The following is a 55,598-nucleotide window of genomic DNA, read 5'->3' as shown; positions in this document are numbered from 1 at the left end:
AGAGCATCGCATCGCGGTGCCGCCGTTCTGCCCTGTGGCAGTGGTCGCCGGTGGCACTCAAGCCACAAACCGGATCGGGGCTCAGACCGGATTGGTCTGAGGTCAGCCGGCAGTGCACTTTCAAAATAAGTATAAATACCCAACCTTGGTTTGCGCCTTGGAAGTGGTGCAATGCGATAACGGGGCTGCGGGGGCGATTTTTCAGATTGAAGCGACCAGGAGTGAAAAAGGCCCATGGCATCAGTCCGTTGCATCGATGAATGGCTCACCGAGGTCGACAACCTGGCGTTGTCGTCTACGGCCGCCAGCGCAGATGCCCAAGCCGGTCATGTCCGGGCTATGGGTGTGCTGATGCGCATGCGGCCCGAAGGTTTGGATGGCGAGCACATGTCGCCGGAAATGGAGGCGGACGTCATGCGTAGCGTCTCCATGGGAGCGTTCGAATCCGCAGCTCTACGCCTGTTGCCCAGCGACGCGCGCATGATGACGTCTTCTCCCGGAGAAGGGCGCCACCTCGCGACTGTCCGTCTGGGAGGGCAGTATGGCGAGTCGACCTCCACCGGCAGCACGTTTGCCTTGGCACTGGTAGGCGCGCTCGCGCTTTCCATTGTGGACCATTATCACGAAGCCCTCGGCGTCATGTGACGCCGAGGGCTTCCGCGTACCTCATTGAAATGATGTTCGCCGAAGGCGATCAGTCCATCGGACGGCTCGATCCGAAAAACAGCGCCTGACTGATGGCGGCGCGGACCGTCGTTTCCTGAAACGGCTTGGTCACCAGATAGGTCGGTTCCGGCCGTTCGCCCGTCAGCAGGCGTTCCGGGTAGGCGGTCACGAAGATCACCGGTACATCGCCGAACTTGAGCAGGTCTTCGACCGCATCGATGCCCGAACTGCCATCGGCCAGCTGAATGTCGGCAAGGACGAGGCCAGCTGGCGACCGCTCGAAAATCTCGACGGCTTGCTTGTGCGTGGCAGCGGTGCCGACAACCTCATGCCCGAGATCGGACACGAGGCCTTCGAGCTGCATCGAGATGAGCGGCTCGTCCTCGATGATCAGCACGCTGGTCCGGCTTTCGCCTTCGATTTCACGGACGGCCTGCGCGATCAGCACATCCACTTCTTCCAGCGTGACGCCAAGAATCTGTGCGGCTTCCTCGCGGGCGAATTCTTCCACCGTCGTGAGCAGCAGGGCCTGGCGATGGGTCGGCGCGATGGTGGCGAGGCGCGTGTTTGCAGCCTGCTCATGCGCGCTGCTGCTGTGCAGTTCAGCGGTCGGTTCTTCCACGTGCCCGGTGGCCCAGATCTTCGTGAAGGCGGCATAGAGTGCCGCGCGGCTGCCGGCGATTTCCTCGCGAAGCATCTGATCGGCAAGCGCGGCTTCAAGAGTGGCGCGCACGTAAGTGTCACCGGAGGTCTGCGACCCTGTCAGGGCGCGCGCGTAACGGCGCAGATACGGTAACTGGACAGCGATCTGATCGGAGACGGACATCGAATTTCCTCAAGACTTTAGGGTCAGTTTATTTCGCGCTTTGCGTGTGACGCATTCTGCCTTCACCCAGACACAGGGGTCTGACTCTGGCAGGGGAATAGGGCAACTGTAAAATTTTTTCGGTCGCATCGCGTTTTCGGGAACCAAATCCGTACATGTCACGTTTGCTCCATATCACCACTGGCTCCCCCCACCCCCCCCCGCAACCGGTGGTGACCCGATCCCGGAGGCCTCCGTCCGCAAAAGAGCGGACGGAGGCCTCAAAGTTTCTGGAGCACACTTGTTCCTGCCGAGCACAAAATTTTTTTCATCCATTGGAAATTTTCAAGTGCCCGGTGAGGCAAGGTTTTCTGTGCGTTTCAAGCATCTTGTTGGCGGGCGTGGCGCACATTTTTCCCGATTTTGGGGAACTTTTTTCGACCGGGTCGCGTTAGCTCGACGACTGGTTAACTAGGAGGGCATGGCATGACCGTAGCAACTGACGCCGGAACCGAGACTGAAAAGGCGCCGCATAAGGCGCTGAGTGATCGCAAGTTCAAGCAGGCTCTTGCCGACGTTGCTCCACACCTGCGTGCATTCGCCAGAGGACTTTGCGGTGATCGCGACCGCGCTGATGATCTGGCGCAGGAAGCCATGCTTCGCGCGTGGGCTGCTCGCGAACGGTACGCTGCAGGCACTAACTTCAAGGCCTGGACCTTCACTATTCTTCGCAACCACTTCTACAGCGAGGCACGGCGCGCGCGCTTTCATGGCGAGTACGATGAAGTGGCCGCCGAGCGCATCCTGTGCGCCGAGGCAAGCCAGGAAAGTGCCATTGACCTTGCAGACGTTATCCGTGCGCTTTCGGCCATTCCCGAAAGCTATCGCGAGGCTCTGGTGCTCGTCGCTGCGGGCAATCTCTCCTACGACGAGATCGCCCAGATCTGCGGTATCGCCCTGGGCACTGTGAAGAGCCGCATCTGTCGTGCTCGCGCCATGCTGGCGAATGTGATCGAGTCCGGTCAGCTGCCCGACTTCCGCCACAATTTCGTCCTCAAGGGCGAGGCGATTGATGCATTCTTTGCCGAACTGGAAAAGATCGCCAATGTCGATGAAAACGGCCGCGTTGCCGCCTGACACAATATAAGGATACAATTGCCGTGGGTGCCGCGACAGTAGCTAGCTCTGGAAAGGTCCTTATAGTCGAGGACGAATTCCTGGTTGCGCTGCAGCTGGAAGATATTCTCCAAGATGGCGGCCATGCCGTCGTTGGCACGGTGCCGGATTCGGCCTCGCTGGCCAAGCTCGCGGACGCCCCCGATGTGGCGCTGATCGACCTCAACCTGCGGGACGGCCTGACCGGCCCGGAGGTCGCGCGCCAGATCGCTCTTAAGTACGGTTCACGCGTCATTTATGTGACCGCCAATCCCAATCAGATCGGGGCGCCTGCCCCGACGGCGATAGGCGTTCTCCAGAAACCGTTCACCCGCCAGGCCATCTTGGGCGCCATCGCCTATGCCCTGGCGGGGTGTCCGGATACGCACCGCCCGGCCGACCTGGAACCGCTTCGCTCGGCGTGACCGTCTTACACGAAGGGAACGATCGGCGTGGCGAGTGATGTCGTCCTACAATCCCTGCAATATTATGGAGCAGGCGCAGGTGCCGTGGCGGCGCTTGTCGTGTCGCTCGACCTCGGCCGCCGGTGGACTGGCTGGGGTTTCGTGATCTTTGTCACAAGTTCGCTGGCACTGATCGGCTGGGGCTTTCTGGATGAAGATGCCGAAGGGATTGGCGCGCAGAACCTTATCCTTTTCGTCATCAACTGTGTCGGCGTCTGGCGCTATCTTCTTTCGCGCAGAGATCGAAGACCATCCGCATAAATAGGTAACGGGCCCGCGCTGCAACAAGGAAAAAAAGGGGCCGCAAAGCTTGAGCTTTGTGGCTCCTTTTTCCGTTTGCAGCGGCAGCGGGATCAGACAGCGCCGACGGCGTGCTCACCGGCTTCGTCCGGATGGATCGTCTTGCCGGTCATCAGCTTGTAGGCACCCTTCAGGCCCAGTTCCGCAGTCCAGACTTCGCCATCCTCGATGTCGAGGCGCAGCATCATCACCGAAGGGTCTGCCTTGCCATTGGGGAACCAGGCTTCGACGGCATTGCTCCAGTGCTGTTCGCGCAGCGCCGGATCGGTTTCCTCGACGAGGGTACCGTCGATGCACGCAAAGACGTCGTGCCCCTTGGTCATGACCTGGCCCATTGCCTTGCCGCCGCTGGCGATCCGGTTGTCGCGCTTGCAGAAAAACCAGATCGCGTGATGGGCGCTCTTGTCGAGTTGCGCGGTCATGGGTTCGGCATGGCTGCTCGACCCGTTGAGGCGCATCATGATGAAAGGGCTGGTCTGGAACGACTTCCAGAAGGTCTCGCGGATGTCGATGTCCATAGAGTTGGTTGCCACAATAATTCTCCTGATTGAGTTCTTGTGGAATCAACGCGTGCGCCACCGGCACGTTCCCCGCTTTTGCCGGTTGCGGGGAACGGCCAGTCGCATGGCTCAGTCGCGTTCGTCGCCCGGGGTGTCCTCTTCCGCGTTGGCCAGTTCCCTGGGCTTGCGCTGCTCGAAGACCTTGGCAAGCCGCTGTTCGGCCTTGTCGGAAAGCGTCTTTGCCGCGGTCGGAAACATCTCTTCTTCTTCCTCATCGATGTGATGAAGATAGCGGTGACGCATGTCCTTGAATTTCGTCAGCCACGCGCTGGAGCTCATGTCTGTCTCGATCAGTTCGGCGAGGAAGTCGTCGATTTCCTTGTGCTCCGCGACCGAATGACGTGCTTCGTCGCGCAGATCGGGGCAGGCCAGCATGGTGGCGTAAAGCGATTCTTCTTCTGCTGCGGCGTGGGCCTGCAATTCCTTGCGAAGCTGCTCGAAGAGTTCACGGCGCTCGGGGCTGTCCCCCTGCGTTTCACCAAGCTGTTCGAGCAGCTTGCGATGCTTGTCGTGATCGTTCTTGAGGTCTTCGAAAATCTTTGCGTCTGTCATGGTCGGCGGCTCCTTGGATCGGTTTGGGATATACCGATAAAACGAGCAGAACCGGCCATGGTTGCACGATCGCGAGGGGCATGCGCCGTTAGCGGCGGCTGCGCATGACCCTCGCGATTGCCGAGCGGATGTCGCGTTCATTGTAGGGTTTGGTGACCACAGGCACACCCTCGAAACGCTCCGCACACATCGAACTGTCACCATAGCCGCTGGCGAAGATGAACGGGATCGAGAGTTCCTGAAGCCTGCCGGCCACCGGTTCGCTGGTGTCCTTGCCGAGGTTTACGTCCAGCATGGCGAATGCGACCCGGGCCTCGTCGATCACGGCCAGCGCCGAACTCACTGATCCGGCGACGCGGCAATCCTCGAAGCCGAAGCCGCGAAGGACGTCTTCGGTCTCCATGGCGATGATCACATTGTCTTCCACGATCAGTGCCACGCCGGAGGCCGCGTCCGGCATGAGTTCGGCTTCGGGGGAATCGTTGGAAATATCGCGCTGTGCTGCACTCGGCGTTTCGAACGAGGCGATATGATCGACGGGTATCAGGAACAGGCCGTGTAAACCGTCTTCCGGGTAGATCACAGACGCAGAGCCTCCCAGTTCATGTGGGATCGTCCGTTCGATGATGGTCGAGCCGAAGCCGCGTCTGGTCGGCGGTGTGACTTTGGGTCCACCATGTTCGCGCCAGTCGATTTCCAGCGCGCCATCGTCGCTGCGACCGAGCGTGACAGCCACGCTGCCGCGGGAATCCGAAAGGGCACCATATTTGCACGAGTTGGTCATCAACTCATGGATGACGAGCGCAAGCGTTGTGAATGCCGAGGGCGCGATCAGCGCATCGGGCCCATCGATCGTTACGCGATCGACGCTATGGCTCGCGTATGCGGCGGTCTCCGTGCGGATCAGCTCGTAAAGCGAGGAGGGCGACCAATCCTTGCGAGTTACCTGATCGTGCGCGCGGGCAAGGGCGTGAATGCGGCTGCCGACGAGTTCGGCGAACTCGTCTATGGTCTTGGCGCCTTCTTTGCTCTGCGAGACCAGGCCGCGAATGAGATTGAGAATGTTGCGAACGCGGTGATTGAGTTCGGCAATCAGCATGTCCTGTTGCTGACCGGCCTGCTCGCGTTCCTGGTTCGCTGCGTCGGAAAGGCGCAGGACCACTTCAAGCAGCGTTACCCGCAGCGATTCAGCAGCGGAAGTCTCTTCCAGCGTCCACGGCTTGGAAAAGCCGCTGCGCTCTTCCTTCCACAACTCAAAACTCTTGCGTGGTGTCAGGCGGGGGCCGTTCGGGCCTAGTTCGATGTTCTTTTCCGGATTGCCTGCCCAGTTGACTTCGCGAATTTCTTCCTTGCGAAACAGGACGATGTAGTCGCGGGGACTGCGGCTGACCGGCAGAGCCAGCAGGCCTGCAGCCCCGTTACTCCATTCCGCGGCCGGCGCGAAAAGGGCAGAGAGGTTATCGGTGGCCCAGACTGTGCTGGCACCGGCCGTGTTGAGAAATCGTGCCAGTTTGGCGAATTGATCGCGTTCGGGAGCTGAGCCCTGGCTCACGAATTCCCCGTCGAACCACCCGGCGATCCCGTCGAACGGGATGACACGGCCGATAGACTCGGCGAAGTCGTTGAATTCTTCCAGAAGGGATCCGCCGCCCGCCACACGCGCCATGATCTCGTCGTGCAGCCGCAGGGATTGCGAGCGCATTTCCAGCGCGAAGTCGGTTTCCCGCTGTTCCAGAAGATACGCGAAGAACTCACCGAAGAGTTCGCTTGCGGTGCGGACCGAATAGGACAGGATCAGTGGAGAATAATGGTGGCAGGCCATGAGCCCCCACAGCTTGCCGCGCCGCATGATCGAGACGGACATCGAGGCCTTTACGCCCATGTTGCGCAGATACTCGATGTGAATGGGCGATACCGCGCGTAGTCCCGACATCGAAAGATCCAGCGGCTCGCCATTCGGGCTGCTGGCCGGATAGATCGGGACGGTGGGATCATCCACATCGGTGATGATGCGCAGCATGTTCTTGGCGTAGAGTCGGCGCGCTTGCGAGGGGATGTCGGAGGCCGGAAAATGCAGGCCCTGGAAGCTGTCGACAGAGCCGTTGAGGCTTTCGGCGATGACTTCTCCTGCACCGTCTTCCTCAAAACGATAGACCATTACGCGGTCGAACCCGGTCAGTCCGCGCAAATGACGGGCAGCGTTCGCGCACAGTTGCTCGACGCTGTCCGCCTGACGCAGACGGTCGATCATCGGTCGCACATACGACACATAGTCGCGGCGACGACCGGCTTCGTGGGGTTCGATCTCGAGAATGAACGAGCGCGCCGAGGGGTGCACGGCCAGATCGAATGTCTTCCCGTTGCCGAGCAGATCGACCTCGAACAGGCGTTCGACGGCATTCGATCCCGCCATCAGCTGCAGCCGCGAACGGATGTCGTGCAGCGTGCTGGGCGAGAGGAATTCGGTCGCGGGCAGGCCGATCATCTCATCGACGGGATTACCGAACAACTGCTCGCAGTTCAACGAGAGGTGGTTGATGATCCAGTCGCTCGAGAAAGATACCAGCCAGCCGAAACTTTGGATTCGGCCAATTATGTGGATTGGTTCGATATCGCAGGAGGTCAGGTCCACCTGATACGTGTCCTCAGCCATCGGCCCTCTTTTCTTTCAGGCTGTCTTCGGCGGGGCTGACGGCGAAAGCCCGTGCGAAAGTGTCAAAACTGGCAAGTGCGGCAGCGCTCACGGCTTCCTGTTCCGCCCGGTTGAAATTGCGTTGACGCATCCATGGCAGCAGGGCCTTCCAGCACGCTGGGCCGCTGTCGTCCTCCATGTAGAGGGAGCGGAACCCTTGTTGCTCGCCCCAGTAGCCCTGGCGGCGAATGACGGAAAGGCCAAGGCGTGATCCCGAGATGACATAACCGATTCCGGGCGCTCCCGCGTCGGTTGCTGCCTCGGGGGGCATGTCGAGCGAGGGCAGGGCCATCGGATCGACGCCCAGTGCGGCGAGATCCTTGTGCAGCATCGTCAGGTAGTCGGGCGCGGGCATATTCAGCTCTTCGCTGACAAAATGCCGAAAAGTTTCGTGCAACGGGGTCATCCCGATCGTGTGCGCAGCAAGAAAGCGCACAAGGCCTTCTCGCCGGTCAAGCGCAAGCGAACCGAATGCGGAATCCAGCCTCTCATGCGACAGCCTAGTACGCTCACGCAGAAGCGCTAGCATGTCGGGCGACGCCTCAACATTTCGGCTTTTGCCTAGGTCAAGTTGCATGAGCGCTAGTATGCATACGGCTCCTGTTCAGCAGGACGGGTTGATTGAAGCAGGCCAGCGGGACACGCCTGATCGGCAGTTCAAACACGCCAGTGCGAGTTATGTTCCACAGGCACGTTTAGACGTCTGGCAATAGCGCGTCTGTTCACTTTTGTACAGAATGGGGAACTCGACTGCATCGCGTGGGTTGAGGTGGGTGTTCAAGCACGCTTGCACACCAAGGATTGTTTCATGCCCCAGTTCACATCCCAACCCCTGGCTCAGACTGCAATAGAGCCGCGCAGCGATCTGCTTGCGGCCCTGCGTCCGGAGGATCGGGCGCTCTTCGAACGGTATTGCACCAACGGCTGGATGAAGGCCGGTTCGGTGATCTACCAGCCGGGAGACAACGTCGAATTCTGTTATCTGCCCACCGGCTCAGCGCTGTGTTCGTTTTTCGTCGAACTTGACGATGGGACCGCGGTCGAGACGATTCTGGTTGGCAGGGAAGGCGCGCTGGGCGGTGTGGTCAGCCAAGGAGCACTGCCATCCTATGCCCGGGCAAACGTTCTCCACGAAGGGCTGTTCAGGCGCATCGCCATGCGCGATCTGGAAGCGGCCAAGCGCGCAAGCCCCGCCATTGCCAACCTGTTTGCTCGTTACGCGGACTGCGTGATGGCCCAGGTGTTCCAGTCGATTGCCTGCAATGCAGTTCACACGATTGAGCATCGCGCGGCCAAGTGGCTATGCGCGGCTGTCGATCGGACAGGGCGCAACGATGTGGCCATGACCCAGGAACAGCTGGCATCGATGATGGGCATCGGTCGCAGCTACGCCAGCCGCGTCCTGCAGCGCTTCAAGCGCGACGGTCTGCTGCGAACCCGCCGTGGCGGTATCGAAGTGCTCGATCAGCAGGCTCTGTGCGAGAGGGCCTGTAGCTGCAACGAACAGGTGACTTCGCATTTCGACAAGGTGCTTTCCGGAGTCTATGTCCCTGCGGATTAGGAAAGCCGGGCTGTCTTCTTTCGAGCTTGATGTTGTCCGAAATCTGTCATCGTAACGACGCTAAATTGCCAAGGTGAAACCCTAGCAACGCTCCCGCTAAACACTTCAGTGGGGCGATGACCTAGATGTCCGATACTCTTGTTCAAAACGGTTATACCGACGGCGACGTTGATACCAATCCGACCAATGCCGTATCCCTCGAAACGCTGGCTGACACGCGCTATTCGCGCCGTCAGGCCATCTTCGGCGGAGCCAAGGCGACCAGTCTGGCCCTGATGGGTACCACGATGCTCGCTGCTTGTGGCGACGACACTATCGAATCGACGCTTGTGGTGTCTGCCGGCCAGAACGCAGCCACCAGTTCCGGCCGGGTCGTGATCCTCACAGGTTCGATAACGGCCGGCGATACCAATGTAACCTCGTCCGCCTGGGCACAGAACAGCGGCCCGGACGTCGATCTGGTCGTGGATGGGCTGACCGCCATGTTCATCGCCCCTGCCGTCGAGACCGCTACCGATCTCACATTCGGTTTCGCCGTGCAGAATGCCGACGGTGAAGCGGCCAGTGCGACCACAACCATCCGTGTCTCGCCGGCGGTGCTCGGCTTTTCGGCCGTCGCGCATAGTCTCGAAGACGTCGTTACCGTTCCCTCGGGTTATACCGTCACGGTCATGACGCGCCTCGGCGATCCGCTTGCGGCAGGTGTTGGCGCCTATGCCAACGACGGCACCGACACCAACTTCGCCCAGCGCATCGGCGACCATGGCGACGCGCTGCACTTCTTCGGTCTCTCTTCTGCCGGCGCGCGCGACGACAACAGTTCGACGCGTGGTCTGATGGTGCAGAACCACGAGAACCTGAACGTCGACTACCTCCACCCCAATGGCCCGACCAACGTCTCTACCGGTCCGCGTCCGGAAGACGAGGCGAAGAAGGAAATCGAAGCGCACGGTGTTTCGGTGTCCGAATATGTCGACGGCGGCGATCGTCAATGGACCTATGTGGCCGACAGCAGCTTCAACCGTCGCATCACCCCGATGACGCCGATGCAGATCATGGGCCCGGCCGCTGGCTCGGCCATGCTGGCGACGGCCTATTCGGCTAACGGCACGGCTGGGCGTGGCACGATCAATAACTGCGCCAACGGCATTTCCGGCTGGGGAACCAACCTGACCTGCGAGGAAAACTGGGCCGGCTACTTCCGCCGCGACGCCTCCGATGTGGCGCTGCGTACGGAGCGTGAACTGACGGCTCTGGCCCGTTATGGCGTTTCGGTGCGGACCGGCAACTATGCCTGGTCGACGGTGGCCTCGAGCGATCCGATGTTCACCAAGTGGAACGCGACGATCACCGGTGCGACGGCCACGGACGACTATCGCAACGAACCCAACCAGTATGGCTGGGTGGTCGAGATCGATCCCTACGACCCCGCCTCGACGCCGCGCAAGCGCACCGCGCTTGGCCGCTGCGGCCATGAAGGTGCTTTCGTAAGGATCGCCGCCGGCCAGAAAGTCGGCGTCTACATGGGCGACGACAGCCGCCGTGAGTACCTCTACAAGTACGTCTCGAACGCCACCTGGGACGCGGGCGACGCCAATGTCTCAAACCGCCTCGCGGTCGGCGACAAGTACCTCGACAACGGCACGCTCTATGTTGCCAAGTTCGAGGCGGATGGCACGGGCACCTGGCTGCCGCTGGTCTTCGGTTCGGTCCCGAACCGTCCGGCCGTGGGCACCACGCCTGCGTATGTGTTCGCCGATCAGGCCGACATCCTGATCAACTGCCGTCTCGCTGCCGATGCCGTTGGCGCAACGCCGATGGACCGTCCGGAATGGACGGCGGGCAATCCGGTGACGGGCGAGATCTATCTCACACTCACCAACAACAATGCGTCGAACCGTCCGCTCGACGGGACCGATGCGGCCAACCCGCGCCACTACGGCGATCCGAATCTTTCCGGCTCGACCAGCTACGGCAACCCCAACGGCCACATCGTCCGCCTGCGTGAAGATGGCGACGACACCGCCGCCACGACATTCGCATGGGATATTTACCTGTTCGGTGCCGATGCAACCGACTACCCGTCGGATGCCAGCGTCAACGTTTCGGGGCTCACGACGTCGAACGACTTCTCGAGCCCGGACGGCCTGTACTTCTCGCGCGACACCAACCCGTCGGGCCAGATCAATCCGGTTCTCTGGATCCAGACCGACGACGGCGCGATGACCGATCGCACCAACTGCATGATGCTCGCGGCACTGCCGGGCCATGTCGCCGACGGTGGCGCCGTGACGATCACCAACAAGGACTCGACCGGCGCGACGGCCCAGCAGGCGACTATTGCCGGCACGCCGGCGACGGCCGCCAACCTGCGGCGCTTCCTTGTCGGTCCGGTCGAATGCGAGATCACCGGCATCGACATGACGCCGGATGGCCGCACTCTGTTCGTTGGTATCCAGCATCCCGGTGAACGCGGCGATGCGACCACCCCGACAAGCCACTGGCCGGACAGCCAGGCCGGTTCGGCGGCTGCGACCGTGCGTCCGCGCTCGGCCGTGGTGGCTATCACCAAGGACGATGGCGGCGTGATCGCGCTCTAAGCGCTCACGGTCGGTAATATAAGTAGTGCACCATGTCGGGGAGGGGGCTTCGGTCTCCTTCCCGATATTCCGTTTTCGCTCGTGGTTCTGACTTGCCCGGACAAATGCAAATTTGATTCAGGTCCTTGCTTGAGCCGACAGCCGGTACCATGCAGCCCACATGGACAAGTCTCTCACGCTCACACTCAACGGTGCTGCGGGCACGGTAACCGGTTCCTGCCACGAGTTCGTTTTCGGCAAGTCGCGCATTCTTGTCGACTGCGGCATGTTTCAGGGCTCGCGCACGTTGGAGGGGCTCAATTCCGAGCCTTTCGCGTTCAATCTGCGTCATATCGACGCCGTGGTGCTGACCCACGCCCATATCGACCACTCCGGGCTTCTGCCGCGTCTCGCTGCTGAAGGGTTCAATGGTCCGATCTGGTGCACGCAGCCGACGGCAGACTTGCTGGAATACATGCTCGCCGATTCCGGGCGCATCCATGAGGCGGATACAGCCCGCCGCAACCGCCGCCGGGACCGCTCGGGCGAGGATCCGATCGAGCCGCTCTACACCGAAGCCGATGCCATGGCCGCCTGGGGCATGTGCCGGCCGGTCGAATTGGAAGAATGGTTCGAGCCGGCGCCGGGTTTTCGGGTTCGGCTGTGGAACGCTGGTCATATTCTCGGCTCGGCATCGGCCGAGCTTGAGGCGAACGGGACGCGTGTGATGTGCTCGGGCGATCTCGGGCCGGACAACAAGGCTTTCCATCCCGATCCGGAAGGTCCTTCAGGTTTCGATCATGTCCTTTGCGAGAGCACTTATGGCGACCGCACCCGCGAACCGGTGACGATCGAGGCGCGTCGCAAGGTGCTGGAGGCCGAAATCCGGGGCGCACTGGATCGCGGTGGCAATCTGCTTATTCCCAGTTTCGCGCTGGAGCGAACTCAGGAACTGCTGCTCGATATCGTCGAACTGCTGCGCGCCAAGGCGATCCCGCCCGTGCCGGTCTTCATCGATTCTCCGCTCGCGAGCCGGGCGACCAGCGTGTTCAAGCGCCATGCCGCCGAACTGGAAGATCTCCACGGCTCATGCGTCTTTGAACACCCGCAATTGCACTATGTGGAGAGCGTGCAGGAATCGATCCGGCTCAATTCGGTGAGCGGGGCGATCATCCTTGCAGCTTCGGGCATGTGCGAAGGCGGGCGCATCCGCCATCACCTGATCCACAACCTGTTCCGCCGCGAGTCGACGGTGCTGTTCGTGGGCTATCAGGCGGGCGGTACGCTGGGGCGGGTCATCCTCGATGGCGCGCAGCGGGTGCGCATTTCCGGGCAGGACGTGCATGTGCGCGCGGCGATCCGGCGCATCGATTCCTATTCTGCCCATGCCGACCAGAGCGAACTGCTCGATTGGGTCGCATCGCGCGCGCCCATCCGGGGCAGCCTGTTTCTCGTCCATGGCGAGGAAGGCGCATTGCAGACGATGAGCCGGCTTGCACAGACACGCGCGCCTGATGCGACCATGGTGGTCCCCGCCATCGGCGAGACCTGGGAGCTGTCTGCTGGCGAAGCCGCTCGCCGTCTGAAGACTGGCCGCGTGGAACTGGCGACCGATATCGATCATGACTGGCAGAATGCCTATGCCGACTTCGTCACCGGGCTGAGGCGCGAACTGGGGCAGATTGCCGACGATCAGGCCCGCAAGGAGGCTCTGGCGCAGATGCGCAAGGTGCTCGACAGCTACGCCGCGCACAAGAATGGGCGGCGCAAGCACGGCAAGAACCATGCATCTCGCGAGCGATGACGGGTTCTGCAGTCTGGAACTCGGTGGCGGGATGGCTTAATAGACATCTGTGTTGAGTAGCGTCGGCGGCAAAGCCCCACGTGCTAAGGATAAGGCCGCAGGTGCCAAGGGAGACGCAGCGTGAACAAGCCTGAGAAATTCGATCCGAACCGCCTGACGGCGCAGGACATGGACGACGAGGTACTGTCGACCTATCCCACCGAGGCCTTTCTCTCGAAGGAATACCTCGCGGCCGAGAAGAAGCTGCTGTGGCCCAAGGTGTGGCAGATGGTCGAGCGCGAAACCGACCTGCCGAACCCGGGCGACTGGATGACCTACAATGTCGCCGATGAATCGATCATCGTGCTGCGCAAGGACGACGGCAGCCTCAAGGCGTTTCACAACGTCTGCCCGCATCGCGGTCGTCAGCTCGTGTCCGTGCCCGACATGTTGCCGGGCAACATCCACGATGTACGCGGCAACAATCGCAAGAACTTCATCTGCGGCTTCCACGGCTGGACGTTCGATCTGGACGGGCAGAACACCTACATCCTCGACCCGCAGGACTGGGATAACAAGCTCACGCCCGAGATGACCTGCCTTTCGGAGATCAAGGTCGATACCTGGGCAGGCTTCATCTACATCAACATGGATCCCGACTGCGTTCCGCTCAAGGAATGGATGGGGCGTGCCGGTGAGATCCTGGGCGCCTACGAGATGGACAAGATGCGTTACAAGTGGCGCCAGTGGGCCATCTACGACTGCAACTGGAAGACAGCGATCGAGGCCTTCCTGGAGCCCTATCACGTCGCGGGGACGCACACCCAGCTGCTGGCCTATGGCGACTATTACGCGCTGTCGAAGCAGTACGGCCTGCATTCGGTTTCGAGCTACGATACGCGCGACGCCAAGTTCAAGATGAACGAGAGCGCCGGCACCACGCGTGCCGGCAAGGGAGACGATCCGCGCGTTTCCACCTACGAGCTGATCCGCGAGAACTACGAGACGGTGAACTACTCGGCCTCGACGGAATCGCTGGTGAAGGCCGCGAGCCGCCTGCAGCACGAACTGCCCGAGGACGTGACCCCGCAGGAGTGCATCGCCTATTGGCTCAAGATCGCCAAGGAAGCCGATGCCGAGCGCGGCGTGATCTGGCCCGAGATTCCCGAAGACGTCATGGCCGAAACCGGGCTCGCCTGGGGCCTGTTCCCCAATCAGAACATCCTGCACGGCGTCACGTTCGCGCTGTGCTACCGCGTCCGCCCTTATGGCGACGATCCCGACAAGTGCATCTTCGAAAGCTATGCGCTGGAACGCTTCCCCGAAGGCGAGGCGCCGGAAACCGAATGGGTCTATGCCGATCCCATCGGCGAGAACTGGGGTTCGGTGCTCGCGCAGGATTTCTCCAACATGCAGTTCGTCCAAAAGGGCATCAAATCTTCGGGTTTCCGCGGCCCGCTGCCCAATCCGCACCAGGAGCAAAAGGTGATTAACCTGCACCGCAATCTGGCCAATTTCATGGAAGGGCGGGGCGCGCCGACGAAGCTCGACATAGATTAAGGGGTTATCGCGTGATTCGCATCGAGCCGGACTGGCTCGGTGCGGCCGCGATAGCCAAAATTACCGTACGAAACCGTACACTTAAGCGTTTGTTTGGATTTTTCGCCCTAAGCTTGCGCTGAAAAATTCAAACGTTTGCAATGTTTTCGGGGTGATTGTTCCGTTTTGGACGCAAAATCCCGATTTGTGGATTAAAATAGGGATTAATCCATACAGGAAACGTCCGTATTCTAGCTACATGGAACAGTATCGCACCATCGCCGTCATCGAGAGCAACTACCAGAATCGGGCCAAGGTCACGAATGCTCTGTTCTCGGGCGGGTATCACGCTGAACCGTATGAAGAGATCGAAGAGTTCATCTCTGAAAGCCGGGACGGGTATGTTGTATTGATCAGCGATGTCGACGGCAACGTCGACCGGCTCCTGGAATTGATGCACCGCAATGCCATGTGGTTTCCGATCATTCCTTATTCGGAGACCTCGTCGCTCGACTCTGTTGTTTCTGCCATGCTCAAGGGTGCAATCGGTTACATCGATCGCCTACCTGATCTCGAAAGTGTTGTTAACGTCATCAACTCGAACCAGCCGGAGCGCAAGAAGCTGGTCGAAACCGGTCGCATGCGGGCCAACGCCCGTGCCAAGATGGTGCTGCTGACCAAGCGCGAGCGCGAAGTGCTTCAGTGCATGTCCGAGGGCATGTCGAACAAGGTGATCGGCCTGAAGCTCGGGATCAGCCCGCGCACCGTCGAAATCCACCGCGCCAACATGATCACGAAGCTTGAAACCGAATCCACCAACGAGGCGCTACGTCTCGCGGCGTATGCCGAAATCTGAATAAGTTAGCGTAAGGAGCCTGCCGGGTCGGGGCAGTCCCTTACGCTACGAGTGCTTTCTCAGTTTAATCTGCGAAAGCGTCTCGCCCAGAATAGCCTCGCGCGCTTCGTCGTATTCGCTGGTTCCCGGTTTCAGCTGGCTCAGCCGCGGCGGATGATGCTTCTTCTTGTTCATCATGAGGAAGCACCGGTCATAGAATATCTGCACCAGTTTTCGCAGGGCAGAGTCTGTCAGCTGAATGTAGACCCGCCGCGAATCCTCGTTGTCGCGGTATCTTCGCACCAGGTCCTCGCGTTCCAGCAAGGCGATCCAGCGAAGGGCTGTGGTTTGCGGAACCTGCGCGCCAATACAGACGCTTGTCGTCTGCATTTTGACGTTCTTCAGCTCAGCCATGAACAGGTCGAGGAGAATGTCCCAGGTCGGTTCTCCGAATAACTGGGACGTTTCGAATATTTTCTCCCTGTGTCGCCTGAGATTATAGGTTTCCGAAACGGTATCCATCCAGTCTTCGATGGTCGGTGTCTGGTGATGTTCTTCCGGATCATCGAGCGAAAGCTGGCCCGCTTCGAGCCGCATGATGAGGTCGTTCAGCTCTTCGGCCAATATTTTCATTCTTTTGGTCGGCATGTTCGTCTCTTTCCCGACTACTATTTCCTCTCCGCGAATGAATTTACCGGGTTGCGCCCTGCCTCTCCCTTCCAGTTAACGTCGCCGGCTCTCGCGCCCGGTAAACGAATTGAAGGTCGGCCCGTCGGCGCAGAAAGTCAATCGCATGAAATTCCTGCAATGTCCGCACTTTGCAGGGACCTATTGACTTCTTGTGTGAAGGCATCAACATATAGCCGCCGCACATTTGACGTGGTTAACTTATTGCTAATCTGTGCACTTTTGACCGCACCAACTTGTTTGGGTTGGTGGTGAGAGTGGTCGCCTGCCGGTAGCGATTTTCGCAACAGCTTCTTTGCTTGACCCTGCGGCAAACATCGCCTAAGCGCGCCCATCCCTCGGGCATGGCCTGAAGGATGATATAGAGCTGATCGATGCCATTTCGGCGTTTCCGGGGCTTTTTGGCGGTTTGCCGAATTGGTCCTTTCAGGATGGCCTTGCTCCAAGTCGGGTAAGGGCGCTATTTCCGGAAATCCGGTGGCAGAGTAATCCGGTGTTTCAGGCCGGGTGGAGTGTTTTCGGCTCACGCGTACCGATGTCGCGATTGCGGTTTCGATGGTCCTGCCCGTGGGCGAGGTCGAAACTCTTCCGGCGCATCCGTTACCGCGTGACTGTGTTCTCTGCCTTCTTCTGAAAGCTGGGCCCCAAGACCCGGGGTGCGACGGGTCCGTCCCGTGGCTTGCGGTTTTCGCCCACGGTACGGGCCGGATCCATCGCACTCCCATTTTGAAAGAAGAGTATAGATGCCCACTATCAACCAGCTGGTCCGCAAGGGCCGCGAGCCGCAGAAGGCCAAGAGCAAGGTCCCGGCGATGGAGCAGAACCCGCAGAAGCGCGGCGTCTGCACCCGCGTCTACACCACGACCCCGAAGAAGCCGAACTCGGCTCTTCGCAAGGTCGCCAAGGTGCGCCTGACCAACAGCCGCGAAGTCATCTCCTACATCCCGGGTGAAGGCCACAACCTGCAGGAGCACTCGGTGGTCCTGATCCGCGGCGGCCGTGTGCGCGACCTTCCAGGCGTGCGCTACCACATCCTGCGCGGCGTGCTCGACACGCAGGGCGTGAAGGACCGCAAGCAGTCCCGCTCGAAGTACGGCGCCAAGCGTCCGAAGTGATCTGGCCGCGGCGCTAGCATGCGTCGTGCCCTAAGAGATTGACCGGCCGGCTGCGGCGTTAAGCCCCCGGCCCGAAAACAAGGAAACACAAGCGATGTCACGTCGTCGTCGTCCCGAGAAGCGGGAAATCCTGCCGGATCCGAAGTTCGGTGATCTGGTCCTGTCGAAGTTCATGAACAACCTCATGTACGACGGCAAGAAGTCCGCCGCCGAGCGCATCGTCTATGGCGCGCTCGACACCATGGAATCGCGCGCCAAGGCCGATCCCGTGCAGCTGTTCCACGATGCGCTGAACAACGTGAAGCCTCAGATCGAGGTCCGCAGCCGCCGCGTCGGTGGTGCGACCTACCAGGTTCCCGTCGAGGTTCGTCCCGAGCGCGCTCAGGCCCTGGCCATCCGCTGGCTGATCACGGCCGCGCGTAACCGTCCGGAAACGACCATGTCGGCTCGCCTTTCGGGTGAACTGATGGATGCTGCCAACAACCGTGGCAACGCCGTCAAGAAGCGCGAAGATACGCACCGCATGGCAGACGCCAACCGCGCCTTCTCGCACTACCGCTGGTAAGCCGCGCCGTGTCGCCCGCGGACTGCGTCATGCGGGCGTCACACTTTCAATTCAGGGGGCGGGGGTCTATTTGAGGGCCGCTTCCTCCCAAACTCCTGCTAAGGATTTTCACCATGGCACGCAGCCATCCGATCGAACGCTACCGCAATATCGGTATTATGGCGCACATCGACGCCGGCAAGACCACCACGACCGAGCGTATCCTCTACTACACCGGCAAGTCCTACAAGATCGGCGAAGTGCACGACGGCGCCGCCACCATGGACTGGATGGAGCAGGAGCAGGAGCGCGGCATCACCATCACCTCGGCTGCCACCACCACCATGTGGAAGGCTGACGACGGTCAGGGTGAAGAGCACCGCATCAACATCATCGACACCCCGGGACACGTCGACTTCACGATTGAGGTCGAACGTTCGCTGCGTGTGCTCGACGGCGCGGTCGCCGTGTTCGACGGCGTGGCCGGCGTTGAGCCGCAGTCCGAAACCGTGTGGCGTCAGGCTGACAAGTACGGCGTTCCGCGCATGTGCTTCATCAACAAGCTCGACCGTACCGGCGCGGATTTCTACTACTGCGTGCAGTCGATCATCGACCGTCTTGGCGCGACCCCGCTGGTCCTGACGCTGCCGATCGGCTCGGAAGCCGATCTTGCGGGCGTGGTAGATCTCGTCAAGATGCGCGGCATCGTGTGGGAAAACGACGGCCTCGGCGCATCGTTCAAGTACACCGAAATCCCCGCCGAACTGGCCGACAAGGCTGCTGAATATCGTGAAAAGCTTCTCGAGACTGCAGTCGAGCAGGATGACGACGTCCTGGAAGCCTACCTCGAAGGCAACGAGCCCGATGCCGACACGCTGAAGAAGCTGATCCGCAAGGGTACGCTGGCCCGTGCGTTCGTTCCGGTGCTGTGCGGCTCGGCGTTCAAGAACAAGGGCGTTCAGCCCCTGCTCGACGCGGTTGTCGATTTCATGCCGAGCCCGATCGACGTTCCGCCGATCGAAGGTGTCATCCCCGACACTGATCAGGTTGCAAACCGTCCTTCTTCGGACGAGGAGCCCTTCGCGGCGCTGGCGTTCAAGATCATGAACGACCCGTTCGTCGGCTCGCTCACCTTCTGCCGAATCTACTCGGGCATCCTGTCAAAGGGCAGCTACCTGAACTCGGTGAAGGACAAGAAGGAGAAGGTCGGCCGCATGCTGCTGATGCACTCCAACAACCGTGAGGACATCGATATGGCCTACGCTGGCGACATCGTCGCTGTCGCGGGTCTGAAGGAAACGACCACCGGTGACACGCTGTGCGCCGAAAAGTCGCCGATCATCCTCGAGCGTATGGAATTCCCCGAGCCGGTCATCGAACTGTCGGTGGAACCCAAGACCAAGGCCGACCAGGAAAAGATGGGCGTTGCCCTCTCGCGCCTGGCTGCCGAGGACCCGTCCTTCCGCGTCTCGACCGATCACGAGTCGGGCCAGACGATCATCAAGGGTATGGGCGAGCTTCACCTCGACATTATCGTCGATCGCATGAAGCGCGAGTTCAAAGTCGAGGCCAACGTCGGTGCGCCGCAGGTTGCTTACCGCGAATATCTCGGCAAGCCGGTCGAGCTGACCTACACCCACAAGAAGCAGTCGGGTGGTTCGGGTCAGTTCGGTGAAGTCAAGGTCAAGGTCACCCCGGGTGAGCGCGGCGCAGGCATCACTTTCGTCGACTCGATCAAGGGCGGTAACATCCCGCGCGAATACATTCCTGCTGTCGAAAAGGGCATGCGCGAGACGGCCGAGACCGGTGCGCTGATCGGCTTCCCGATTGTGGACTTCGAGATCGAGCTGCTCGACGGTAAGTACCATGACGTCGACTCTTCGGCGCTGGCGTTCGAAATTGCGGGTCGCGGTGCGATGCGCGAAGCGGCACAGCGTTCGGGCATCAAGATCCTCGAGCCGATCATGAAGGTCGAGGTCGTGACGCCGGAAGAGTTCATGGGCGACGTGATCGGCGACATCAACTCCCGTCGCGGTCAGATCCAGGGCACCGACAGCCGCGGCAATGCCCAGGTTGTCGAAGCCAATGTGCCGCTCGCGAACATGTTCGGCTATGTCAATCAGCTGCGCTCGTTCACCCAGGGCCGTGCGCAGTATTCCATGCAGTTCAGCCACTACGACGAAGTTCCGGCAAACGTCGCGGCCGAAGTGAAGGAGAAGCTTGCCTGAGGGCAAGAATGGTTCTAGGGGCGGCGCCTGCTGATTCCGCGGGCTCCGCCTACCTACCCGCAGATTCAATTTTGATACGAAAGAAGGTTTGAAAGATGGCGAAGGCAAAATTCGAGCGGAACAAGCCGCACTGCAATATCGGCACCATCGGTCACGTCGACCACGGCAAGACCACCCTGACGGCTGCCATCACCAAGGTCATGGCAGAAACCTACGGTGGCGACGCCGTCGACTTCGCCAACATCGACAAGGCTCCGGAAGAGCGTGAGCGCGGCATCACCATCTCGACCGCGCACGTCGAGTACGAAACCGACAAGCGTCACTACGCGCACGTCGACTGCCCGGGTCACGCCGACTACGTGAAGAACATGATCACCGGTGCTGCCCAGATGGACGGCGCGATCCTGGTTGTGAACGCTGCTGACGGCCCGATGCCGCAGACCCGCGAGCACATCCTTCTCGCCCGTCAGGTCGGCGTGCCGGCTCTGGTCGTGTACCTGAACAAGGTCGACCAGGTCGACGACGAAGAGCTCCTCGAGCTCGTCGAACTCGAAGTTCGCGAACTGCTGTCGTCGTACGAATTCCCGGGCGATGACATTCCCATCGTCAAGGGTTCGGCTCTGGCCGCTCTCGAAGGCCGCGACGACGAAATCGGCAAGAACTCGATCCTCGAGCTCATGAAGGCCGTTGACGACTACATCCCGCAGCCGCCGCGTCCGACCGACAAGCCGTTCCTGATGCCGGTGGAAGACGTGTTCTCGATCTCGGGTCGTGGTACGGTTGTGACCGGCCGCGTCGAGACCGGTATCGTCAAGGTTGGCGAGGAAGTCGAAGTCGTCGGCATCCGCGACACCCAGAAGACCACCGTCACCGGCGTCGAAATGTTCCGCAAGCTGCTCGACCAGGGTGAAGCCGGCGACAACATCGGCGCGCTGGTTCGCGGTCTGAAGCGTGACGACGTGGAGCGTGGTCAGGTTCTCGCCAAGCCGGGCACCGTTACCCCGCACACCGAGTTCGACGCCGAAGTCTACGTGCTGTCGAAGGACGAAGGGGGCCGTCACACGCCGTTCTTCGCCAACTACCGCCCGCAGTTCTACTTCCGCACCACCGACGTGACCGGTGAAGTGATCCTCCCCGAGGGCACCGAGATGGTCATGCCGGGCGACAACGTTGCCCTGTCGGTCAAGCTGATCGCCCCGATCGCCATGGACGAAGGCCTCCGCTTCGCTATCCGCGAAGGCGGCCGCACCGTCGGCTCGGGCGTTGTCTCGAAGATCACGAAGTAATTCGCTGATCCTCGGATAACCGAGTTAAAAGCCCGGTCTCCGCAAGGAGGCCGGGCTTTTTCGTTGTCGTCGGGCCTCCGGTGAGGCAGGGGGTGTCGCATGGCGCGCAAGTATTCGAAGCATGGTCCGCGCGAGGACTTGTTTAGCGATGACGAGGATCAGGCTGACAAGGGACCGCCGCCGCCCGACTGCTGGCTTTGCGGCAGGCCCTGTGGCGAAACGGTAGTATGGCATCATCCGGTTCCCAAGAGCCGGGGAGGGCGCGACACGGTGCCGATGCACCCGATCTGCCAGAACATGCTGATCACCACCTTCAGCAATTCCGAATTGCAGCGTTACGGGCTCGACGTCGACCTTCTGAAACTGGATCCCCGGATCGAGAAATTCCTGGGCTGGGTCGCCAATAAGGACCCGGACTTCAATGCTACTCTCGGCAAGAAGAAGCAGAGATAAGCCTGCAGCTTCATGACACTGGCCTGTCGGTGCCTATGGAATCGTGCGTAGAAGGGCGCAACTGAATCATTTCATTGCGCGTTTACCTGCAGCTGGCCCGCCTCCGCGGAATTCTCGAATTTTCGCGCAATTCAGCCCTTGCGCGAATCCGGATCGGGGTGTAGGGGCGCGCTTCGAATTGATCGGGGCGCAAGCCCTTTGGCTCTTTCTCATCGGTAGTAGGTAATGGAAGCTCAGAACATCCGCATTCGCCTGAAGGCGTTTGACCATCGCGTACTCGACCAGGCCACTGGCGAAATCGCTGACACTGCACGCCGCACCGGCGCGCTCATTCGGGGCCCCATTCCGCTGCCGACGAAGATCGAGAAGTTCACCGTGAACCGCGGTCCGCACATTGACAAGAAGTCGCGTGAGCAGTTCGAGGTTCGCACCTACAAGCGTCTGCTCGACATCGTGCAGCCGAACGCTGCGACCGTCGACGCGCTGATGAAGCTCGATCTGGCCGCTGGCGTAAACGTCGAGATCAAGCTGGCCTGAGCCGGCAAAGGGGCTGCTTCTGGCGGCCCCTTCGGTCCATTCCGATCGGACCTTAAACGATCGGAGCGATATTCGAACCTTCGGGTTCAGATAACCTTGTCGATCCCAGAGATCGGCTTTGCGGTGAGAAAGCCGCAGAGACAGAGCCCCCAAGGGAAACCGGGCGGGGACACAAGGGATACCTCCGGCGCCGCCTTCGGGCCAAGTGCCGGGAATGCGTCCCCCGTCTCGCTTCCGCGACCCTGAGTACAGGGTTTGCAGGGAGCACCCAGCCCGGACGGGGCATGCATCACAATTTGGGCTGGACACGCCTGTTCGGGATGGGCCCGGGCAGGCCTCTGTAAGGAGTAAAGGTCATGCGTACCGGCGTGATCGCAAAGAAGGTCGGGATGACCCGCCTGTTCCAGGAGGACGGTCGCCACGTGCCCGTCACTGTCCTGGCTTTGGAAGACTGCCAGGTGGTTTCGGTTCGCACCGCCGACCGTGACGGATACGTCGCGGTTCAGCTCGGTGCTGGCGAAGCCAAGCAGAAGAATGTTGCCAAGCCGCAGCGCGAGCATTTCGCCAAGGCTGAAGTTCCCCTCAAGGCCCGTGTGGCAGAATTCCGCGTCGCCGACGATGCGCTGCTGGAAGTCGGTTCCTCGATCGCTGCCTCGCACTTCGTGCCGGGCCAGCTTGTCGACGTCGCCGGCCACACGCAGGGCAAGGGCTTCGCAGGCGCCATGAAGCGTTGGGGTTTCGGCGGTCTGCGCGCAACCCACGGCGTTTCGCTCTCGCACCGTTCGCACGGTTCGACGGGTAACCGCCAGGATCCCGGCAAGGTCTTCAAGAACAAGAAGATGGCCGGCCACATGGGCGACCGTCAGCGTACGCAGCAGAACCTCGAAGTCGTCCGCGTGGATGACGAGCGCGGTCTGATCTTCGTGAAGGGCTCGGTCCCGGGCGCGAAGAATGCCTGGCTCACCGTTTCGGATGCCGTGAAGGTTTCCCGTCACGCCGAGGCTCCGTACCCCGCCGGCCTGAAGCAGGCCGCAAACAGCAATGACACGGCCGCTGCCGACACGCCTGCGGAAGAAACCGCGGCGCCGGAAGCGACCGAAGGCCAGGAGGGCTAAGTCGTGAAGGTTCAAGTCCTCAATATCGACGGTTCCGCCGGCAAGGGCGACATCGAACTGTCGGATGACGTGTTCGGCCTCGAGCCGCGCGCCGACATCCTGCACCGTGTCGTAACCTGGCAGCTCGAAAACCGTCGCGGCATCGCCCGCGCTACCCGCGAGCGTTCGGACGTTGCCCGCACCGGCAAGAAGTGGGGTCGCCAGAAGGGCGGCGGCACGGCTCGTCACGGTGATCGCGCAGCCCCGGTGTTCATCGGTGGTGGTAAGGCTCACGGTGCCCGCCGCCGCGAGTTCAATCCGTCGCTGAACAAGAAGCTTCGCGCTCTCGGCCTGAAGATGGCGCTGTCCTCGAAGGCTCAGAACGGCCTGGTGATCATCGACTCGCTCGACGATGCCGAGGGCAAGACCAAGGCTCTGGCCGGTCAGCTTGCCAAGGCAGGCTTCGGCAAGAAGGTGCTCGTGATCGACGGCGAAGCGGTGAACGACAACTTTGCTCGTGCAGCTCGCAACATCGTCGGCGTGAACGTGCTCCCGGCTCAGGGCGCCAACGTCTACGACATCCTGAAGCATGATACGCTGGTGCTGACGCGCGCCGCGGTCGAAAAGCTGGAGGCGCGTTTCAATGGCTAAGACCAAGGAAGTGGATATCCGTCACTACGACGTGATCCTGTCGCCGCACATCACCGAGAAGTCGACGCTCGTCTCCGAGAACAACGCTGTCGTCTTCAAGGTTGCCGATTCGGCGACCAAGCCCGAGATCAAGGCCGCCGTCGAGGCGCTGTTCGACCGCAAGGTCAAGAGCGTCAACACGCTGGTCACCAAGGGCAAGACCAAGCGCTGGCGCGGTAAGGCTTACCGTCGCAGCGACGTGAAAAAGGCGATCGTGAGGCTGGCCGAAGGCGAGCAGCCGATCGACATCACCGAAGGCGTACAGGGCTGATCCGATGGCACTCAAGAACTACAACCCGACCAGCCCCGCCCGTCGCGGCCTGGTCCTCGTCGACAAGTCGGCGCTGTGGAAGGGCAAGCCCGTCAAGGCTCTGACCGAAGGCAAGCGCAAGACCGGTGGCCGCAATAACAAGGGTCATGTGACCTCGCGTGGCATCGCCGGTGGTCACAAGCAGAAGTACCGCTACATCGACTTCAAGCGTCGCAAGTGGGACATGGAAGCCACCGTCGAGCGGATCGAATACGATCCCAACCGCACGGCGTTCATCGCTCTGGTGAAGTACACCGACGGCGAACAGGCGTACATCCTCGCACCGCAGCGCCTGGCTGTTGGCGATGTCGTCATCGCCGCTGAAAAGGCCGACACGAAGCCGGGCAACGCCATGCTTCTGTCGCAGATGCCGGTCGGCACCATCTGCCACAACGTGGAGATGAAGCCGGGCAAGGGCGGTCAGATCGCGCGTTCGGCCGGTACTTATGTGCAGGTCGTCGGTCGTGACCGCGGCATGGTCATCGTTCGCCTGAACTCGGGCGAGCAGCGCTACCTGCGTGGCGATTGCATGGGCACGGTCGGTGCGGTGTCGAACCCCGACAACCAGAACCAGACCCTCGCCAAGGCAGGCCGCAAGCGCTGGATGGGCCGTCGCCCGCTCACCCGCGGCGTCGCCAAGAACCCGGTCGACCACCCGCACGGTGGTGGTGAAGGTCGCACGTCGGGCGGTCGTCACCCGGTTACCCCGTGGGGCAAGCCGACCAAGGGTGCCCGCACTCGCAACAACAAGCAGACGGACAAGATGATCATCCGTTCGCGCCACGCCAAGAAGAAGAGGTAAGACACGATGGCACGTTCCGTCTGGAAAGGCCCCTTCGTCGACCTGTACCTGCTCAAGAAGGCTGAGGCCGCGCAGGATGCAGGCAATCGCGCCGGTCCGATCAAGACCTGGTCGCGTCGCTCGACGATCCTTCCGCAGTTCGTTGGTCTGACGTTCAGCGTCTACAACGGGCACAAGTTCATTCCCGTCTCGGTCAACGAGGACATGGTCGGTCACAAGCTCGGTGAATTTGCGCCCACGCGCACCTTCCCCGGCCACGTCGCCGACAAGAAGGGCAAGCGCTAATGAGCAAGCAGGCAGCACCGCGCCGTGTCGGCGAGAAGGAGGCCCTGTCGGTCGGCACCACGATCCGTGGTTCGGCGCAGAAGCTCAATCTCGTCGCTGGCCTGATCCGCGGCAAGAAGGTCGAGGAAGCCATGAACATCCTCGCTTTCTCCAAGAAGGCGATGGCCCAGGACGCCCGCAAGGTTCTCGCTTCGGCGATCGCCAATGCGGAAAACAATCACAACCTCGACGTCGACGCACTGGTCGTCGCCGAGGCTTCGGTCGGCAAGTCGATCACCATGAAGCGCTTCCACGCTCGTGGTCGCGGCAAGTCCACCCGGATCCTCAAGCCGTTCTCACGCCTGCGGATCGTCGTTCGCGAAGTCGAGGAGGCCTGATCCATGGGTCATAAGAGCAATCCGATCGGTCTGCGTCTGCAGATCAACCGTACCTGGGACAGCCGCTGGTTCGCGGAAGGCCGGGACTACGGCAAGCTTCTTGAGGAAGACCTCAAGATCCGCAAGTTCATCATCGAGAGCGTGCCGCAGGCGGCTATCTCGAAGGTGGTGATCGAGCGTCCCGCCAAGCTGTGCCGCGTGTCGATTTATGCCGCCCGTCCGGGTGTCATCATCGGCAAGAAGGGCGCCGACATCGAGAAGCTTCGCAAGAAGCTCGCTGCGATGACCGAAAGCGAAGTGAAGCTGAACATCGTCGAGATCCGCAAGCCGGAAATCGACGCCAAGCTCGTCGCTCAGGGCATTGCCGACCAGCTGATCCGCCGTGTGGCGTTCCGCCGGGCGATGAAGCGCGCGATGCAGTCGGCCATGCGTCTTGGCGCCGAAGGCGTGAAGATCATGTGCGGCGGCCGTCTCGGCGGTGCTGAAATCGCCCGTGTCGAGCAGTATCGCGAAGGCCGCGTTCCGCTCCACACGCTGCGTGCCAACATCGACTACGCCGAAGCCGAGGCGCTGACCGCCTATGGCATCATTGGCATCAAGGTCTGGGTCTTCAAGGGTGAGATCCTCGGCCACGACCCGACGGCGCAGGACCGGCTGATGATGGAGGCTCAGACCTCCGGCGTCCGCCCGGCGCGTTGAGGCTTAGGATAGAGTAAGCACCATGCTGCAACCGAAAAAAACCAAGTTCCGCAAGGCGTTCAAGGGCAAGATCAAGGGCGCTGCCAAGGGCGGCACCGATCTGAACTTTGGATCGTACGGCCTCAAGGCTCTTGAGCCCGAGCGGATCACCGCCCGCCAGATCGAAGCGGCTCGCCGCGCGATCACGCGTCACATCAAGCGCCAGGGTCGCCTCTGGATCCGCGTCTTCCCGGACGTGCCGGTTTCGAAGAAGCCTGCCGAAGTCCGTCAGGGTAAGGGCAAGGGTTCGGTCGAATACTGGGCTGCCCGTGTGAAGCCCGGCCGCATCCTGTTCGAGCTCGACGGCGTTGCCGGTCCGCTCGCTGCAGAAGCGTTCAGCCGCGCTGCGATGAAGCTGCCGATCAAGACCAAGGTCGTTGCCCGTCTCGGCGACACCTCGCACCTGGAGGGTTAATCATGGCCGCCAAGATCGAAGACCTTCGCGCCAAGACCGACGACCAGCTCTCGACCGAGCTGGCCGACCTCAAGCGCGAGCAGTTCAACCTGCGTTTTCAGGCCGCTACGAGCCAGCTCGAAGCCCCGGCCCGGATCAAGCAGGTCCGTCGCGACATCGCCCGCATCAAGACGCTCCAGGCTGAGCGTTCGGCTGCGGCGAAGTAAGGAGGAAACACGATGCCCAAGCGTATTCTGATCGGTACCGTCGTTTCCGACAAGACCGACAAGACCGTTACCGTGCTCGTCGAGCGTAAGGTGAAGCACCCCCTGTACGGGAAGATCATCCGCCGCTCGAAGAAGTACCACGCCCACGATGAAGACAATGCCTACCGCACCGGTGAGCGTGTCCGCATCGAGGAAACCAAGCCGATCTCGAAGACCAAGACGTTCCGCGTCCTGGATCGCCTTCAGGCCGGCAAGGGCGTGGCGTTCGAAGCGAACCTCGAAGTCGAGGGTGCCTCGAACTAAGTAGACGTTTTTTGGAACTGCCGGACTGGTTCCGGCAAGCCAGTTGAGAAGGAACCGGATCGATGATCCAGATGCAATCCAATCTCGACGTCGCGGACAACAGCGGCGCAAAGCGCGTCCAGTGCATCAAGGTACTGGGCGGGTCCAAGCGTCGTTTCGCAGGCGTCGGCGACATCATTGTGGTGTCGGTAAAGGAGGCGCAGCCGCGCGCTCGCGTCAAGAAGGGCGACGTTCACCGTGCGGTGATCGTGCGCACCAAGAAGGACGTGCGCCGTCCCGACGGCAGCGTGATCCGCTTTGACAGCAATGCTGCGGTGCTCATCAACAAGAGCGAGGAGCCGATCGGCACTCGTATCTTCGGCCCCGTCGTCCGCGAACTGCGCGGCCGTGGCTTCATGAAGATCATCTCGCTTGCTCCGGAGGTGCTGTAATGGCTGCTGCGAAGATCAAGAAGGGTGACTCGGTCGTCGTCCTGTCCGGCAAGGACAAGGGCCGCACCGGAACCGTCCTCCAGGTCATGCCGAAGGACGGCAAGGTCGTGGTCGAGGGCGTCAACGTCGCGACCAAGCACCGCAAGCCGACCCAGATGAACCCGCAGGGTGGCATCGACCGTACGCCGGCTCCGATGGCGATCAGCAAGGTCGCCGTGGCGGACAAGGACGGCAAGCCGACCCGAGTCCGTTTCGAAGTCAAGGACGGCAAGAAGGTCCGAGTGGCCGTGAAGTCCGGGGAGACCATCGATGGCTGAGAAGTACACCGCACGCCTTCGGGCGAAGTACGACGACGAGATCGTCCAAGCCATGACCGAGAAGTTCGGTTACAAGAACCGCTTCGAAGTGCCGAAGATCGAGAAGATCACGCTCAACATGGGCGTCGGCGAGGCGAGCCAGGACAAGAAGAAGGTCCAGACCGCCGCAGCCGAGATGGAAGCCATCTCGGGCCAGAAGCCGGTGATCACTCGTGCCCGCAAGTCGATCGCGCAGTTCAAGCTGCGTGAAGGCATGCCGATCGGTTGCAAGGTTACCCTGCGCCGTGAGCGTATGTACGAGTTCCTCGATCGTCTCGTCACCATCGCAATGCCCCGCATCCGCGACTTTCGTGGTCTGAACCCGAGGTCGTTCGACGGTCGTGGCAACTACGCGATGGGTCTCAAGGAACAGATCATTTTCCCTGAGATCAGCTACGATCAGATCGAAAAGGTGCGTGGCATGGACATCATCGTCACCACCACCGCCAAGACCGACGACGAAGCGCGCGAGCTGCTGCGTCTGTTTGGTTTCCCGTTCCCGGCTGAAGAGTCGGAACAGAAGGAAGCGGCGTGAGCCGCCGCTGAGGAAGAGAGCTTAAGTCCATGGCGAAACTGAGTTCCGTGAACAAGAATGAGCGTCGCAAGAAGCTCGTCAAGAAGTATGCAGGCAAGTACGCGCGCCTCAAGGCGATCGCTGACGATGAATCGCTCGACGAATCCGAGCGTCTCATTGCCCGTCTGAAGCTGGCCGAGATCCCCCGCAACGGCAACCCGACCCGGGTTCGCAACCGCTGCGCCACGACCGGTCGTCCGCGCGGTTACTACCGCAAGTTCGGCCTGTGCCGCATCGAGCTGCGCGATCTTGCCAACAAAGGCATGATCCCCGGCGTGACCAAGTCGAGCTGGTAAGGGATTACGAAGCATGGCTATGACCGATCCCCTGGGTGATATGCTCACCCGCATCCGCAACGGCCAGCAGGCGAAGAAGGACTCCGTCCTGTCCCCCGCCAGCAAGCTGCGTGCACACGTGCTCGAGGTTCTCCAGCGCGAGGGCTATATCCGTGGTTTCAGCGATGATGCCACCGGTGCCCATCCGCAGCTGCGGATCGAGCTGAAGTATTTCGAGGGCGAGCCCGCTATCAAGCACATCGCCCGCGTCTCCAAGCCGGGCCGCCGCGTCTACTCGGGTTCCAAGGAACTCCCGGTTGTGCGCAACGGGCTTGGCATCACCATCGTCTCGACGCCCAAGGGCGTGCTCTCGGATGCCGAAGCGCGTACCGAAAACGTCGGCGGCGAAGTGCTGGCGGAGGTGTTCTAATGAGCCGCATCGGCAAGAAGCCGGTAGCGATCCCTGGTGGGGTCACTGCCAATATCGACAACGGCGTGCTGAGCGTGAAGGGCCCCAAGGGCACTCTCACCATGGGCCTGTCCGAGCTGGTGAACTACACCGTCGAGGACGGTTCGATCGCCGTGAAGCCGGTCGACCAGTCGAAGAAGGCGCGCAGCCACTGGGGCATGCAGCGTACGCTGGTCTCGAACCTGGTTGCAGGCGTCACCGAGGGCTTCTCGAAGGTCCTCGAGATGAAGGGCGTCGGCTACCGTGCGCAGATGCAGGGCAAGACCCTGAAGCTGCAGCTCGGCTATTCGCACGATGTCGACATCGCCGTGCCGGAAGGCATCGAGATCAAGACGCCGGATCAGACCACGGTCGAGATCTCCGGTATCGACAAGCAGAAGGTCGGCCAGCTCGCTGCCGAAATTCGTCGCTGGCGCAAGCCCGAACCCTACAAGGGTAAGGGTATCAAGTACCGCGGCGAGTACATCTTCCGCAAGGAAGGGAAGAAGAAGTAATGGCAAAGCTTTCCCTTTTCGAACGCCGTCGCCGGCGTGTCCGCACCGCTCTGCGTGCGCGTGCCGGTGGACGTCCCCGTCTCTCGGTGCACCGCACCGGCCGTCACATCTATGCGCAGATCATCGACGATGCGCAGGGCCGTACCGTCGCCGCCGCCAACACGCTTGGTGCCAAGGGCACGGACGTCGACGCCGCTACCCGCGTAGGCAAGGAACTTGCCGAGGCCGCCAAGAAGGCGGGCGTTACCTCGGTGGTGTTCGACCGCGGCGGTTTCCTGTTCCATGGCCGCGTCAAGGCGCTGGCCGATGCCGCCCGTGAAGGCGGGCTGGAGTTCTGATCATGGCAGAAGAAAACACCAACCCCGAACAGCCGATCGCAGCTGAGCACCCGCAGGGCGGTGAACCGCAGGCGCAGCCGGAGGCCCGTGAGGGTCGCGGTGGCGGTCGCGGAGACCGTGGCGGCCGTGGTCGCGGAGACCGTGGTGGCCGTGGCCGTCGTGACGATCGTCGTGGTGGCCGTGGCGGCGACGACGATGGCGGCGAGGAGCTGATCGAGAAGCTGGTTCACATCAACCGCGTCTCGAAGACCGTCAAGGGCGGTAAGCGCTTCGGTTTCGCTGCTCTGGTCGTCGTGGGTGACGGCAAGGGCCGCGTCGGCTTTGGTCACGCCAAGGCTCGCGAAGTTCCCGAGGCGATCACCAAGGCGACGGCTTCGGCCAAGAAGAAGATGATCCGCGTCGCTCTGAAGGAGGGCCGCACCCTCCATCACGACGGTCGTGGCCACTTCGGCGCCGGCAAGGTGAACGTCCGTACGGCGCCTGCCGGTACCGGCATCATCGCCGGCGGCCCGATGCGCGCCGTGTTCGAGAGCCTGGGCGTCGCTGACGTCGTGACCAAGTCGGTTGGCACCTCGAACCCGTACAACATGATCCGCGCCACCTTCGACGCGCTGACCAACCAGACTTCGCCGAAGTCGGTTGCCCAGCGTCGCGGCAAGAAGGTCGCTGACCTGCTCGGTCGTGGTGGCGCCAGCGAGGTAGAGGCGGAAGCCGCTGCCGAAGCCATCGTGGAGTAATCGATCATGGCCAAGATCAAGATCAAGCAGATCGGTTCGCCGATCCGTCGCCCGGAAAGCCAGAAGAAGATCCTCATCGGTCTCGGTCTGGGCAAGATGCACAAGGTCGTCGAACTGGAAGACACTGCGGAAGTCCGCGGTGCCATTTCCAAGCTGCCGCACATGGTTGCGGTCGTCGACTGAGCCTTTCGGCATCGACACACTATCAGAAAGGCCCCGGTGGAAACGCCGGGGCCTTTCGCGTTGGATAGCAGGGCATTGCGCCCTTTTCCCGTTGCGCGGCTGTGCTATGCGCGGTGCCCGACTTCCACGGTGGAGCAGGTCTTGAAGTTCAGCGGACTGGCAGGAACGATCCTGGCTTTTGTAGCGGTGGCGGGCTGTTCGCCGCATGCCACGACGGGTAACGTCAACGCAGACGGAGCGGCTGTTGCCCATTGCGGAGACCGGCGCGCGGACCCGGCTATTCTTGCCGCAATGCGCGAGTCCGACGAGGCGCTGTTCAAGGCGCTCGCCACTCATTCCGAACCGGATCCTGTCGTCGAGGCCCGCAAGGCGCTCGATGCCGGCGACTACCGCCTTGCTGCCGCAACCACGCCGGACGGCGTTTCGACGGAGCTATACGGCGCGGAATGCCGGGTTCTGGGTGGCCTGAAGCCGTGGATGGTGCGTGCCATCGCCTATGTGCCCGACGAGGCTGCAGCGATGGGTCGGGGCCCCGATGATAAGGTCACCGATTTCGGGCGCCGCTATAATGCGGCTGTCTTTTCCGATGTACGATATCCCTATGCCGATGTTTGCCGCAGCGTCGAAAAGGCAGGGCCCAAGCCGGACTTCTCGGATGCGGCGACGAGCGGGATAGAACTGCCGTTCGGCTTTGCTGAGCTTGGGCCTGCGCGCATGTCCTACGGGCTGGGGGCAGCCGCGCGCCGCGGTTCGGTCTATGATATCAACGTTCTCATCCGGCGCGATCATCAGGACGTGAATGCGCCGGACATGTTCGGCATGACGCCATTGGCCTGGGCCATTGCCTATCACCGCTGGCCGGCAGCCGAGGCGCTGCTGCGGGCCGATGCGAATCCGACGGGTGCCGCGTGTCAGACCGCGATCGACCGCGAATCGCCGCTGCAGGTTGCCCGTATCATGCGTTGGTCTGGCATGATCCGCCGTCTGCGCCCCTTGGTGACCGAGGAGCAGTTTGCCAGCCTGCGCCAGAACCCGAGCTGGGACGACAAGAGCCTGCAGGAGCTCAATCACGCTCTGACCGAGTTGAAGGAGCGCTACGCCGAGCAGCTTCGCCGGCAGAACTTCTCACGGCACAACGTCCTGTTCGAGATCGACGACAAGGGGAACTCGGTGTCGTGCAAACTTGAACCCGAGGCGGAGATTCCCGAGTTCGGCGAGGAATTGTGCGGCCTTGCGGTGGATATCGTCCAGTGGGCTCCCGCGCGCGATGCTTTCGGCGTCACCGTGCCGGAGAGCGCCAAGCTGCTTGTGGGCTTCGGCGGAAAGTAAACTCGGACGTTTCGCGTTCGCCGTCAGGGTAAAACGGACGCGGTCTTGCCTGTGCGGCAGTCGGCCCAGACGTCGATGATGCTTTCATTGAGCCAGTCGGGGGTGTCGACCCGTGCGACCCGCCTGCAATGGGCATGGAAATAGGCGCGGACGAGATTGTCCGTCTCAAGGTTCGGCGGGCCCTGCCGGGGCTGGGGGGCAGCAATGATCGTGCTCGGCCGCATGGCGAGCACGCGCTTCACCTCTCCAAGTGTCGAGAGATGGCTGACGTCCCTCTCCATCAGGTGCCCGAGATGGGCCGTAAAGACGAGCGGTGTCGGGAAGGGCTTGTCCGTCATCGTATAGAGTTGGTGCGGGCCGTCGAACACGAAGAGCGGGCCGCCATCGTCGTGGTCCCGGATCGCCTGCGTCAGTTCATCGAATGCGGCCTGTGAGCGCCGCGCGTGATCGAAATCGAGGACCTGGCTGTCGTGCAGCGCGAACCATGCCATCACCATGAAGGCGATCGGGCCTAGCCACTTGCGGCCGAGAAAGGCTGCGGCGGCGACGCTGACGGGAACGAGCACCGGCAGGCCATAGTGCATGAAGAAGTGCGGAACCGACGCGACTCCCACGAATGCAGCCAGAAGCCATAGCAGCATGAAGCTGCGGCGGTTGCCGGGTGTTTCCGGAAGCGAAAGCACGGCCACGATCAGCAGCGGCGCCATCCGCGATAACATGATGGCGAATCGGATCGCCGAAGATGTCAAGTCGGGCGACTTGGTGAAGTTCGAAGTCACCATCGCGGTACAGTAGATCGACCAGTATCCCGCAAGCGCGTATCCTGCGGCAATCAGCAAGGCGGGGGCGGCGCCGAGCAGCGCCCAGGCCACTATCGTGCGCCCCGGCGGGCGTTTCGCCCAAGGCGCCGTCAGAAGCGCGGTAGAACACCATAGTCCGAGGAATGCGGCCTCGAAGAAGGCGGTCGTCTTCATGGTGATGGCAATTCCCGCAAGCAGCATTGCCAGATGAGATCGCCAGTCGACGTCGCCGTTGCGCAAGCCGGGAGTGGCTCGCAGCACCAGCAAGGCCGCAGTCGCAATAAACAGGTTATAGAAAACCGGGCTCTGGCCGCCGTACCCCTGAAACGGGATCAGGAAGACCAGGTAGGCGAGGCCGGCGAGAAGCGCTCCCTGCCGGTCCGTCCAGCGAATCGCGATGCGTCCGATGATCCAGGCTGTTGCAGCGGCAAATCCGGTCGCGATCAGCTGATACCCTGCAGGGGCTGAGGAAATGCCGGTGATCAGGTAGAAAAGGAAGAACAACCCCCATGGCTTCCTATCCCACACATCGACGTAGGGCACCGCCCCATGATGCATGGCGATGCCGACAGTCTGGTAGAAGGTCTCGTCCCCGCCGACATTGGGATCGCCGAAGGTGCTGGCCCTGAGCGCCACCGCGGCAAGCAGCAACAGGAGCAGGGGGCTGATGCCGAAGGCGCCCTCGGCCATTCGGCCGGCTTTGGTCAGGGGCAAGGGAACGGTCTCCGGAAGAGCCTGCAAGGAGGATACAGGCGTAGCGGCTCGGAGAATCGGTGAAAAGGGGGCGTGACAATCGCCTGCGCATCCGCTAGGGGCGCCGCTTCCTTTCAAGCGCGACTAAAAGCGAAAGCGAGTGCAGACTATGAAACTGAATGAAATCCGCGACAATTCCGGTGCCCGTCACCGCCGCATGCGTATCGGCCGTGGCATCGGCTCGGGCAAGGGCAAGACCGGTGGCCGGGGCCAGAAGGGTGCCAAGGCACGTTCGGGCGTCTCGATCAACGGCTTCGAGGGCGGCCAGATGCCGCTCCACATGCGTCTTCCGAAGCGCGGCTTCAACAACAAGAAGTTCGCCAAGGACTACGCCGAAGTGAACCTGGGCATGGTCCAGAAGGCGATCGACGCCGGCAAGCTCGAAACTTCGGGCACCGTCGATCACGCGGCTCTGCAGGCGGCCGGTCTTGCCCGTGGTGGCAAGGACGGCGTGCGTCTGCTCGCCAAGGGTGAACTGACCGCCAAGGTTGCGTTCAACGTTGCCGGTGCTTCCAAGAGCGCCGTGGCTGCGGTCGAGAAGGCCGGTGGTTCGGTGACGCTTCCCGCCAAGGAAGCCGCCGAGGCTTGAGCCCGCGTGGTTAGACCGAATTAGGCAAGAGGGCGGGCGCCAGGCGCTTCGCCCTCTTGTGCTTTTCAGGGTACAGGTCTTTCGGACATTCCACGAATGTCTATATGGCCAGTTCCGTTCCGGGGTTCGACAAGGCAGACGCCAGTCGCTAAGGGCGAATCCGACAAGATAATTCGAGGCATTTCCCAAGTCATGGCTTCCCGCGCCGACAACATCGCCAGCTCGCTCAGCCTGGCCAACTTTTCCAAGGCTACCGAGCTCAAGAAGCGCATCTGGTTCACCATCGGTGCGCTGATCGTCTTCCGTTTTCTGAGCTTCGTGCCGCTGCCGGGTGTGAACCCGCTGATTCTCGAATCGCTCTATTCGCAGACGCAGGGCGGTATCCTCGATCTGTTCAACACGTTCTCGGGCGGTTCGCTTTCGCGCATGAGCCTGATTGCGCTCGGCGTGATGCCCTACATTACCGCCTCGATCGTGGTGCAGTTGGCCGCTTCGCTTCATCCGGCGCTGATGGCGCTGAAGAAGGAAGGCGAGGCCGGCCGCAAGAAGCTGAACCAGTACACGCGCTACGGCACGGTGGGGCTCTGCGCGCTGCAGGGCTACTTCCTGGCTGTGAGCCTCGAAGCCTACGGTGCCTCCAGCGGCATGCAGGCCGTGGTCGATCCCGGCTACGTGTTCCGCATCGGCGCGGTCATCTCGCTTGTCGGCGGCACCATGTTCCTGCTGTGGCTGGGTGAGCAGATCACCTCGCGCGGCATCGGCAACGGCGTCTCGCTGATCATCATGGCGGGTATCGTCGCCCAGATGCCGACGTTCGCCGCCAATCTCGGCCAGGCCTACAGTGCAGGCGACACCGGCTCGGTGCTGATCATCGGCCTGATCGCGCTGATCGTGGCTATGATCCTGCTGATCTGCTTCTTCGAGCGGGCTACCCGCCGCCTGCTGATCCAGTATCCCAAGCGTGCGACGCAGAACGGCATGATGCAGGCGGATCGCAGCCATCTGCCGCTCAAGCTCAATACGGCCGGCGTTATCCCGCCGATCTTCGCGAGCTCGCTGCTGCTGCTGCCGCTGACAATCACGCAGTTCGCGGGCAATTCGCTGAGCCCGGATTCGACGATGGGCTCCTTCGTCATCTCGCTCAACCAGTACCTGGGCCACGGCAAGCCGCTCTACATGCTGCTCTACGCAGCCGGCATCATCTTCTTCAGCTTCTTCTACACGGCTGTCGTCTTCAATCCGGAGGAGACTGCCGAAAACCTGAAGAAGAACGGTGGCTTCATCCCCGGTATCCGTCCGGGCGCGCGCACGGCCGATTATCTCGATTATGTGCTGACCCGCGTGACCGTGATCGGCGCGATCTACCTGACCATCGTCTGCACGGTTCCTGAGTACTTCCTGTCGATGACGGGCTTGCCGCTCCTGTTCATGGGTGGCACGAGTTTGCTGATTGTCGTCAACGTGACTGTGGATACGATTACGCAGATTCAGTCGCACCTGCTGGCGCACCAGTACGGTGACCTTATCAAGAAGGCGAAACTGAAAGGTCGCATGCGCTGAGGCCGTTGGGGCTCAGCTGGGGCGATAGGGTATATTGAGGGGTAAAGCGTGAATATCATTCTGCTGGGGCCGCCAGGGGCCGGTAAGGGAACCCAGGCCCAGCGTCTGGTCGAGAAGCACGGCATGCGCCAGCTCTCCACCGGCGACATGCTTCGTGCCGCCGTCAAGGCGGGAACGCCCACCGGGCTTGAAGCCAAGGCCGTGATGGATCGCGGTGAACTGGTTTCCGATGCGATCGTTTCGGCGCTGATCGGCGACGAGCTCGATGCGATGGGCCCCGATGTCGGCGCCATCTTCGACGGGTATCCGCGAACCGCTGCGCAGGCCGAGGCACTCGACGCCATTTTGGCCGAGCGTGATCGTAAGCTCGATCGCGTGATCGAGCTGGGCGTGAACGAGGAGGCGCTGGTTGAGCGCATTACCGGGCGCTTTACCTGTGCGACTTGCGGCAAGGGCTACCACGACAAGTTCGAGCAGCCGAAGATTCCCGGTACCTGCGACAAGTGCGGGGGGGCGGAATTCAAGCGCCGGCCGGACGACAACGCCGAAACCGTACGTACCCGCATGGCCGAGTATCGCGCCAAGACCGCACCGATCCTGCCGATCTACGAGGCGCGCGGGATCGTGAGCAAGGTCGATGGCATGGCCGAGATGGACGAGGTTACCGCTTCGATCGAGGCGATCCTCGCTTCCTGACGTACGCGTCGTCGGTCGCGTCAGGTCGGCGGTGAATGCTGGATAGATCGAGGGAGCCGGAGATGATTCCGATGAAACGCTGTGTGGGCAAGATGCTGCTGGGCGGTATCGCTGCCGGTGCAATGGCCGGGCTTTCCGTCCCGGCGGTTGGCAAGGTGGCGAGTGTATCGGATCGCGGTTTCGTCGTTCAGCAGGTCGTCGAAGTTTCCGTTGCTCCCGATGAGGCCTGGGCGACTCTGATCAAGCCCTCCGAGTGGTGGGATTCGAACCACACCTGGTCCGGCGACGCGGCCAATCTCTCGATAGAGCCGCGTGCCGGCGGATGCTTCTGCGAAGTGCTTCCCAACAAGACCTCGCCGCGGGCGGCGCCGCGCGGCAGCGTCGAGCACATGCGTGTCGTCTACATCGAGCAGGAGCGAGTCCTGCGCATGGTGGGCGCACTCGGGCCTCTGCAGGGCGAGGCGCTCAACGGCACCATGACCATCCAGCTCAAGCCGGAAGGCGAGGGCAGCCGAACGCAGATCCTGTTGGAGTACGTGGTCGGTGGGTATTCGCGCTCGGCATTCGAAAAGCTCGCCGGATCGGTGGATGGTATGCTTGGCGAACAGCTCAAGGGCTATGTCTCCAAGTTCGGCGGCGCTTTCGATGCGGCATTCCCGCTTTCCGAGCCAGGGTCTGAGCAGCAGGCCGAGGTACCCGAAGGCAAGGGGACGATTCCCGGCGTTCTCCCCCTTCAGGAGATCCCTCCTGAAATCGAAGGCAACGAGGTCATCGGTCGTTAAGCGGCGGTGATGCGGCGGGTTGTTTTGACTGCGGCCCCGAGTTGCGTTAAAGTTTGCTCATACGTGCTGACAAGCTCGCGGCCCCTCTCGGCCAGTGAGCGTTTTCTGGCTCGCCGGGCGTTGACACCCCCTGCGAATCATTCTAAGCGCGCCCTTCACTCGTCAGCTTCGGCAAGCCGGTTGGCCCAGGCGTATGTGCATTTCAGCGCAGCCTGAGAAGCCTAACTGGTCTGTTGCCGTTTCATGGCTACCGGGTGTCAGCGTTGAGATGGGGGCCATGTCGCATGTGCCTCTGTGGAGCATGGAGATTTAAGTGGCTCGTATTGCCGGGGTAAATATCCCCACCAACAAGCGCGTTATCATCGCGCTTACGTATATCCATGGTATCGGTCGCACCAAGGCCGTCGAAATTGCCGACAAGCTCGGCATCGACCACGCCCGCCGCGTTCAGGACCTGTCGGACGCCGAAGTCCTGCAGATCCGCGAAACCATCGATTCCGAACATCTGGTCGAAGGTGACCTTCGTCGCGAAACCGCGATGAACATCAAGCGCCTGATGGATCTCGCCTGCTACCGCGGCCTGCGTCATCGCAAGGGCCTCCCGGTTCGTGGCCAGCGCACGCACACCAATGCGCGCACCCGCAAGGGCAAGGCCAAGCCGATCGCCGGCAAGAAGAAGTAAGCCGCTCGGCCGGTCATCGGTCTTTGCAGCGATTTATCGACAGGATACACGGATATGGCACGCGAACCTCAGCGCGTTAAGCGCCGCGAACGCAAAAACATCACCAGTGGCATCGCGCATGTGAATGCCAGCTTCAACAACACCATGGTGACCATCACCGACGCCCAGGGCAACGCGATTTCGTGGTCCTCGGCCGGCATGATGGGCTTCAAGGGCAGCCGCAAGTCGACTCCCTATGCGGCCCAGGTCGCAGCCGACGACGCGGGCAAGAAAGCCGCCGAGCACGGCGTGCGCACCCTGGAAGTCGAGGTGAAGGGACCCGGTTCTGGCCGCGAGAGTGCGCTTCGTGCTCTGCAGGCCGTGGGCTTCACCATTACCTCGATCCGCGACGTTACGCCGATTCCACACAACGGCGTCCGTCCCTCGAAGCGCCGCCGCGTCTGATCGAGTCTTTGCCGAGCAACGAACCGGTCGTTGCTCGGTTATTTCGGAACATCCCGGGCCTTTCCACCAGGCTTTGGGATGTAACCGCCATCGAAATCCCAGGGGAAGTCCATGACTGTCAACATCAAGAACTGGCAGGAACTCAAGAAGCCGAACAGCCTTGAGATCAAGCCGGGACCAGACCCCAAGCTCAAGGCGACCTTCGTTGCCGAACCTCTCGAGCGCGGCTTCGGTCTTACGCTCGGCAACGCGCTGCGGCGCGTTCTTCTGTCTTCGCTTCAGGGCGCGGCGATTACCTCGATCAAGATCGAGAATGTTCTTCACGAGTTCTCGTCGCTTGCCGGCGTGCGTGAAGACGTCACCGACATCGTTCTGAACGTCAAGCAGATCGCGCTCAAGATGCAGGGCGAAGGCCCCAAGCGTCTTCAGCTTTCCGCCACCGGCCCGGCCGAGGTGAAGGCTGGCGACATCGCCGTTTCGGGTGACATCGAGGTCATGAACAAGGACCTCGTGATCTGCCACCTCGACGAGGGTGCGACGCTCAACATGGAACTGACCGCCGACACCGGCAAGGGCTATGTGCCCGCCGTCGGCAACCGTCCGGTGGACGCTCCGATCGGTCTCATCCCGGTCGACTCGCTCTACTCGCCGGTGCGTCAGGTCAGCTACAAGGTCGAGAACGCCCGTATTGGCCAGGAGCTCGACTTCGACAAGCTGAGCCTCACGGTCGAAACCGACGGCACCGTCTCTCCGGAAGATTCCGTGGCCTATGCCGCGCGCATCCTTCAGGACCAGCTGGCGCTGTTCGTTCACTTCGAGGACATTGCCCCGGTCGGCGCTTCGCCGATGGTCGGTGTGGCTGCCGGTGGCGCCGCTCCGGAAGAGAGCGATGCCAACCAGCTCAACCGTTACCTTCTCAAGAAGGTCGACGAGCTGGAACTGTCGGTCCGTTCGGCGAACTGCCTCAAGAACGACAACATCATCTACATCGGCGACCTGGTCCAGAAGACCGAGGCCGAGATGCTCCGCACGCCGAACTTCGGCCGCAAGTCGCTCAACGAGATCAAGGAAGTCCTTTCCTCGATGGGCCTGCGCCTTGGCATGGACATCCCGGGCTGGCCGCCTGAAAACATCGAAGAGATGGCCAAGAAGCTGGAGCAGGAACTGCTGGGCTGATCAATCTGTCGACCCGGTTCGCACCGGGTCGAACTTTTGGGCGGACGGTGGCGGCCTGAAACGGCCACCAGGATCGGGCTACCTTACACGGGCCCCCTACGAACGGAGAAACGAATATGCGTCACAAGTACGGTCAGCGTAAGCTGCAGCGCACCTCGAGCCACCGCGCCGCCCTGCTGCGCAACATGGCAGCCGCGCTGATCAAGCACGAGCAGATCCAGACCACCACGCCCAAGGCGAAGGAACTGCGCCCCTACATCGAAAAGCTGATCACGCTGGCCAAGCGTGGCGGCCTGTCGAACCGTCGTCTCGCGCACGCGCGCCTGATGGACGAGACGCAGGAGAAGAAGCTGTTCGACGTTCTGGCCGAGCGTTATGCCGGTCGCAACGGTGGCTACACCCGTATCATCAAGGCTGGCATCCGCGCTTCGGACGCTGCCCCGATCGCGATCATCGAACTGGTCGACCGCGACACCGATGCCAAGGGGCAGGACTCGGGTCCGGTTGAAGCCGAGACCGAGGAATACGCAGAGGCCTGAGCCCTGAGCTCATAACTGCGCATCCGCAAGGATTACGAAAAGCGGTCGCGAGTGCTAGGCTCGCGGCCGCTTTTGCATTGGGAGAGAAGCATGTTCCGCCTGCGGGCGCTGATCGGGGGCTTGTGGCTGGCCGTCTCGGCCGCCATTACCGCTGAACCCATGCCTGAAATCAACTATCCCGAAACCCGCCGCGACAACATCGTCGAAGACCACTTCGGCGAACAGATCGCCGATCCCTATCGCTGGCTCGAAGCCGACGTGCGTAACGCGCCCGAGGTAGCCGACTGGGTCGCGAGCGAGAACGCCGTCACGGAAAGCTATCTGGCCGGGCTGACGCAGCGCGGGCATTTTGCCGAACGGATCCGCGCCTTCATGGACTTCGAGCGCTTCGGCCTGCCGGTGAAGGCGGGCAAGCGTTATTTCTACACGCGCAACACCGGGCTGCAGCCGCAGGCGCAGCTTTTCGTACGCAAGGGGCTGGGCGGTGATCCGAAGTTGCTGATCGATCCGAACGCATGGGCCAAGGATGGCGCTACCGCGCTCGACGCGTGGGAGCCGTCGGACAACGGGCATTACCTGCTCTACAGCGTGCAGGACGGCGGCACCGACTGGCGTATCCTGCGCGTTCTCGACGTGAAGACGGGTGAAATGCTCGACGACGAGATCCGCTGGGCCAAGTTCACGGCATTGGCCTGGGTGGGCGAGGAGGGCTTTCTCTATTCGCGCTTTCCCGCTCCGGAAGAAGGCGCCGCATTCCAGTCGCTCAACTATAATCAGGCGGTCTATTTCCATCGCCTCGGCACTTCGCAGGATCAGGACGAGCTGGTCTACGCCACGCCCGATCACCCGGACCATGGCCATAGTGCGCAAGTGACACAGGACGGCCGGCTTGCGGTAATCACCAGCCATGTCGGCACCGATGCGCGCTATGAAGTGCATGTGATCGATCTCGCCCATCGTAAGCGCGACGGGTGGAAGGCGCGGCCGCTGGTTAACGGGTTTACCGACGACTGGAAACTCGTCGAAGGGGCCGGGCACTATCTGTGGTTCGTTACCAACAAGGACGCCCCGCGCTACCGCCTCGTCTCGATCGATCTGGAAGCGGATGCACCCGAATGGTACGAACTCGTGCCCGAGCGGGAGGATATCCTCGAACGCGCCGGGATCGTCGGCGATCAGCTCGTTCTCAATTACATGCGCGATGCTGCCAGCCATGCCGAAATCATCGGGCTCGACGGCTCTCCGGGGCGGAAGCTGGCGCTGAACGGTATCGGCACGGCATCGGGCTTTCGCGGCAAGCCCGGCGATCCGGAAACCTTCTTCGCCTTCACCAGCTTCAACTGCCCGGCAGCGATCTACCGGATGGATATCGAGACCGGAAAGAGCAAGCCGTTCGCCCAGCCGAGCCTCTGCTACGATCCCGACGCCTATCTGGTCGAGCAGCGCTTCTACACTTCGAAGGATGGGACGCGCGTGCCGATGTTCATCGTTCGCAGCAAGGCGGTTGCCGAAGCGGGTACGCCGGTGCCGACGCTCCTATATGGCTATGGCGGCTTCGACGTCGCGCTCACTCCCGGCTTCTCGGCAACGCGCATGGCGTGGCTCGAGGCGGGTGGGGCCTTCGCGCTGGCCAACCTGCGCGGCGGCGGCGAGTATGGCCGTGAATGGCACGATGCCGGGCGCCGTGAGAACAAGCAGAACGTCTTCGATGATTTCATTGCTGCCGGCGAATTCCTGATCGAACAGGGCATCGCCAAAAAGGACGGCCTTGCCGTTCAGGGCGGTTCAAACGGGGGGCTGCTGGTCGGTGCCGTCCTCAATCAACGGCCGGACCTGTTCGCGGCGGCCGTAGCGCAAGTCGGCGTCATGGACATGCTGCGCTTCGACCGCTTTACCGCCGGACGCTACTGGGTGGACGACTACGGCTATCCGGACCGCGAGGCGGACTTCAAGGTGCTGCGGTCCTATTCGCCCTATCACAACATCCGCGACGGCGTGGACTATCCCGCGATCCTGGTGACCACCGCGGACACCGATGATCGCGTAGTCCCCGGCCACTCGTTCAAGTACACGGCGGCCCTGCAGGCCGCCGATCTTGGCGACAAGCCGCAACTCATCCGGATCGAGACGCGCGCCGGGCATGGCTCGGGCAAACCGACGGACAAGGCGATCGAGGAAGGCGCGGATATCCTGGCATTTCTGGCGCAGTGGACCGGGCTTTCGCCGCGCTAGCTGCGGCGTTCAGAAAAATGCCAATTAATATGAATAGTGTCTGTAGATAGGGTTCAGGCTCACCTCACGGCCCCTTTGGTAAAAGGGAAACATCGTGGGACATTCCGTTCCGGGTGTAGAGAGGAACAAGAGCCATGCAGACCTTTACGAAGACTCTGATCGGAACCGCCGCCGCCGGTGCCATGGCGGTTTCGGCGGCCGCTCCGGCACAGGCACGCGATCGCGGCGGCGTCGACGCAGGCGACGTTATTGCCGGCGCCGTGGTGATCGGCGGCATTGCCGCCATCGCAGCCGCCGCCAGCAACAACGACCGTGACCGCTATCGCTACGATAGTCGGTGGGATGGCCGCTATGACCGGCGCGACAATCGTCGTGGCCGCTATGACTATCGCCGGGGTGTCAATCCGCGCAGCGCGATCCAGCAGTGTGTTGCCGCGGCCACGCGCACGGTCAACCGCTACAGCTATGGTGGCCGCGCGAAGGTGACCGACATTCGCGACGTCGACCGCAAGCGCTATGGCTACAAGGTCGAGGGCCGCATCGCCGTGAACACGATGGGTCGCCATTGGCGCAGTGGTGATCGGCGCTATGGCCGCGGATGGAACAACGACCATCGTGGCTGGAATCGCTCGGTGCGTGGCTACGATTCGGGCCGGTTTACCTGCAAGGTCGATTATCGCGGCCGTGTTGCCGATCTCGACTTCAAGGGGATCCGCGGTCTTTGATTGGGCCTGGGACTTCAGGCGGTTCATGCCGAAGACAGCATGAGCCGCCTAACGTCTGTTAATCATGGGCGGCGCGGACTGTGCGCGCCGGGTGTGGGATAGTCTCCGATGAAATTCTTCCGCTCACGTACCGCTGCTTCGCTTGCGGCTCTGGCTGCGTTCTCGATGACGGCAACGCCCGTGTTCGCGCGCGGTTATGATCGCTGGGGGCGTCACCACCACCATCACCGCAACAACGGCATCGACGGCGGCGACGTGCTTGCCGGCCTGCTGATCGTCGGCGGCATTGCCGCCATCGCCAGCGCCGCCAGCAAGTCCAACCGCGATAAGGCTCGCGACGAGCAGTATCGCTATCCGGGCGGCCCCGCCTACGACGAGAGCGATGCCCGCTATGACGAGGCCCCGCCGCCCCCGGCCTATGGCGAAAGCAGCTATCCCGGCGGTCCGCAGGCCGCCTCCGGCAGCTTCGATGCGGCCGTGGATGCCTGCGCCGACGAACTCGAGCGCGGCGAGCGCCGGATCGGTTCGGTCGACAATGTTCGTCGCTATGGTGAACGCTACAGCGTCGAAGGCCAGCTCGAGGACGGGCGCGGCTATGCCTGTAGTGTCGATGACAGCGGGCAGATCCGCTCGGTGGCGGTCGATGGGCGGGCGCTGACCTAGCGCTGCAGGTCAGTTCGGCCCCTTGTGGGCCGGCAGGCCCAGCGACCAGTGGATCGCCGCGCCGCGCAGCGCAAAGCCCCCGGCTACGGCGACAGCCCAGGTAAGCCAGGGGGCCAGACCCAGGGTCATGCCGGCGGCGGCCAGCACCGCCGCCAGCGCGGCCGCGGTTACATAGAGTTCGGGGCGCATCAGGATGGATGGCTGGTGCGCCAGAACGTCTCGGATGATGCCGCCGACGCATCCGGTGACGACGCCCATCAGGATGGCCGGAACGATCGGCACGCCCCAGGCCAGCGCCTTGATCGTGCCGAGCACCGAATAGACGGCGACGCCCAGCGCGTCCGCCCATTCCAGCAAACGGCCTTCCCACCAGCGGACCGGTGTGAACCATGCCACTAGCGCGACGGCCAGACATACCGGTGCTACGGTGCGATCGTGCACCCAGAAGACCGGCGCGCCGATCAGCAGGTCGCGCAAGGATCCCCCGCCGACGCCGGTCACCAGCGCGAAGAAGGCGACGGTCACGAAAGTCTGCTGCAAGCGCGCGGCAACCAGCGCCCCGGTCAGCGCGAAAACGGCAATCCCGATCAGATCGAGGGCAGGGGGGAGAACGGGTTCGACGGGTGTCATACCCGAGCCTCTAGCACGTCTCTGCACATTGACTGAGCCGGTATTTGTGATACACGAAGGATCATAAAGTACGGGAGAGTGGGCGCGTGTCTTACGAAAACGCCGATTGGTACACGGACGTCTCATTGGTCGACGATCCGCACGCTTATTTCGACTATCTTCGCCAACAGGGGCCGGTCGTGAAGCTGCCCTATCGGGATGCCGTGGCGGTCGTCGGCTACGAAGAAACCATCGAACTGATGCTCGACACCGAGCATTTCTCTGAGATCAATGCCGTCACCGGCGGTCTGGTGGAACTGCCCTTCACGCCTAAGGGCGACGACATCACCGACGAACTCGAGGCGGCGCGCAAGAATATCGATTTCGCCGACCAGATCGTTGCCGAGCGCGGAGACCGGCATGCCGACCTACGTTCGGTGCTCTCGCGCCTGTTTACGCCCAGCCGCCTCAAGCAGTTGCAGCCGCAGCTACTGGCCACGGCCGAAGGTCTGATCGACGAGTTCCACGCCGATGGCAAAGTGGACATCGTGCGGCAGTACGGCGGGCCTTACGGCGCGCTCGTCATTTCCGATCTGCTCGGCCTGTCGGACAAGATGCGCGAAAAGTGCCGGCGTCTGCTCGAAGGCACGCTACCTGTGCCGATGGATGCGACCAAGGAAGACATGATGAAGAACCCCCTTGTCCCGGTGGGCAAGGATCTGTTCGGCCTCATCGCCCGGCGGCGCATCGCCAACCATCCGCTGCTCACGCCCCTGCGCGGTCTGCTGGCGCACGAAGACATTCTCAACGAACTGGCGCAGGCGACCTTTCCCGATGGGTCGAAGCCGTCGCTGGTGGACGTTACCGGGCTGGCCGCGTTCCTGTTCGGTGCCGGGCAGGATACCACTAACCGCCTGCTGGCCAACGGCTTCAAGGTCATCGCGACGAGACCTGACATTCAGGCGGAACTGCGCGCGAACCCGAAGAGGATCGAGACCTTTATCGAGGAACTGCTGCGCTACGACGGCTCGGTGAAGAGCGGCGGACGCATCTGCCAGAAGACGACGACGCTGGGCGGGGTGGAGATCAAGGCCGGCACACCGATCCTGATGAGTCACATGGCGGCCAACCGCGATCCGCGCCGGTTCCCCGATCCGCATACCTTCGACATGGACCGCCCCAAGCTCAAGGAGCACCTCGCCTTCGGGCGCGGCGCACATACTTGCATCGGCGCTCCGCTGGCCCGCCGCGAGGTGGCGACCAGCATCGAGCGGCTGCTCGCGCGAATGGGCAATATCCGCTTGTCCGAAGCGCACCATGGCCCCGAAGGCGCACGGCATTTCGAGTACGAGCCGACTTACGTGCTGCGCGCATTGAAGAGCCTGCACCTGGAATTCGATCCGCTCTGAGGCCGTGGAGCAGTGCCGCTGCCGGGCTTGCACCCGGGCGGCAGGGGGCTAGGGTGCCGTCATTGCTGATATGACGGAATATCCCCCCATGAATACCACTCGATATCTTTCTTCTGCCGCGCTGCTGTTGGCGAGCGCGGCTTGTGCGCAGGCGTCCTCGGAGGTGGCCTCCGCGCCTGCGGCTCCGGCAGAGGCCCCGGCCGAACCGGACCACAATCTTGCCGCGCAGAAGGCGAAGCTGGCGGTGATCGACATGGATGTCGAAACCGGCTTCCTCAATGCCGAACAGCGCGAGGTCGTGAACCTGCTGATCAAGGCGTCGGACCTGCTGGACGAGGTCTATCTGCGCCAGCGCTATGCCGAGAACCCGCAGATCCGCCGTGCGATCTCGGTAAATCGCCGCGCGGACCGCGACCTTCTGCTCGAAATGTTCGACCGCAATTTCGGCCCTTGGGACACACTGGCTGAATTGAACCCCTTCTGGGGTTCGACGCCGATGCCCGAAGGGGCGGGCTTTTATCCCGCGGACATGACGCGCGAGGAACTGCAGGCCTATATCGCGGCACATCCCGATCAGAAGGACGAACTGCTCAGCCCCTACACCGTGGTGAAGCGGGAAGGGGACAAACTGGTCGCCGTGCCATACTCGGTGGAATACCGGCAGTGGCTGGAACCGGCGGCCAAGCTTCTCGAACAGGCCGCGGCCAGGACCAGCAATCCCAGCCTCAAGACATTCCTGAGCCTGCGGGCGAAGGCGTTTCTCGACGACGACTATTTCGAGAGCGAACTGGCGTGGATGGACCTCAAGGACACCCCCATCGAAATCGCGATCGGGCCTTACGAGGTCTATACCGACCGCCTGATGGGCGCGAAGACGGCGTTTGAAAGCTTCGTGACGCTCAAGGACCCGGAAGAGTCCGCCGCGCTCGCCAAGTACAAGAACTATCTCAAGGACATGGAAGCGAACCTGCCCATCGAGGATCAGTACAAGAACTTCCAGCGCGGTTTCGCCAGCCCTATCGCGGTGGCCGAACAGGTCCACGGCGGCGGCGACAACGTACCCGGCGTGCAGACCATCGCTTTCAACCTGCCCAATGACGAGCGCGTGCGCGAGGCCAAGGGCGCGAAGAAGGTGATCCTGTCGAACGTGCTGGGTGCCAAGTTCGAGCGTATCCTGAAGCCGATGGGCGCGCTCGTGCTCAAGCCGGATCAGGCCGGTCTCGTGGCCAAGAAGTACATGCAGTACGAGACGCTGTTCCACGAGCTGTCGCACAGCCTCGGGCCGGGCACGATTACGGTGAACGGCGAGAAGACCACCGTCGACAAGATGCTCAAGGAGGAGGGCTCGGCGCTGGAAGAGGCCAAGGCCGATGTTGCTGGTGTCTGGAACATCCTGCTGATGATGGACAAGGGTGAGATCCCGGCATCCGAGAAGCCGCAGCTGTTCGCCACCTACTTCACCGGCATCTTCCGCGCGGTGCGCTTCGGTGCGGTCGAGGCTCATGGCAAGGGCGCCGCGCTGCAATACGCCTACCTGCGTGATCATGGCGCTTTCACCTACGATCCGGCGACCAAGCGCTATGTGGTCGACGATGCGAAGATGGAGGCAGGCGTGCGCAGCCTGCTGCACGATATCCTGATGCTGCAGGCCAAGGGCGATTACGAAGGCACCAAGGCCTTCATGGCCAAGTGGGCCAAGCTTGATCCGCAGGCCGAAGCGGCGATTGAATCGATGGGCTCGATCCCGGTCGATATCAAGCCGGTCTATCCGGATTCGGTTTGAAGCACGGTTTTACGCAAAAAGAAGGCGGGGTTCGTTGAGCCCCGCCTTCCAATCTATCGGAAAGGCGAGATTTGCTTTCCCTGCCGCTCAGTGCGGCACAGTGCCCAGTTCGAAGCCGGTCTTGTCGTGCAGGGCGAACTTGTCGACGATGTCGGCGCTCGCCTGATTGTAGCCGATAACCTGCACATCGGCGCCGCCCTTGGCGAGCTTGCCGACGATCTTGTCCAGCGCATCGACCGAGGAAATGTCCCACAGGTGCGCGTGGGTCATGTCGATGACGACCTTGGGCGCGGTTTCCTGATCGGTCTGCATCTGCTCGACGAAGCGGTGGACCGAGGCGAAGAAGATCTCGCCCGAGATGATGTAGGTCGCGGTCCGGCCGTCTGCGCTGATCTCGCGTTCGACGCGGAACAGGCGCTGCACCTTGTGGGCGAAGAAGATGCCCGAGAGCAGCACGCCGGCACCGACGCCCAGCGAGAGGTCGTGCGTCGCGACGACGACAACCACCGTGGTGATCATGACGACCGAGCTCTGCCACGGGTGACGGCGCAAGTTGGGGATCGAGTTCCACGAGAACGTGCCGATCGACACCATGATCATGACCGCCACCAGCGAAGGCATCGGTACCTGTCCGACGTAGGGACCAAGCACGGCCAGCAGAATGAAGAGGAAAAACCCGGCGACGAACGAGGAAAGGCGCCCGCGCCCGCCCGAAGTGATGTTGATCACCGACTGGCCGATCATCGCGCAGCCGCCCATGCCGCCGAACATGGCCGCCACGATATTGGCGATGCCCTGACCCCGGCACTCGTAGCGCTTGTAGGAATCGGTGTCGGTCATGTCGTCGACGATCTGTGCGGTCAGCAGCGATTCGAGCAGGCCGACGGCGGCCATGGCGCCGGCGGTGGGCGCGATGATCCGGAAGGTCTCCCAAGTCAAGGGCACGTTCGGCAGGCCGAAGCTGGGCAGGCCCGAGGGCAGTTCGCCCATGTCGGCCACCGTATGGACCGGCAGCCCGAAACCGATCGACAGCGCGGAAAGCACGATGATCGACACCAGCGGGGAGGGTACTGCCGTGGTGATCCGGGGGAACAGGTAGATGATCGCGAGGCCACCCAGCACCATCGCATAAGTGTGCCAGGTCACGTCCATGAGCTGTGGCAGCTGCGCCATGAAGATCAGGATCGCCAGCGCATTGACGAAGCCGGTGATCACCGAGCGCGACACGAACTGCATCGCGAGGTTGAGCCGCAGCAGGCCGGCCAGAATCTGGAAAACGCCCATGAGGATCGTGGCTGCGAACAGATAGTCTACGCCATGTTCGCGCACGAGCGGGATCACCAGCACCGCCACGGATGCCGTCGCCGCCGAGATCATGCCGGGGCGACCGCCGGTGAACGAGATCACGATGGCAATGGCAACCGATGCCCAGAGGCCCACGGCCGGATCGACGCCGGCGATGATCGAGAAGCCGATTGCTTCGGGAATCAGGGCGAGGGCAACGACGATGCCGGCAAGAATGTCGGCCCGGATGTTTCCGAACCAGTCCTCTCGGAAGTTGCTGAAAAAAGCCATCTCACAGTCCAGCCGCAATAGGGCCGCGCCACGCGCAGATGCAGGCTCGGCCGATTTCGGAAAAAGGCAGGCGTCTTCGCACCCGCAGCAAAATACGCGGGCGCTCATGCCTCATCGGGCCGTTTCGCGCAACCCGTCGATGGTCAGGAGCGGCTTGCCGCTACTCTGCCGCTTCGCCCATTTCCTCGGCCTCGGCGGCCTGCCGCGACCACATTTCGGCGTAGAGCCCGCCATAGCGCAGCAGCTCGCCGTGGGTGCCGCTTTCCTCGAGCCGGCCTTCGTTCAGGACGAGAATCCGGTCCGCGTCCGAAATGGTCGAAAGGCGGTGGGCGATGGAAATCGAGGTGCGATGCTCGGCTACGCGGTGCAGCGTCGTGAGAATGTCCTGCTCGGTGCGGGTGTCGAGTGCGCTGGTCGCTTCGTCGAGGACGAGGATCGGCGGGTTCTTCACCAGCGTACGGGCAATTGCCACGCGCTGCTTCTCACCGCCCGATAGCTTGAGCCCACGCTCGCCGACTTCGGTGTCGAAGCGCTTGGGCAGCCGGTCGATCAGCCCCATCAGTGCCGCGCCTCGGGCCGCCATTTCGATTTCGGCCTGCGTGGCGTCTTCGCGGCCATAACCGATGTTGTAGCCGATGGTGTCGTTGAACAGCACGGAGTCCTGCGGAACGATGCCGATGGCCGCGCGCACGGAGGCCTGAGTGACTTCCTTGATATCCTGCCCGTCGATCAGGATGCGACCGCTTTGCGGATCGTAGAAACGGAACAGCAGGCGCGCGAGGGTCGACTTGCCCGCGCCGGACGGTCCGACGACGGCGTAGTTGCGGCCGGCAGGCACCTCGAAGGACAGCCCATTGAGGATCGTGCGATCCTTGTCATAGCCGAACATCACGTTGTCGAACGCCACGGAGGGCTGGCGAATGATCAGTGCGGGCGCGCCGGGCTTGTCCGAGACCTCCACATCGGTGTCCATGAGGCGGAACATCTCGGCCATGTCGATCAGCCCCTGGCGGATCGTGCGATAGACCATGCCAAGCATGTCGAGCGGTCGGAACAGCTGGGTAAGGTAGGTCTGTACGAAAACGAGCTGGCCCGCCGTGTACTTGCCCTGGTACCAGCCCCACACCGTCCAGGCGAGCGCGAAGGCCATCAGCAGATTGACCACGACGGCTTGCACAATGTTCAGCATGCCGAGCGAGTTTTCGCTTTTCACGGCTGCTTCCGCATAGGCGCGGGTCGAGTTCGCGTAGCGGGCTTCTTCGCGCGCTTCGGCGGAGAAATATTTCACCGTTTCGTAGTTGAGCAGCGAGTCGACCGCGCGGGCGAGGGCCTGCCCGTCCAGGCGGTTCATCTGCTCGCGCAGCTTGGTGCGCCATTCGGTGATCGTGCGGGTTACCCATATGTAGGCGCCGATCGCCACTGCGGTCGCGGCGACAAGGCCGGGGCCGAAATTCAGCCAGAAGATCACCGCGACGACGAGAAGCTGCAGCACGGTCGGCGCGATGTTGAACAGCATGAAGTAGAGCATCGTGTCGATGCTCTTGGTGCCGCGCTCGATGGTCTTGGTGACTTCTCCTGTCCGCCGGCCGAGGTGGAAACGCAGCGAGAGCCGATGCAACTGACCGAAGACGTTTTCCGCCAGAGCCCGCGTTGCATCCTGCCCGACGCGTTCGAAAACGATATTGCGCAGGTTGTTGAAAGCGGTCTGCGCGAAGCGGCCGGCGGCATAGCCAAGCACGGTCCACATCGCCAGTTGCAGCAGCTTGGGCCCCGTCGCGCCCATTGCGTCGACCGCCCACTTGAGCAGATAGGGCAGGATAAGCTGGGCGGCGGTCGAGGCGAGGATGAAAAGGCAGGCGACGACGATCCGCCAGCGCAGGGCCTTGTTGTCGCGCGGCCAGAGGTAGGGAAGGAAGCGCAGCAGGGTGCGCCACCCGTCATGGCGGGCGTTAGGATCGTGAACGGCTGTATCTGGCGGCATCGGCGCTATTTAGGCCAGACGCGGCGTAAAACAATCGCCGCGATGGCTACTGTGGCAGGTCAAACAGGATCTGGCGCGAATCGAAGTCGATGGCGACGCGCTTGAACCCACGGATTTCCCGCATGCCGAGAAAGATCGCAGGCCGCTTGTCGAGCTTGAGTTCCTTGAACGCCGGCGCATCGGCAAAGGCGATCAGCACGTTGTCGACATTGAGCCGGCCAATATTGAGCCGGTTCGCCAGACCCATATTGGCCGAGATCGTGTGCCCGGTGACGCTGGAAAGGGTAGCCTCGCCCATTTGCTTGTCGCGTAGCGCACGCTGGAGCGCCCGGTTACCTACGGTTATGCTCGACCCCGTGTCCACGACGACATTCACGCGAATACCGTCGATGTCGGCATTGGTCATGATCAGGCGGCCCGAACGCCGGCGGGCTCGCACGACGATGTCGTATCCCCGGTTTCCGCCCAGTTCGTGCCGCTCGCCAATGGTGATGGTGTTCTTCGCGAAGTCGAGCAGTACGCGCTGGTGTTGCAGACTGTCGGTGCCGATGATGCCGTCGGCGCCGATGTGCCGGTCTTCGAGCAAGGGCACCGTGAGACCGTAGAAAGACTGCCTCCCGATATCGAGACTGTCCAGTTGGGCCGTGTCGACCTGATCGCGCCCGGCCATGCCGACGATGCGCACGCGCGGTCCGAGAGTCAGGCCGAGATTACCGGCGACGGCCGTCGAGACCACGGTGCGCTGGGATCCGGTGTCGATGAGAAAGCGATAGGGGCCGTGGCCCTGAACCGCGACGTCCACGGTCATGCGCTGATCGCGGTCGGCCTGCCCCTGCAGGGTTTCGCCGGCAATGTCGGTATCTTCGGTGATCGCCAGCGGCTCGCTTCCCAGAATCACCGGGTCGGCAATCAGCAGAGCCAGGGCCAATGCGGTTCCAGACATATCCCTCTCCCGCAGGCGAATTACGCACCTGCTCTTCCTTGTGAAACATTATTATCACAATTGCGGGAAGAGCGCCACTTTCAGGCGAAGCGGAGTTTGAGGCGCTCGCGCAAGGGACCGAGGATGTGGAGGGCCATGCCGACAAGGTCCTCGCGGGCCGGATGGCGCAGCGCGAAAATCGCGGCGAGCCATGCCAGCGCCGAGGCGGCCGCGGTAAGAGTGAAATCGACGAAGCCCAGAGTGCCGGGGCTGCGCCAGACGAACACGGAATAGAGCGCCGGCATGATCGTCACCAGCGCGACGCCAAGGCTGGCGGTGTAGATGCGAAGGACCTTGCTCCAGGAGAAGCCGACCAGACGCTGCATCCAGAAGGCATAGAGAAGGAACCAGCCCAAGCCGTAGACGATGCGCGAGGCAGCTGCCGCTTCCACACCGATGGCAGCGCCGGCCATGAGTGTGGCAACAGACAGGGCGGTATCCGCAAGGTTGAAATAGAGAAGCTGGCGCAGGCGGCCGAGCAGGATCGGAAGATCCATGTGAAGCGGCACGGCAACGAAGAAGCACTCCGCCAGCGCCACATAGGCAAGCAGGGGAGCGGCATCGACCCACTTGGGGCCATAGAGCAGAAGGATCACCGGCTGCGAAAGGACGGCAAGCAGCACCATGGCCGGCCAGACGATCGCGCCGTGCGCCGCGACTACGCGCTCGTAGTAGGGGCCCAGATCCTTTTCCTCCTCGCGCAGGCGCGCGAAAGTCGGGTAGTAGATCGCGCCGACGGCGCCGGCGACGAGGTAGTGTAACTGAGCGGCCAGCGCGACGCCGCGGCTATAGAGGCCCGCCGCGCTCATGCCCTGCATGCGGCCGACGATAAGGTCGGGCGTGCGCATGCCGATCCCGCCCGAGAGATAGAGCAGCGCGCTGCTCGCGCCGAAACCGATGATCTCCTTGGCGCGAGCGAGGCGCACCTTGAAGGTGAACGGCGTCGGGCGAAGTATCTGGGCCATCACCGCGCGCACGGCGGCCTGCACGATCATGGCCCAGGCGAGCGATTCTGCTGAAAATCCCATTGCCGCCAGTGCCAGTGCGCTCCCGCTGTTGGCCACCGCGCCCGAGGCGTTGACCATGAACGTCCCGCGAAAGTCCAGCTTGCGCGAGAGCAGGGCGACCGGAACGATGCTCCACGGATTGAGCAGATAGGAGGCGGCGATGAGGCCGAGGATCGGGAGCAGGCGCGGTTCGGAATAGAACGCGGCCATCGGCCAGGCGATGGCCAGGATCAGCGCGGCGAGGATGAAGGAGAAGGAGGCCGCAATAACCGTGCAATGTCGGACGGTGTCCTCGTCCGCCGTGGGATGGCGCCCCAGATAGCGTGTCAGCCCGAAGTCCTGAATGATCGACAGGATCATCGCGGTCGCCAGCGCGACGGAGAACAGGCCGATCTCCTCGGGCTTCAGGAAGAAGCGCGAAATGATGACCGAGGTGATGAATTGCAGCGCGAACTGCGAATACTGGCTCGCCGCAGCCCACAGCGCTGCAGACTTCACGCTGCCGGTTCCGCGCCCGTTGTCCGGTTCGGCCTCGGGCGTCGAGGAGGATTCGTCTGCCACCGGTTCAGGCGGCCTGCGATTTGGTCAGCGTTGCCGCCAGACGTAGCGCACGCAGCGGCTCGCCGAAACGCAGCAGGCGCAGGACAGTGCGCCACATGCCGTCGCGCCGACCGCCTTCGCGCAGGTGTGTAACCAGCAGGTCGAAACCTTCGTCCCGCATGGCGCTGGCCGAATAGCGCAGACCCAATGCGACTTGCTCGCGAACCTGATGAGAGATGCCCGGACGGCCGAAGAGCGCATCGAGGTCGTCGATAGGGGGGAGGCGGTCGAGCGTTTCGGTCGGATCGGCACGTCCGGCCTTGCGCTCGCGCCAAGCGGCCTGAGCGACGGCGGTACCGATCTGCTGCTCGGTGGCATGGCGCGAGGAGACCTGGCCGGGATATCGGCGATAGCGGAGAAGCCGTTCGGGGATATTGCCCAGCTTGGTCACGCTGGCGAGCCGCAGCCAGAGGTCGAGGTCTTCGCAATGCCGGAAGGCGGCGTGATAGCAGCCCACCGACTGAACGATGTCGCGCCGGTACATCGCCGCAGGATGACAGATGAGCTGTCCGCCGAATTCGATGGCTTGAAGCAGTTGCTCGTGCGTCAGTGGATGGTCGGCCATGCCGATTCGTGTGAGCGGCTCACCGAATTCGCCGATATCCTCGCTCCAGCTGCCGACGACGCCGTAGTCGGGATGCTGTTCCAGAAAGGCTATCTGCTTGGCGAAACGGTCGGGCCGGCAAATGTCGTCGGCATCCATGCGTGCGATGATCGGGGCACGGGCGGTCTCAATCATCTCGTTGAGGCTCGCGATCAACCCGCGATTTTCGCGAAGGATAGGGCGGATGCGCGAATCCAATTCCGCATAGCTGCGGATCATCTGCGGGGAGGAATCGGTGGAGCCATCGTCGACGATCAGGAATTCGAGGTCGGTGAACTCCTGCGCCAATACACTCTCTATGGCGAGCGCGAGAAAGCGTTCGCCGTTGTAGACGCTCATTGCAACGCTGATCGCCGGTGTCGGCATCTATGAACGGTTCCCGGTTGTTTGCGGCGCGAAAGGGCGCCCGATTGTGCACGCCTCAGGATTAGCGCTGCATGGTAAACAAAGGGTGTGAACTGGCGGCAGGGCAGGCCGTTACAGGGCAGGGGAATCGCCTCGCGTTCGATCATGGCTTGAAACCGGGCGGAATCGCCCCATATTGAAGTTCAGGAGCGCAAAACTCACGGTTTTCCTTCGCTTCGGAACTTTTCAAAACTTTTTTGAAGAAAGTGTTTGACCGAATCGAGGGGTGCTTTTAGAGGGCCTCTCACCGCAGCG

Annotated in this window: 61 protein-coding genes; 48 read left to right on the top strand and 13 right to left on the bottom strand. The window is 62.1% G+C overall.

The features are described 5' to 3' along the window. The first annotated feature begins 234 nt into the window (after positions 1-234). Positions 235-645, top strand: a complete 411-nt coding sequence (locus IEX64_RS11090) for a hypothetical protein (protein ID WP_188819731.1) — start codon at positions 235-237, stop codon at positions 643-645. 49 nt (positions 646-694) lie between these two features. On the opposite strand, the gene IEX64_RS11085 is transcribed toward IEX64_RS11090, so the two are convergent. Next, positions 695-1,492 carry a response regulator gene (locus tag IEX64_RS11085; RefSeq protein ID WP_188819730.1) on the bottom strand — a complete coding sequence of 266 codons (798 nt, stop codon included), beginning with the start codon at positions 1,490-1,492 and terminating at the stop codon, positions 695-697. Between the two features lie 465 nt (positions 1,493-1,957). Here IEX64_RS11085 and IEX64_RS11080 point away from each other — a divergent pair, with 465 nt between their 5' ends. Genes IEX64_RS11080 through IEX64_RS11070 form a run of 3 tightly spaced genes read left to right on the top strand, consistent with a single transcriptional unit; the run spans position 1,958 to position 3,351 of the window. Further along, positions 1,958-2,608 carry a sigma-70 family RNA polymerase sigma factor gene (locus IEX64_RS11080; protein WP_188819729.1) on the top strand — a complete coding sequence of 217 codons (651 nt, stop codon included), beginning with the start codon at positions 1,958-1,960 and terminating at the stop codon, positions 2,606-2,608. A 23-nt stretch (positions 2,609-2,631) separates the two neighbouring features. Then, complete coding sequence (locus IEX64_RS11075; RefSeq protein WP_188819728.1) at positions 2,632-3,051, top strand: response regulator; 420 nt, start codon at positions 2,632-2,634, stop codon at positions 3,049-3,051. A gap of 27 nt (positions 3,052-3,078) precedes the next feature. Further along, positions 3,079-3,351 carry a hypothetical protein gene (locus tag IEX64_RS11070; protein ID WP_188819727.1) on the top strand — a complete coding sequence of 91 codons (273 nt, stop codon included), beginning with the start codon at positions 3,079-3,081 and terminating at the stop codon, positions 3,349-3,351. Positions 3,352-3,443: 92 nt separating this feature from the next. Here the strand turns inward: IEX64_RS11070 and IEX64_RS11065 are convergent, their stop codons facing one another. The 4 genes from IEX64_RS11065 to IEX64_RS24420 all read right to left on the bottom strand — a co-directional run bounded on the left by IEX64_RS11065 (position 3,444) and on the right by IEX64_RS24420 (position 7,549). Further along, on the bottom strand, positions 3,444-3,923 hold the full coding sequence (locus tag IEX64_RS11065; protein WP_373290139.1) for a pyridoxamine 5'-phosphate oxidase family protein: 480 nt from the start codon (positions 3,921-3,923) through the stop codon (positions 3,444-3,446). A 96-nt stretch (positions 3,924-4,019) separates the two neighbouring features. Further along, positions 4,020-4,502, bottom strand: a complete 483-nt coding sequence (locus tag IEX64_RS11060) for a hemerythrin domain-containing protein (RefSeq protein ID WP_188819726.1) — start codon at positions 4,500-4,502, stop codon at positions 4,020-4,022. Between the two features lie 88 nt (positions 4,503-4,590). Then, positions 4,591-7,155, bottom strand: coding sequence for an HWE histidine kinase domain-containing protein (locus IEX64_RS11055; protein ID WP_188819725.1), 2,565 nt, complete (start codon positions 7,153-7,155; stop codon positions 4,591-4,593). Next, a complete protein-coding gene (locus IEX64_RS24420) occupies positions 7,148-7,549 on the bottom strand; it encodes a heme oxygenase-like domain-containing protein (protein WP_229710201.1) in 402 nt (133 codons plus the stop codon). Before IEX64_RS24420 ends, IEX64_RS11055 begins: the two co-directional genes overlap by 8 nt. Positions 7,550-8,002: 453 nt before the next feature. Here IEX64_RS24420 and IEX64_RS11045 point away from each other — a divergent pair, with 453 nt between their 5' ends. The 5 genes from IEX64_RS11045 to IEX64_RS11025 all read left to right on the top strand — a co-directional run bounded on the left by IEX64_RS11045 (position 8,003) and on the right by IEX64_RS11025 (position 15,512). Next, entirely contained in the window at positions 8,003-8,755 is a 753-nt protein-coding gene (locus IEX64_RS11045; RefSeq protein WP_188819723.1) for a Crp/Fnr family transcriptional regulator, read from the top strand. Positions 8,756-8,880: 125 nt separating this feature from the next. Next, complete coding sequence (locus IEX64_RS11040; protein WP_188819722.1) at positions 8,881-11,355, top strand: PhoX family protein; 2,475 nt, start codon at positions 8,881-8,883, stop codon at positions 11,353-11,355. A gap of 160 nt (positions 11,356-11,515) precedes the next feature. Next, positions 11,516-13,138: an MBL fold metallo-hydrolase RNA specificity domain-containing protein gene (locus IEX64_RS11035; RefSeq protein ID WP_188819721.1), complete on the top strand. Its 1,623-nt coding sequence runs from the start codon at positions 11,516-11,518 to the stop codon at positions 13,136-13,138. Positions 13,139-13,258: 120 nt separating this feature from the next. Continuing rightward, positions 13,259-14,677 (top strand): aromatic ring-hydroxylating oxygenase subunit alpha, encoded by a 1,419-nt coding sequence (locus tag IEX64_RS11030; RefSeq protein ID WP_229710200.1) that lies wholly within the window; start codon positions 13,259-13,261, stop codon positions 14,675-14,677. A 151-nt stretch (positions 14,678-14,828) separates the two neighbouring features. Next, entirely contained in the window at positions 14,829-15,512 is a 684-nt protein-coding gene (locus IEX64_RS11025) for a response regulator transcription factor (RefSeq protein WP_188819720.1), read from the top strand. 45 nt (positions 15,513-15,557) lie between these two features. Here the strand turns inward: IEX64_RS11025 and IEX64_RS11020 are convergent, their stop codons facing one another. Next, positions 15,558-16,139, bottom strand: coding sequence for a MarR family transcriptional regulator (locus tag IEX64_RS11020; RefSeq protein WP_188819719.1), 582 nt, complete (start codon positions 16,137-16,139; stop codon positions 15,558-15,560). Between the two features lie 782 nt (positions 16,140-16,921). On the opposite strand from IEX64_RS11020, the gene rpsL reads away from it, so the two are divergent. From rpsL to IEX64_RS10890, 26 genes are all read left to right on the top strand, one after another. Next, the gene (rpsL, locus tag IEX64_RS11015) at positions 16,922-17,293 is read left to right on the top strand and encodes a 30S ribosomal protein S12 (RefSeq protein WP_007011879.1); all 372 of its coding nucleotides are present in this window, start codon (positions 16,922-16,924) and stop codon (positions 17,291-17,293) included. Between the two features lie 94 nt (positions 17,294-17,387). Beyond that, positions 17,388-17,858, top strand: a complete 471-nt coding sequence (rpsG, locus tag IEX64_RS11010; RefSeq protein WP_039285548.1) for a 30S ribosomal protein S7 — start codon at positions 17,388-17,390, stop codon at positions 17,856-17,858. Between the two features lie 113 nt (positions 17,859-17,971). Continuing rightward, complete coding sequence (gene fusA / locus IEX64_RS11005; protein WP_188819718.1) at positions 17,972-20,065, top strand: elongation factor G; 2,094 nt, start codon at positions 17,972-17,974, stop codon at positions 20,063-20,065. A gap of 95 nt (positions 20,066-20,160) precedes the next feature. Then, positions 20,161-21,351 carry an elongation factor Tu gene (gene tuf / locus IEX64_RS11000; protein WP_188819717.1) on the top strand — a complete coding sequence of 397 codons (1,191 nt, stop codon included), beginning with the start codon at positions 20,161-20,163 and terminating at the stop codon, positions 21,349-21,351. Between the two features lie 99 nt (positions 21,352-21,450). After that, on the top strand, positions 21,451-21,804 hold the full coding sequence (locus IEX64_RS10995; RefSeq protein WP_188819716.1) for a hypothetical protein: 354 nt from the start codon (positions 21,451-21,453) through the stop codon (positions 21,802-21,804). Between the two features lie 225 nt (positions 21,805-22,029). Further along, a complete protein-coding gene (rpsJ, locus tag IEX64_RS10990) occupies positions 22,030-22,341 on the top strand; it encodes a 30S ribosomal protein S10 (protein WP_007011873.1) in 312 nt (103 codons plus the stop codon). A 356-nt stretch (positions 22,342-22,697) separates the two neighbouring features. Next, complete coding sequence (gene rplC / locus IEX64_RS10985; RefSeq protein WP_188819715.1) at positions 22,698-23,456, top strand: 50S ribosomal protein L3; 759 nt, start codon at positions 22,698-22,700, stop codon at positions 23,454-23,456. 3 nt (positions 23,457-23,459) lie between these two features. Continuing rightward, positions 23,460-24,086, top strand: coding sequence for a 50S ribosomal protein L4 (gene rplD / locus IEX64_RS10980; protein ID WP_188819714.1), 627 nt, complete (start codon positions 23,460-23,462; stop codon positions 24,084-24,086). Next, positions 24,079-24,396, top strand: a complete 318-nt coding sequence (locus tag IEX64_RS10975) for a 50S ribosomal protein L23 (RefSeq protein ID WP_188819713.1) — start codon at positions 24,079-24,081, stop codon at positions 24,394-24,396. Before rplD ends, IEX64_RS10975 begins: the two co-directional genes overlap by 8 nt. Before the next feature lie 4 nt (positions 24,397-24,400). Then, complete coding sequence (gene rplB, locus IEX64_RS10970) at positions 24,401-25,237, top strand: 50S ribosomal protein L2 (protein WP_188819712.1); 837 nt, start codon at positions 24,401-24,403, stop codon at positions 25,235-25,237. Positions 25,238-25,243: 6 nt separating this feature from the next. After that, positions 25,244-25,522, top strand: coding sequence for a 30S ribosomal protein S19 (gene rpsS / locus IEX64_RS10965; protein WP_188819711.1), 279 nt, complete (start codon positions 25,244-25,246; stop codon positions 25,520-25,522). Further along, complete coding sequence (gene rplV / locus IEX64_RS10960) at positions 25,522-25,899, top strand: 50S ribosomal protein L22 (RefSeq protein ID WP_039285520.1); 378 nt, start codon at positions 25,522-25,524, stop codon at positions 25,897-25,899. The genes rpsS and rplV overlap by 1 nt, the downstream gene beginning before the upstream one ends. Before the next feature lie 3 nt (positions 25,900-25,902). Next, positions 25,903-26,598 carry a 30S ribosomal protein S3 gene (gene rpsC, locus IEX64_RS10955; protein ID WP_188819710.1) on the top strand — a complete coding sequence of 232 codons (696 nt, stop codon included), beginning with the start codon at positions 25,903-25,905 and terminating at the stop codon, positions 26,596-26,598. Between the two features lie 22 nt (positions 26,599-26,620). Next, positions 26,621-27,052, top strand: a complete 432-nt coding sequence (gene rplP, locus IEX64_RS10950; protein ID WP_148627595.1) for a 50S ribosomal protein L16 — start codon at positions 26,621-26,623, stop codon at positions 27,050-27,052. 2 nt (positions 27,053-27,054) lie between these two features. Further along, positions 27,055-27,258, top strand: a complete 204-nt coding sequence (gene rpmC, locus IEX64_RS10945) for a 50S ribosomal protein L29 (protein ID WP_188819709.1) — start codon at positions 27,055-27,057, stop codon at positions 27,256-27,258. Positions 27,259-27,270: 12 nt separating this feature from the next. Further along, on the top strand, positions 27,271-27,561 hold the full coding sequence (rpsQ, locus tag IEX64_RS10940; protein ID WP_188819708.1) for a 30S ribosomal protein S17: 291 nt from the start codon (positions 27,271-27,273) through the stop codon (positions 27,559-27,561). Between the two features lie 62 nt (positions 27,562-27,623). Continuing rightward, complete coding sequence (gene rplN / locus IEX64_RS10935; protein WP_188819707.1) at positions 27,624-27,992, top strand: 50S ribosomal protein L14; 369 nt, start codon at positions 27,624-27,626, stop codon at positions 27,990-27,992. Continuing rightward, on the top strand, positions 27,992-28,309 hold the full coding sequence (gene rplX / locus IEX64_RS10930; protein WP_188819706.1) for a 50S ribosomal protein L24: 318 nt from the start codon (positions 27,992-27,994) through the stop codon (positions 28,307-28,309). Before rplN ends, rplX begins: the two co-directional genes overlap by 1 nt. Then, positions 28,302-28,883: a 50S ribosomal protein L5 gene (gene rplE / locus IEX64_RS10925; RefSeq protein WP_188819705.1), complete on the top strand. Its 582-nt coding sequence runs from the start codon at positions 28,302-28,304 to the stop codon at positions 28,881-28,883. Before rplX ends, rplE begins: the two co-directional genes overlap by 8 nt. A 29-nt stretch (positions 28,884-28,912) precedes the next feature. Next, positions 28,913-29,218, top strand: a complete 306-nt coding sequence (rpsN, locus tag IEX64_RS10920; RefSeq protein WP_188819704.1) for a 30S ribosomal protein S14 — start codon at positions 28,913-28,915, stop codon at positions 29,216-29,218. A gap of 13 nt (positions 29,219-29,231) precedes the next feature. Beyond that, positions 29,232-29,627 (top strand): 30S ribosomal protein S8, encoded by a 396-nt coding sequence (rpsH, locus tag IEX64_RS10915; protein ID WP_188819703.1) that lies wholly within the window; start codon positions 29,232-29,234, stop codon positions 29,625-29,627. Beyond that, positions 29,627-30,160 carry a 50S ribosomal protein L6 gene (gene rplF / locus IEX64_RS10910; RefSeq protein ID WP_188819702.1) on the top strand — a complete coding sequence of 178 codons (534 nt, stop codon included), beginning with the start codon at positions 29,627-29,629 and terminating at the stop codon, positions 30,158-30,160. Before rpsH ends, rplF begins: the two co-directional genes overlap by 1 nt. Further along, positions 30,160-30,498 carry a 50S ribosomal protein L18 gene (gene rplR / locus IEX64_RS10905; RefSeq protein WP_188819701.1) on the top strand — a complete coding sequence of 113 codons (339 nt, stop codon included), beginning with the start codon at positions 30,160-30,162 and terminating at the stop codon, positions 30,496-30,498. The genes rplF and rplR overlap by 1 nt, the downstream gene beginning before the upstream one ends. 2 nt (positions 30,499-30,500) lie before the next feature. Next, positions 30,501-31,235: a 30S ribosomal protein S5 gene (gene rpsE, locus IEX64_RS10900; protein ID WP_229710199.1), complete on the top strand. Its 735-nt coding sequence runs from the start codon at positions 30,501-30,503 to the stop codon at positions 31,233-31,235. 6 nt (positions 31,236-31,241) lie between these two features. Continuing rightward, entirely contained in the window at positions 31,242-31,418 is a 177-nt protein-coding gene (gene rpmD / locus IEX64_RS10895; protein ID WP_188819700.1) for a 50S ribosomal protein L30, read from the top strand. 141 nt (positions 31,419-31,559) lie between these two features. Further along, entirely contained in the window at positions 31,560-32,747 is a 1,188-nt protein-coding gene (locus IEX64_RS10890; protein ID WP_229710198.1) for an ankyrin repeat domain-containing protein, read from the top strand. 23 nt (positions 32,748-32,770) lie between these two features. On the opposite strand, the gene IEX64_RS10885 is transcribed toward IEX64_RS10890, so the two are convergent. Further along, positions 32,771-34,261, bottom strand: coding sequence for a glycosyltransferase family protein (locus IEX64_RS10885; RefSeq protein ID WP_229710197.1), 1,491 nt, complete (start codon positions 34,259-34,261; stop codon positions 32,771-32,773). A gap of 148 nt (positions 34,262-34,409) precedes the next feature. Here IEX64_RS10885 and rplO point away from each other — a divergent pair, with 148 nt between their 5' ends. The 11 genes from rplO (at position 34,410) to IEX64_RS10830 (ending at position 44,388) form a co-directional block, all read left to right on the top strand. Next, positions 34,410-34,889, top strand: coding sequence for a 50S ribosomal protein L15 (gene rplO / locus IEX64_RS10880; RefSeq protein WP_188819699.1), 480 nt, complete (start codon positions 34,410-34,412; stop codon positions 34,887-34,889). A gap of 192 nt (positions 34,890-35,081) precedes the next feature. After that, positions 35,082-36,449, top strand: coding sequence for a preprotein translocase subunit SecY (gene secY / locus IEX64_RS10875; protein ID WP_188819698.1), 1,368 nt, complete (start codon positions 35,082-35,084; stop codon positions 36,447-36,449). Positions 36,450-36,497: 48 nt separating this feature from the next. Further along, positions 36,498-37,145, top strand: a complete 648-nt coding sequence (locus IEX64_RS10870) for an adenylate kinase (RefSeq protein ID WP_188819697.1) — start codon at positions 36,498-36,500, stop codon at positions 37,143-37,145. Between the two features lie 71 nt (positions 37,146-37,216). Next, positions 37,217-37,927: an SRPBCC family protein gene (locus tag IEX64_RS10865; protein WP_229710196.1), complete on the top strand. Its 711-nt coding sequence runs from the start codon at positions 37,217-37,219 to the stop codon at positions 37,925-37,927. Between the two features lie 313 nt (positions 37,928-38,240). Then, a complete protein-coding gene (rpsM, locus tag IEX64_RS10860) occupies positions 38,241-38,609 on the top strand; it encodes a 30S ribosomal protein S13 (RefSeq protein WP_188819696.1) in 369 nt (122 codons plus the stop codon). A gap of 54 nt (positions 38,610-38,663) precedes the next feature. Beyond that, complete coding sequence (gene rpsK / locus IEX64_RS10855) at positions 38,664-39,053, top strand: 30S ribosomal protein S11 (RefSeq protein WP_132263794.1); 390 nt, start codon at positions 38,664-38,666, stop codon at positions 39,051-39,053. A 111-nt stretch (positions 39,054-39,164) separates the two neighbouring features. Further along, the gene (locus IEX64_RS10850; protein ID WP_188819695.1) at positions 39,165-40,229 is read left to right on the top strand and encodes a DNA-directed RNA polymerase subunit alpha; all 1,065 of its coding nucleotides are present in this window, start codon (positions 39,165-39,167) and stop codon (positions 40,227-40,229) included. A 116-nt stretch (positions 40,230-40,345) separates the two neighbouring features. Next, entirely contained in the window at positions 40,346-40,768 is a 423-nt protein-coding gene (gene rplQ / locus IEX64_RS10845; RefSeq protein WP_188819694.1) for a 50S ribosomal protein L17, read from the top strand. 90 nt (positions 40,769-40,858) lie between these two features. Then, complete coding sequence (locus IEX64_RS10840; RefSeq protein WP_188819693.1) at positions 40,859-43,000, top strand: prolyl oligopeptidase family serine peptidase; 2,142 nt, start codon at positions 40,859-40,861, stop codon at positions 42,998-43,000. A gap of 134 nt (positions 43,001-43,134) precedes the next feature. After that, a complete protein-coding gene (locus IEX64_RS10835; protein WP_188819692.1) occupies positions 43,135-43,725 on the top strand; it encodes a hypothetical protein in 591 nt (196 codons plus the stop codon). Between the two features lie 108 nt (positions 43,726-43,833). Beyond that, positions 43,834-44,388, top strand: a complete 555-nt coding sequence (locus IEX64_RS10830) for a hypothetical protein (RefSeq protein ID WP_229710195.1) — start codon at positions 43,834-43,836, stop codon at positions 44,386-44,388. A gap of 9 nt (positions 44,389-44,397) precedes the next feature. Here the strand turns inward: IEX64_RS10830 and IEX64_RS10825 are convergent, their stop codons facing one another. Then, positions 44,398-45,018: a trimeric intracellular cation channel family protein gene (locus IEX64_RS10825; RefSeq protein WP_188819691.1), complete on the bottom strand. Its 621-nt coding sequence runs from the start codon at positions 45,016-45,018 to the stop codon at positions 44,398-44,400. A gap of 86 nt (positions 45,019-45,104) precedes the next feature. Between IEX64_RS10825 and IEX64_RS10820 the strand changes: the two genes are divergently transcribed. Together IEX64_RS10820 and IEX64_RS10815 are read left to right on the top strand one after the other, a co-directional pair. After that, positions 45,105-46,406: a cytochrome P450 gene (locus tag IEX64_RS10820; RefSeq protein WP_188819690.1), complete on the top strand. Its 1,302-nt coding sequence runs from the start codon at positions 45,105-45,107 to the stop codon at positions 46,404-46,406. An 88-nt stretch (positions 46,407-46,494) separates the two neighbouring features. Continuing rightward, on the top strand, positions 46,495-48,189 hold the full coding sequence (locus IEX64_RS10815; RefSeq protein WP_188819689.1) for a DUF8614 domain-containing protein: 1,695 nt from the start codon (positions 46,495-46,497) through the stop codon (positions 48,187-48,189). A gap of 87 nt (positions 48,190-48,276) precedes the next feature. On the opposite strand, the gene IEX64_RS10810 is transcribed toward IEX64_RS10815, so the two are convergent. The 5 genes from IEX64_RS10810 to IEX64_RS10790 form a co-directional block, all read right to left on the bottom strand. After that, positions 48,277-49,764, bottom strand: coding sequence for a SulP family inorganic anion transporter (locus IEX64_RS10810; RefSeq protein WP_188819688.1), 1,488 nt, complete (start codon positions 49,762-49,764; stop codon positions 48,277-48,279). A 160-nt stretch (positions 49,765-49,924) separates the two neighbouring features. Continuing rightward, a complete protein-coding gene (locus IEX64_RS10805; RefSeq protein ID WP_188819687.1) occupies positions 49,925-51,745 on the bottom strand; it encodes an ABCB family ABC transporter ATP-binding protein/permease in 1,821 nt (606 codons plus the stop codon). Between the two features lie 46 nt (positions 51,746-51,791). Continuing rightward, positions 51,792-52,688 (bottom strand): aspartyl protease family protein, encoded by an 897-nt coding sequence (locus tag IEX64_RS10800; protein WP_188819686.1) that lies wholly within the window; start codon positions 52,686-52,688, stop codon positions 51,792-51,794. 80 nt (positions 52,689-52,768) lie between these two features. After that, on the bottom strand, positions 52,769-54,295 hold the full coding sequence (locus tag IEX64_RS10795) for an oligosaccharide flippase family protein (protein WP_188819685.1): 1,527 nt from the start codon (positions 54,293-54,295) through the stop codon (positions 52,769-52,771). 4 nt (positions 54,296-54,299) lie between these two features. Continuing rightward, complete coding sequence (locus IEX64_RS10790) at positions 54,300-55,304, bottom strand: glycosyltransferase family 2 protein (RefSeq protein ID WP_188819684.1); 1,005 nt, start codon at positions 55,302-55,304, stop codon at positions 54,300-54,302. Positions 55,305-55,598 lie beyond the last annotated feature (294 nt).

Origin of the sequence: Novosphingobium indicum, from assembly GCF_014645195.1 — a bacterium.
Lineage (GTDB): Bacteria > Pseudomonadota > Alphaproteobacteria > Sphingomonadales > Sphingomonadaceae > Novosphingobium > Novosphingobium indicum.
The sequence above is the reverse complement of the archived record's forward strand: the minus strand, read 5'-3'. Positions and strand labels throughout refer to the sequence as shown.

Excerpts from the sequence above, each read along its gene's own strand:
- IEX64_RS11090 (WP_188819731.1), top strand. The coding sequence starts at position 235 with ATGGCATCAGTCCGTTGCATCGATGAATGGCTCACCGAGGTCGACAAC.
- IEX64_RS11085 (WP_188819730.1), bottom strand. The coding sequence starts at position 1,492 with ATGTCCGTCTCCGATCAGATCGCTGTCCAGTTACCGTATCTGCGCCGT.
- IEX64_RS11080 (WP_188819729.1), top strand. The coding sequence starts at position 1,958 with ATGACCGTAGCAACTGACGCCGGAACCGAGACTGAAAAGGCGCCGCAT.
- IEX64_RS11060 (WP_188819726.1), bottom strand. The coding sequence starts at position 4,502 with ATGACAGACGCAAAGATTTTCGAAGACCTCAAGAACGATCACGACAAG.
- IEX64_RS11055 (WP_188819725.1), bottom strand. The coding sequence starts at position 7,155 with ATGGCTGAGGACACGTATCAGGTGGACCTGACCTCCTGCGATATCGAA.
- IEX64_RS24420 (WP_229710201.1), bottom strand. The coding sequence starts at position 7,549 with ATGCCCGCGCCCGACTACCTGACGATGCTGCACAAGGATCTCGCCGCA.
- IEX64_RS11045 (WP_188819723.1), top strand. The coding sequence starts at position 8,003 with ATGCCCCAGTTCACATCCCAACCCCTGGCTCAGACTGCAATAGAGCCG.
- IEX64_RS11040 (WP_188819722.1), top strand. The coding sequence starts at position 8,881 with ATGTCCGATACTCTTGTTCAAAACGGTTATACCGACGGCGACGTTGAT.
- IEX64_RS11035 (WP_188819721.1), top strand. The coding sequence starts at position 11,516 with ATGGACAAGTCTCTCACGCTCACACTCAACGGTGCTGCGGGCACGGTA.
- IEX64_RS11020 (WP_188819719.1), bottom strand. The coding sequence starts at position 16,139 with ATGCCGACCAAAAGAATGAAAATATTGGCCGAAGAGCTGAACGACCTC.
- rpsL (WP_007011879.1), top strand. The coding sequence starts at position 16,922 with ATGCCCACTATCAACCAGCTGGTCCGCAAGGGCCGCGAGCCGCAGAAG.
- rpsG (WP_039285548.1), top strand. The coding sequence starts at position 17,388 with ATGTCACGTCGTCGTCGTCCCGAGAAGCGGGAAATCCTGCCGGATCCG.
- fusA (WP_188819718.1), top strand. The coding sequence starts at position 17,972 with ATGGCACGCAGCCATCCGATCGAACGCTACCGCAATATCGGTATTATG.
- tuf (WP_188819717.1), top strand. The coding sequence starts at position 20,161 with ATGGCGAAGGCAAAATTCGAGCGGAACAAGCCGCACTGCAATATCGGC.
- IEX64_RS10995 (WP_188819716.1), top strand. The coding sequence starts at position 21,451 with ATGGCGCGCAAGTATTCGAAGCATGGTCCGCGCGAGGACTTGTTTAGC.
- rpsJ (WP_007011873.1), top strand. The coding sequence starts at position 22,030 with ATGGAAGCTCAGAACATCCGCATTCGCCTGAAGGCGTTTGACCATCGC.
- rplC (WP_188819715.1), top strand. The coding sequence starts at position 22,698 with ATGCGTACCGGCGTGATCGCAAAGAAGGTCGGGATGACCCGCCTGTTC.
- IEX64_RS10975 (WP_188819713.1), top strand. The coding sequence starts at position 24,079 with ATGGCTAAGACCAAGGAAGTGGATATCCGTCACTACGACGTGATCCTG.
- rplB (WP_188819712.1), top strand. The coding sequence starts at position 24,401 with ATGGCACTCAAGAACTACAACCCGACCAGCCCCGCCCGTCGCGGCCTG.
- rpsS (WP_188819711.1), top strand. The coding sequence starts at position 25,244 with ATGGCACGTTCCGTCTGGAAAGGCCCCTTCGTCGACCTGTACCTGCTC.
- rplV (WP_039285520.1), top strand. The coding sequence starts at position 25,522 with ATGAGCAAGCAGGCAGCACCGCGCCGTGTCGGCGAGAAGGAGGCCCTG.
- rpsC (WP_188819710.1), top strand. The coding sequence starts at position 25,903 with ATGGGTCATAAGAGCAATCCGATCGGTCTGCGTCTGCAGATCAACCGT.
- rplP (WP_148627595.1), top strand. The coding sequence starts at position 26,621 with ATGCTGCAACCGAAAAAAACCAAGTTCCGCAAGGCGTTCAAGGGCAAG.
- rpmC (WP_188819709.1), top strand. The coding sequence starts at position 27,055 with ATGGCCGCCAAGATCGAAGACCTTCGCGCCAAGACCGACGACCAGCTC.
- rpsQ (WP_188819708.1), top strand. The coding sequence starts at position 27,271 with ATGCCCAAGCGTATTCTGATCGGTACCGTCGTTTCCGACAAGACCGAC.
- rplN (WP_188819707.1), top strand. The coding sequence starts at position 27,624 with ATGATCCAGATGCAATCCAATCTCGACGTCGCGGACAACAGCGGCGCA.
- rplX (WP_188819706.1), top strand. The coding sequence starts at position 27,992 with ATGGCTGCTGCGAAGATCAAGAAGGGTGACTCGGTCGTCGTCCTGTCC.
- rplE (WP_188819705.1), top strand. The coding sequence starts at position 28,302 with ATGGCTGAGAAGTACACCGCACGCCTTCGGGCGAAGTACGACGACGAG.
- rpsN (WP_188819704.1), top strand. The coding sequence starts at position 28,913 with ATGGCGAAACTGAGTTCCGTGAACAAGAATGAGCGTCGCAAGAAGCTC.
- rpsH (WP_188819703.1), top strand. The coding sequence starts at position 29,232 with ATGGCTATGACCGATCCCCTGGGTGATATGCTCACCCGCATCCGCAAC.
- rplF (WP_188819702.1), top strand. The coding sequence starts at position 29,627 with ATGAGCCGCATCGGCAAGAAGCCGGTAGCGATCCCTGGTGGGGTCACT.
- rplR (WP_188819701.1), top strand. The coding sequence starts at position 30,160 with ATGGCAAAGCTTTCCCTTTTCGAACGCCGTCGCCGGCGTGTCCGCACC.
- rpsE (WP_229710199.1), top strand. The coding sequence starts at position 30,501 with ATGGCAGAAGAAAACACCAACCCCGAACAGCCGATCGCAGCTGAGCAC.
- rpmD (WP_188819700.1), top strand. The coding sequence starts at position 31,242 with ATGGCCAAGATCAAGATCAAGCAGATCGGTTCGCCGATCCGTCGCCCG.
- rplO (WP_188819699.1), top strand. The coding sequence starts at position 34,410 with ATGAAACTGAATGAAATCCGCGACAATTCCGGTGCCCGTCACCGCCGC.
- secY (WP_188819698.1), top strand. The coding sequence starts at position 35,082 with ATGGCTTCCCGCGCCGACAACATCGCCAGCTCGCTCAGCCTGGCCAAC.
- IEX64_RS10865 (WP_229710196.1), top strand. The coding sequence starts at position 37,217 with ATGAAACGCTGTGTGGGCAAGATGCTGCTGGGCGGTATCGCTGCCGGT.
- rpsK (WP_132263794.1), top strand. The coding sequence starts at position 38,664 with ATGGCACGCGAACCTCAGCGCGTTAAGCGCCGCGAACGCAAAAACATC.
- IEX64_RS10850 (WP_188819695.1), top strand. The coding sequence starts at position 39,165 with ATGACTGTCAACATCAAGAACTGGCAGGAACTCAAGAAGCCGAACAGC.
- rplQ (WP_188819694.1), top strand. The coding sequence starts at position 40,346 with ATGCGTCACAAGTACGGTCAGCGTAAGCTGCAGCGCACCTCGAGCCAC.
- IEX64_RS10840 (WP_188819693.1), top strand. The coding sequence starts at position 40,859 with ATGTTCCGCCTGCGGGCGCTGATCGGGGGCTTGTGGCTGGCCGTCTCG.
- IEX64_RS10835 (WP_188819692.1), top strand. The coding sequence starts at position 43,135 with ATGCAGACCTTTACGAAGACTCTGATCGGAACCGCCGCCGCCGGTGCC.
- IEX64_RS10830 (WP_229710195.1), top strand. The coding sequence starts at position 43,834 with ATGAAATTCTTCCGCTCACGTACCGCTGCTTCGCTTGCGGCTCTGGCT.
- IEX64_RS10825 (WP_188819691.1), bottom strand. The coding sequence starts at position 45,018 with ATGACACCCGTCGAACCCGTTCTCCCCCCTGCCCTCGATCTGATCGGG.
- IEX64_RS10815 (WP_188819689.1), top strand. The coding sequence starts at position 46,495 with ATGAATACCACTCGATATCTTTCTTCTGCCGCGCTGCTGTTGGCGAGC.
- IEX64_RS10810 (WP_188819688.1), bottom strand. The coding sequence starts at position 49,764 with ATGGCTTTTTTCAGCAACTTCCGAGAGGACTGGTTCGGAAACATCCGG.
- IEX64_RS10805 (WP_188819687.1), bottom strand. The coding sequence starts at position 51,745 with ATGCCGCCAGATACAGCCGTTCACGATCCTAACGCCCGCCATGACGGG.
- IEX64_RS10800 (WP_188819686.1), bottom strand. The coding sequence starts at position 52,688 with ATGTCTGGAACCGCATTGGCCCTGGCTCTGCTGATTGCCGACCCGGTG.
- IEX64_RS10790 (WP_188819684.1), bottom strand. The coding sequence starts at position 55,304 with ATGCCGACACCGGCGATCAGCGTTGCAATGAGCGTCTACAACGGCGAA.